Below are 48,331 nucleotides of genomic sequence, written 5' to 3'. Positions count from 1 at the left end.
TGGGATTGACCGCTGTCGAGTGCGGCAAGGCTCTGGGGGCGACGGTGATCGCGACGGCAAGGGGCGACGCCAAGCTTGCGGTCGCCCGTGAGCACGGCGCCGATCACGTTTTGGATAGCGATGCGCCGGAGCTGAAGGAGCGGATCCGCGAGCTTACGGCGGAGAGAGGCGTGGATGTCGCCTACGATCCGGTCGGTGGCGCGATGGAAGAGGTTGACCGTGCCCCAGAGCAGTTCTTCGAGGTCGGGTTCGAGGCGGGTGTCCGAGAGCGCCACCACGAGGGCGTCGAAGATGTCGGCGATGCTGCCGGCCACGACATTGCCCTCGGGGAGCGGCCGCGGGTCGGGTTCGTCCTCGAAGGGACGGTAGCCGTAGAGCGCCAGTTCCTGAAGGACGTGATCGGTCGGGGAGGATTCGTGGTGCGGCTCGTAGTCGGTGTCGTGGACCAACTCGAGCATCGCCTCGACCTTGTCGACCGGCTTGGGACGTTCCGGGGCCTTGATCTTCTTGATCTCTTTCTCGGCCTGGGTGACGGTGATCTTGCCCTGCTTGACCTTCTCGGCGAGTTCCGGGTCGGCGTCGCGGACGTTCTTGGCCTTCTGGTAGGTATAGTTCGCGTCGACGCCGAAGCCCGACAGCAAGCCCGGCAGGAAGGTGAAGGCGGTCTTGGCCGTGATCTCCACGCCCGAGATCTTGGCGCCGTCGCCGTTGATGTAGGTATTGTAGTTGTACAGCACGCCGTCGCCGTATACGTCGCGCTTGCCGATCAAGGTGCGGCTGGAGACGTAGAAAGACTCGATATCCTTCTTGAACAGGCCGACCGAGACCTGGGTGTCCTGGTTCGGATAGTATTCGAACGACAGGTCGTACTGGTTGGCGCGATAGGGCTTCAGCTCCGGATTGCCGGCGTTGCAGCTCGGTTCGTCGAACTCGCCGTTCGCATCGGGCGAGTTGTCGGTGGTGCAGAGCACCGTGGGCATCAGGAAGTCCATCCGCGGTCGGGCCATCAGCTGGGCGAAGCCCGCGCGAGCAGCGAGTCGGTTCGGGATGACCCACAGGCCCGCGTTGAAGCTGGGCAGCCACACCGTGTAGCTCTTCTTCATGCTCGCGAGCGAGTTGCCGATTGTGTAGGTCGTCGAAGAGCCGCCGTTGGTGGCCGCATAGGTCTGTTGACGCGTGGAGACGCCGCTGCCGGAAGTCTCGGTGTGGACCCGGCGCCAACCGAAGTTGCCTTCGACGTCGTAGGCGCCCAACGGGAACTCGTAGTTGAACTTCAGGTACTGCGCATCGGTCTTCTCGGCGATGTAGTACGGGAACTGGCCATAGCTCTTGCCATCGCTACCCGTGGTCTGCTCGAGATTGTTCAGGTTGAAGTGCGAAGTATCGAGGTACTGCGCCACCGAACTGAAGTTGGGATAGTTCCAAGTCGACGGGATCGAGCCGCCCCCGAAATAGAAGTCGCTGGGCAGGCCCGTCATCGCCTGAGCGAAGACCGAATTCGAGAAGGCGCGCGACCAGGTCTCGGTCGTCGACCAGTAACCCGTCGTCGAAGCCGCCGAAGCGTTGACCGGGCTGGTCTGATCCAGCGCCTGGGACGACAGGATCGTGGCCGTCGAATTGACGGCATTGGAGTAGATGACGGTGTCGTCGGTGGTCGAGTACGGATTCGAGCCGGCGTTCAGGATGAAGCCGCCGTAGCCATAGCCCTTCGTCGAGAAGTCGGTCGCACGACCGCCGAACTCGATCTTCGGGATGAACGGCAGGCGCGTGTCGTAGTCGAAGTCGAGCTTGTACTGCTCTTCCTTGGAAGCCGCGTTGGATGGACGGTATTGAATCTGCCACTGGCGGATCGCCGAGGCGTCGGACGGGCTGTAGCCGCTCGCGAAGGCGAACGACGGATTGCCTGTCGTCGGGTCCAGCGTCACCACCATCCCGGGCGTGTCGAAGGTGACGCTGACATTGTTGGTCTGAGCGACGTTGCTGGTGTCGGCCTTCGAGCCCTGGAACTCCACCTGCAGGCGGTCGCCGCGGTAGTTGGCCCCGAAGTTGTAGTAGTTGCTAGTGGTGTCGTTCGAGAAGTCGCGGGCGCTGATGCCGAACCCGCCATAGCCGCCGGCGGCCGACGTGGTCAGGCAGTTGCCCAGCGTGTAGGACGTGACGTTGTGGTTGGCGTCGACCTTGACCGACGACGCCGTCGTGTCGGTGCTCGAGCAGGCTGTGGCCGAGGCGGCGTTACGCAGACGCGTGGTCGACGTGAAGTCGGTGCCGTAGTTGATGTCGTTCAGACGGTTTTTGCGCTCGTTGCGATTGTAGCTGACCCAGGCGTCGATCTTGTCGGTAAAGCGGTACTGAGCGGTGAACTCGGCGGAGATGCGCTCATCGTTCCGAGTCCAAACGCCATAACGCGCGGTGCGCGGGGCGTAGTCGTACCATTGCGAAAGGCAAGCGGTGCGCAGGTTGGTGGTCGAAATCTGGGTGGCGTCGGGGGTGGTCAGCGTGCTGCAGCCGGCCGCCGTGGTCACGCCCTTAGCCAAGGCGTTGATCTGCGCGTTGTAGGCGGTGCTGTAGTAGTCGACCGTCTTGTTGGCCGAGTTGTCGAAGTCGGCGAACCGCCCCCACGACGTGTTGCGGACATAGTCGCCCCGCGTGTCGACCTTGTCGTAAGTGACGTTCGCCATGAGGCCCAGGCGACCGTCCAGCAGGCGGGTCGCGGCGAACAGGTTGCCGCGCGGCCGCCACTTGCTGGCGGTGTCGAGGTTCTGGGCCGAGGCCGTCAGCGACAGGGTCGGCTTCTTGAAGTCCAGAGGCTTGCGGGTCTTGACCGACACCGTGCCGCCGACGCCGCCTTCGGTCATGTCGGCGGTGAAGCCCTTGAACACGTCGATGGACGCGACCAGCTCCGAGGCCAGCTCGCGGAAATCGTTGGAGCGACCGCCGCCGCCGTAGACCTGCAGGTTGCCGGCCGTGGACAACGTGCTCATGCCATTGATCTCGACCCGGTTCAGGTCGGGCTCGACGCCGCGGATCGACACCGCGCTGCCTTCGCCGAAATCGCGCGCCAGCTGTACGCCGGTGATGCGCCCCAGAGCCTCGCCGACGTTCTTGTCGGGGAACTGGCTGATGTCCTCGGCGACGATCGAGTCGGAAATGGTGCCCGCGCGCTTCTTGCGATTCATCGCGGACTGAAGGCTGGCGCGGGTGCCGACCACGATCTCCTCGACGACTGTCGCCTCGGAGTTGCTGGCGGGCGCGGTCTGGGCCGCAGCCTGGTCGGCGATGGCGATGCCGGCGCTCAGCGCCAGGATAGACGCGGTGGCGGCGGCCTTCCGGCGACGAGCCGTCGAGAACTTCATGTTGTCCCTCCCTTACATGACCTTGTCGCCCGACTGAGGACGACCGGGCGCCTGTGGCGCGGGAGCGCGCCCCATGGGACGCGCTTCACGCACAACGGCTCATTGTTAGGACAAATTCCTAAGTGCCATATATTGAGATGTCAATGCAATTTATGGGAAGACAAAACGACGGTTTCATGGTGTAACCGCGACGTCCCGATCAGGCGCGCACACGGCCTCCAGAAGCCGCCACCAGGCGGTCGCGGGATCGCGTAGGCTTGAGGGAGGCCGCCATGCACAAGCTTTTCCAAACCCGACTCGCCGCCGGCGCCTGCGCCCTGGCCTTGCTGCAGGCCAGCGCCGCCGCGCAAGCCGCGCCGCGCTGGATGGAGGCGCTGGATCGCGGCGTCGTGGCGGTTCCGGCGGTCGATGGCGGCGTGCTGGTCAGCTGGCGGTTGCTGGGCGACGATCCGAGCGGCGCGGCCTTCAACGTCTATCGCGATGGCCGGAAGCTGAACGCCAAGCCGCTGATCGGCGCCACGAACTTCGTCGACAAGACGCCCGGCGCCGGGATCTACACGGTGCGGCCGATCAGCAAGGGCCAGGAAGGTCCCGCCAGCGCGCCCGCCAAGGTCTGGGCAGAAGGCTATCTCTCGATCCCGATCGAGCCGCCGCCGGGCGGCGTCACGTCGGCCGGCGAGGCCTACGCCTACACGGCCAACGACGCCAGCGTCGGCGACCTGGACGGCGACGGCCGCTATGAAATCGTCCTGAAGTGGGACCCGACCAACTCCAAGGACAACGCCTTCGGCGGCTATACCGGGAACGTCTATCTCGACGCCTATACGCTGGAGGGACGGCGTCTGTGGCGTATCGATCTTGGCCGCAACATCCGGGCCGGGGCGCACTACACCCAGTTCCAGGTCTACGACTATGACGGCGACGGCAAGGCCGAGATCGCCGTGCGGACCAGCGACGGAACAATCGACGGGACCGGCAAGGTGCTGGGCGATCCCAACGCCGACTGGCGCGAGACAGGCGGCGAGCGGCCGCAGGCCGACCGCACCGGCGCCTTCGTCCAGCAGGACGGGACCAAGGTCGCCAAGGTCCAGGGCCGCATCCTGAAGGGGCCCGAGTTCCTGACCGTCTTCGAGGGCGCGACCGGCAAGGCCCTGGCCAGCGCCCCCTACTCGCCGCCACGCGATCCGCGCACCGATGCGCCGACGGTCGAGCAGATGACGCAGGTCTGGGGCGACGGCTATGGCAATCGCTCGGATCGCTTCCTGGCCGGCACGGCCTATCTGGACGGCCAGCGCCCCAGCATCATCATGGGCCGCGGCTACTACGCCCGCTCCACCATCGCCGCCTGGGACTATCGCGACGGCCAGCTGACCCAGCGCTGGCTGTTCGACAGTTCGGCGCCGGGCAACGAGGCCTATGCCGGCCAAGGCAACCACCAGCTCAGCGTCGCCGATGTGGATGGCGATGGCCGCGATGAGATCCTCTACGGCTCCATGGCGATCGACGACAATGGCAAGGGCCTATGGAGCGCCCGCCTGTTCCATGGCGACGCCATGCACGTCGGGGACCTCGACCCGATGCATCCGGGCCTGGAGAAGTTCGGCGTCCATGAGGAGATGCGCAACAACGGCGGCGTCGGCGCGGCCATGCTGGACGCCCGCACCGGCAAGGTGTTGTGGAGCACCCCGTCGGACAAGGACACCGGCCGGGGCCTGGCCGCCGACATCGATCCGCGCTTCCCAGGCGATGAGGCCTGGGGCTCGAACCAGGAGGCGCTCTACACCGCGCAAGGCAAGATCATCGAGGGCGTGAAGCATCCGCGCCAGACCAATTTCGCGATCTGGTGGGACGGCGACGATCTGCGTGAACTGCTGGACAAGAACCAGATCAGCAAGTGGGACTGGAAAACCGGCCAGTCGGTTCCGCTGCTCACCGCGGAGGGCATGACCTCGAACAACGGCACCAAGGCCACGCCCGCCCTGTCGGCGGACATCCTGGGCGATTGGCGCGAGGAGGTGATCTGGCGGGCCGAGGACAACCGGTCCTTGCGGATCTACGAGACGCCCTACCCCACCGATCGCCGCTTGGCGACGCTGATGCACGACCCGCAGTACCGCGCCTCGATCGCCTGGCAGAACACCGCCTACAATCAGCCGCCGCACACCAGCTTCCATCTCGGCGCGGGCATGAAGGCGCCCAAGCCACCCGCCATCGTGACCCGCAAGGCCTCGCAATGAAATCGTTCCTGATCGGCGGCGCGGCCGCCCTGCTGCTAGCGGGCCTGGCGCAGGCCCAAGACCTGCAGACCGCCGCCAAGCCCGGCGCGCCCGAGCCGCCGCTGGAGTGGGTCGACAAGGTCACAGGACATCGCATTGTCCGCCTGTCGCGCGAGCCTGGGAGCTCAAGCCTCTATTTCAACTACAACGCCTACACGCCCAAGGGCGACCGACTGGTCTTCGCCACGCCCACCGGCATCACGGCGATGGACCTGAAGACCCGCGCCCTGACCAGGATCGTCGAGGGCAAGGTCAAGCTGCTGTTTGTCGGTCGTAAGACAGGCGCGGTCTATTACGAGAAGGCGCTGACCGCCGATCCCATGGGGCCCAAGGTCGTGATGGCCGCCGATCCCTACACCAAGGCCACCCGCGAGGTCGCCAAGGTGGATCGCGGCGGCTTCCAGACCTTGAACGCCGACGAGACGCTACTGGCCGGCGTCGCCGTCCGCACGGACGTCCCGATCCCGCCGAACCTGGCCGACGCCCTGCCCAGGAATCCCGACGACGTGAAGAGCGCCGACGGCAGGGCGCTATCCTACGCCGAGGGGCGCGAGGTGCAGTTGAACGCGCGCCTAGACAGCCGCATCCCGATGGAGATCTTCACGATCAACACGGTGACCGGCGAGCGCAAGGTCGTGCATCAGGCTGCGGACTGGCTAAACCACCTGCAGTTCTCGCCGACCGATCCGGGTCTCCTGATGTTCTGCCACGAGGGTCCCTGGCACAAGGTCGACCGGCTGTGGCTGGTGCGGACCGACAAGGCAGGCGACACGCCGGTCAAGATCCACACCCGGACCATGAATATGGAGATCGCCGGCCACGAGTGGTTCAGCGCCGACGGCAAAACCGTCTGGTACGACCTGCAAACCCCGCGCGGCGAGGACTTCTGGGTCGCCGGCTACGAGATCGCCACGGGCAAGCGCACCTGGCTGCACCTGGAGCGCAATGCCTGGTCGGTGCACTTCAACTCATCGCCCGACGGCAAGCTGTTCGCCGGCGACGGCGGCGACAGCGAGATGGTCGCCCACGCGCCGGACGGCAAATGGATCGTGCTGCTGAAGCCCCGCGCCATCCCCGATGTCGCCGGCATCCACGCCCCTGGCGCCGAGCACCTGATCAGCCCCGGCGTGCTGGACGCCGAGCGCCTCGTCGACATGCGCGGCCACGACTATCGGCTGGAGCCGAACGTCAACTTCACGCCGGACGCCAAGTGGTTGGTGTTCCGCTCCAACATGCACGGCGCCAACCAGGTCTATGCGGTAGAGATCGCCAAGGCGCGGCCCTGAGCCGGCTTTAGCGCCCTCCAAACAGGGCCTTGTCCGCGACCTCGGCCATGCGCGCATAGCCGGCGTCGCCTGGGTGCAGGAAGTCGCCGCTGTGCAGGCCTTCCAGCATCCGCGAGGGCTTGGCGGGATCCTTCATGGCCGCCTCGAAGTCGATGACGCCGTCGAACTCGCCGCTGGTCCGGATCCAGGCATTGACCGCCTGGCGTGTCGCCTCGCCGGCGGCGTGGAAATACATCGCCCCCTCGAACGGAAGCAGCGTGCCAGCGTGGATTTTCACGCCGCGCGCGTGGGCCCGCGCGATCAGCTGGCGATAGCCGGCGATCAGATCGTCGGCGGTGACGGCCTCGCTGGCGTAGCCCGGCTGGGCGGGGCGTCCGATGTCGTTGATGCCCTCCAGCAAGACCACGCTGGATAGACCCGTAATGGAAAGCACATCGCGATCGAAGCGGGTCAGCGCGCTGGGACCGGCCCCCTCGCGCAACACCCGACCGCCGCTGATCCCGGCATTGACCACGGCGAGATCGACGCCGCGCGCCGCGAGCCGCGCCGCCAGCTGCTCGGGCCAGCCCATGTTGGCGTCGGGTGTGGATCGCGCGCCTTCGGTGATCGAGTCGCCGATGGCCACGATCACCGGCCTTTGGCTGGCGCCCCGCACCTCGACGCCGGAGATCAGGCCAGGGCCGCGGAGAGCCTGCTCGCCGGGGACCTCGGTCTTGCCCGTATGATTGCCCGGCGGCGAGACGAACAGGCGCATGCGGTGTCCGGCCGGCGCGGTCGGCTCGACGTAGAAGGTCGAGACGGACAGGTGGTCCATGGCCTTGACGGGCAGCGCGATCGGATCGCTCAGCAAGGGCGCGCCGGGCGGGATCGAAGCCTCGGACTTTCCGCCGAAGGTGACGGGAATGGGCGTCCCCTTGAGCTTGCCGTCGGCGTCCGCCAGCGCGACGGTCATCGCGCCGACCTTCAGGCTCCGCTCGCTCAGTTCGTTGGTCAGCCGCAGGCGGACGGCGTCGCCGCCGAGGTTGAGCCTTACGAACTGGCGGACAGTGGCGTCCGTGAAGGCTCGCACCTCGTTCGGCCGGGCCACCGCCGCCGGAGCCAGGGGCGCGCTGAACCACGCCGACGACCAGGTGGAGAGCGGCGCGACCGCCACGGCGGGCCTGGGCTTGGGCGCCGCGAGGCCAGGCCCGGCGGTCAGGACGGCCACGATGGCCGCCAAGGTCACAACGGCGGGTGAGCGCTTCATGTCAGTCTCCCGGACAGCTGGGGCCGCCCAGTCGCGGCTGGCCGGCGACGGACGCCGGTTGAACGTGACGCGAGATCGGCAACTTCAGGCTCGCCAGCCGCGTCGCAACCAGCGCCGCGCCGAGACGCGCCCCCTGCTCGTTGATGTGGGTGTCGTCGGCGATCCCCTCGGGATAGCGCGCGACGTGGTCATAGGGCTTGTATTGCAGGTAGAGCCTTTGCGAGGCGAGCTCTCCCCTCGCCTTCAGCGCCGCCATCATGTCGCCGTCGAGGTCGACCAGCGGAACCTTCAGGTCCGCAGCCACGCGATGGATCGTCGCTGCGTAGGGCCCGTGGGCGTCCTTGGGTTCGCCGTTCTCCCACATCCAGCGGGCGATCGGGGTGACCAGCACCGGCGTCGCCTTGGCCTTGCGGACGTCGGCCACGAAGCGCCGCAGATTGACGTCGTAGGCGCCGTTCGGATCTGTATGGCGCTCCATCTTCTTGGTGTCGGCGTCGTTGTGGCCGAACTGGATCAGCACGGTGTCGCCGGGGCGGAGCTGAGCGACCAGTTGGTCCCACAGCCCCTCCTCGATGAAGGTCTTGGTCGAGCGGCCGCCGCGCGCCAGGTTCAGGACCTCCACATTCGGGTCCAGCGAGCACTTCAGCACCATGCCCCACCCCATCTGCGGGTAGCGGTCGGCGCTGTAGTTGGCGGCGGTGGAATCGCTGGCGATGACGATGCGTGGCCCAGAGGGCGGGGGCGCGGCCGCCAAGGCGGCGGCCAAGGCGAGCGCGGCGATCACGATTTCAGCTCCGCGAGGATGGACCGATCGATGCTGGCGACGTCGCGGACGCCCGTCAGGGCCATGGCCACGCGCATCTCTTTCTCGATCAGGTCGAGCAGCTGGGTCACGCCCGCCTCGCCGCGCGCGGCCAGGGCGTAGACGAAGGCGCGGCCCAGAAGGACGCCCTTGGCGCCCAGCGCCAGCATCCGCACCACGTCGAGGCCAGAGCGCACGCCGCTGTCGGCCAGGACCGTCAGCCGGTCCCCGACCGCGTCGGCGATCGACGGCAAGGCGCGAACGCTGGACAGCACACCGTCCAACTGGCGGCCGCCGTGATTGGACACCACCACCCCATCCGCGCCGATGTCGGCGGCGGCCTTGGCGTCCTCCGGATCCAGCACGCCCTTGATGATCAGCGGCCCCTTCCAGAGGTCGCGGATCCACTCCAGGTCCTTCCACTGGATGGACGGATCGAAGTTCGCCCCCAGCCACCCCATGAAGTCCTCGAGGCCGGAGTTCTCGCCCAGCACCGGCGCGACATTGCCCAGAGTGTGGGGACGGCCCATCACGCCGACGTCCCAGGCCCAGGACGGCTTGAACATCGCCTGGACGATCCGCCTGGCGGCGGCGTTCGGGCCGCTCATGCCCGAGTGGGCGTCGCGGTATCGGGCGCCGGGCACGGGCATGTCGACCGTGAACACGAGGGCTGTCGCCCCAGCTTCGCGCGCCCGGACCAGCAGGTCGCGCATGAACGCCCGGTCGCGCAAAACATAGAGCTGGAACCAGATGGGCGCGGACGAGGCCTTGCTGACCTCGTCGACGTCGCAGACCGACACGGTGGACAAGCAGAACGGCACGCCCTTGCGGGCGGCGGCGCGGGCGGCCTGGCATTCGCCGCGGCGCGCGTACATGCCCGTCAGGCCGACGGGCGCCAGGGCGACCGGCAGCGCTTGCTTGACGCCGAACAGCGTCGTTGAGGGATCGCCGGCAGACACGTCCTTGAGCACCCGCTGGCGCAGGGCGATGTCGGCGAGGTCCGCGACGTTGCGCTGGAGCGTCCGCTCGGCATAGGCGCCGCCGTCGATATAGTCGAACAGGAAGCGCGGCAGCTTGCGCCGCGCCGCCTCGCGGAAGTCCGTGGTGGACGAAACGATCATCGGTCTACTGCAGGTTCACGAAGGCGCCGCCGTCGACCAGCAGGGCCGCGCCGGTGACGTACTTGGCGAGATCCGAGGCCAGGAACACGATGGGCCCGGCCAGGTCGTCGGGCTCTCCCAGGCGTCCCAGCGGGATGCGGCCTTCCATGTATTCGCGCTTGGCGACGTCGGAGAGGTCTTCCTTGTTGATGGCGGTCTCGATGGTGCCCGGCAGCACCGAGTTGCAGCGGATGCCGTGCTTGCCCAGCGCGATGGCCGTCGACTGCATCAGGCTATGCACCCCGGCCTTGGTCGGGGTGTAGTGGGTCTGCATGCCGCCGCCGACCAGGGCGCTGATCGAGCTGACGGCGATGATCGCGCCGCCGTGGCCTTGCTTCACCATCTGGTTGGCCGCCGCCTGGACCATGTAGTAGGCGCCGAACAGATTGACCTTCATCGTCCGCTCCATGACCTCGGGCGGCATGTCGAGGAAGGCGTGGAACGGGCAGATGCCGGCGTTGTTGACGAACACGTCGATCTTGCCGAACGCGTCGACGGCGGCCTGGACGAAGGCGCCGGCGGTCTCCACCTCAGCCACGTCGCCCTTAACGGCGATAGCGCGGCGGCCCAGGGACTCGATCTCGCGCACCGCGTCGGCCGCGCCCGCTTCGTCGGAATGGTAGTTGATGGCGACGTCCGCGCCGTGCCGCGCGCAGCCGATCGCGGCGGCCTTGCCGATCCCCTGCGAGGCGCCGGTCACCAGCACCACCTTGTCCTTCAGAAGCATCGTTCCTCCCACTCCGTTACTGGCCGTCTAGCGCTTGCCGACGGTGGTCCTCTTGCCGTTCCAGCCGAGATCGCGACCGATGGCGTTGGCGGTGTCGCGGACATCGTCCACCAGCGCCTTCATGCGATCGTCGTCCATGTACTGGGCCGCGCCCGAGACGCTGATCGCGCCGACGATCTGGCCCGAAGCCCCGCGGATCGGCGCGGCGACGCAGCGGATACGGTCCTCGTTCTCTTCCAGGTCGAAGGCCACGCCGCGCTGGGCGTAGTCGCGCATCCAGTCGATCCACTGCGCCTCGTCGGGCGCGCCCGGAGCCGGCGGGCCTTCGGAGCGGTAGAGCGTGCGCCAGCGGTCCTCCAGCTCGTCCAGCACCAGCGCCTTGCCCAACCCCGTCGAGCGGATCGGCTGACGATCGCCGACGCGCGAGCTGATATTGATGCGGCGGCGGCCCGTCAGCTTGTCGAGATAAAGCGCCCGGTCGTTGTCCAGCACGCCGAGGTGCACGGTGTCCTCGGTGTCTTCCCAGAGCTTTTCGAGATGCGGCCGGGCGATCCGCGGCAGGTCCATCTGCTGGCTGGCCAGATAGCCGAGCTCCAGGAGCTTGGAGCCCAGGCTGTAGCCTTCGCGCGGGGCCTGCGACAGGAACCGGCGCTCGACCAACGCGGTGGCGAGGCGATGTGTTGTACTGCGGGTCAGGCCCAGCTGCTTGGCCAGCGCCGGCAAGGCGATGGTTCCGGACTCCGCGACCACGTCCAGAAGATCCAAGCCCCGGAACAGGGTCTGGCTGCCGCTCGGAGACTTGGGCGCCGTTTTATCGTCCCCCGCCATCGTCTCCGTTCCCCTTGACGCTCGTTTCATTTTATAGCACTACCTCTCATATTGTGGAACGCAAGGCAAGCGGGCGTACGGCGACTCTTCTCGCCGAAGAGCCAAGTGAACCGATAGCGTGTCATAGTTGTATTGGGGAGGTAGGCGCGGCCAAACCGCGCCCAGTCTTGCCGAAATCTTCGGCGGGCGAGCCTTCCTTGTCCCGGGCGTCGTCTAGGGCGATCGCCCAATAGGTTGGAGCCTCGTCGTTCATGGCGTTCCCGGTCATCAAGCACGTCCGCGCCTTCGTCGTCCGCGGGGGCGGCGCCGACTATCACGACCAAGGCGCGGGCCACTGGATCGACGACCACATCGCCACGCCGATGTCGCGCTACCCTGAGTACCGGCAGAGCCGCCAAAGCTTCGGCATCAACGTGTTGGGCACGCTGGTCGTCGAGATCGAGGCCGCCGACGGCACCATCGGCTTCGCCGTGACCACGGGCGGCGAGCCGGCCGCCTACATCGTCGAAAAGCACCTCTCGCGCTTCCTGGAAGGCCGCGACCCGACCGAGGTCGAGAAGATCTGGGACCAGATGTACTTCTCGACGCAGTACTATGGCCGAAAAGGCCTGGTGGTGAACGCCATCTCGGGCGTCGACCTGGCGCTCTACGACCTCTTGGGCAAGCTGCGCCAGGAACCGGTCTACGCCCTGCTCGGCGGCAAGGTCCGCGACGAGCTGACCTTCTACGCGACCGGCGCGCGACCGGACCTGGCGAAGGAGATGGGCTTCATCGGCGGCAAGATGCCCCTGCACCACGGCCCTGCCGAGGGCGAGGAAGGCCTGCGCAAGAACATCGAAGAGCTGGCCACGATGCGTGAGCGTTGCGGCGAGGACTTCTGGTTGATGTTCGACTGCTGGATGTCGCTGGATCTCAACTACGCCACCAAGCTGGCCCATAAGGCCCACGAATATGGCCTCAAGTGGATCGAGGAGGCGCTCAGCCCCGACGACTACTGGGGCTACCGCGACCTGAAGAAGAACGCGCCGACCGGCATGCTGGTCACCACCGGCGAGCACGAAGCCACCCGCTGGGGCTTCCGCATGCTGCTGGAGATGGAGTGCTGCGACATCATCCAGCCGGACGTCGGCTGGTGCGGCGGCGTCACCGAGCTGATCAAGATCGCCAACCTGGCCGACAGCAAGGGCGTGCTGATGATCCCGCACGGCTCGAGCGTCTACAGCTATCACTTCGTCATCACGCGGCATAACAGCCCGTTCGCCGAGTTCCTGATGATGGCTCCGAAAGCCGACGAGGTGGTCCCGATGTTCCACCCGCAGCTGATCGGCGAGCCCGTGCCGGTGAACGGCAAACTCAAGCTCTCCGACGCGCCGGGCTTCGGCGTCGAACTCAATCGCGAGGTCGGTCTGCACCGGCCTTACGTCCGCTAGTCCTCCCTCAAGGCGAGACCTATGAAACTGCTCCGCTATGGCCCCAAGGGCTCCGAAAAGCCTGGCCTCCTCGACGCCGACGGCAAGATCCGCGATCTGTCGGCTCACGTGTCCGACATCACCGGCGCCCAGCTGTCGCCCGCCAGCCTGAACGCGCTAGCCGCGATCGACCCGACCACCCTGCCCCTCGTCGAGGGCTCGCCCCGTTATGGCTGCCCGGTCGCCGGCGTCAGCAAGTTCATCGCCGTGGGCCTGAACTTCGCCGACCACGCCGCCGAGTCGAACCTGCCGATCCCCGAAGAGCCGGTGATCTTCACCAAGGCCGTCAGCTGCATCCAGGGTCCGAACGACCCGGTGATGCTGCCCAAGGGCTCGCTGAAGACCGACTGGGAAGTCGAACTGGGCGTCGTGATCGGCTCGCGCGCCCGCTACGTCACCGAAGCCGAGGCGCTGGGTTATGTCGCCGGTTACGTGCTGATCAACGACGTCTCCGAACGCGCCTTCCAGATCGAGCGCGGCGGCACCTGGGACAAGGGCAAGGGCTGCGACACCTTCGGCCCGATCGGTCCGTGGCTGGTGACGTCAGACGAGGTCGGCGATCCGCAGAACCTCGGCATGTGGCTGGAGGTCAATGGCCAGCGCAAGCAGGACGGCTCGTCCAAGACCATGATCTTCCCGATCAGCAAGCTGGTCTCGTACATCAGCGAGTTCATGACCCTGGAGCCCGGCGACCTGATCACCACCGGCACCCCGCCCGGCGTGGGCATGGGCCAGAAACCCGAGCCCGTCTATCTGAAGGCCGGCGACGAAATGCGCCTGGGCATCGAGAAGCTGGGCGAGCAACGCCAGATCGTCGTCTCTTGGGCCAAGGACGGCGTCGCGTGAGCCCAGTCCCTTCTTCGAACGTGTACGCCAATCGCTTTTCGGGGCGCACGGCGATTGTCACCGGCGGAGCCTCGGGCCTGGGTCGGGCCGTCGCCGCGCGCATCGTCGCCGAAGGCGGCAAGGTCTCGCTCTGGGACCTCGACGCGGAAGGCCTGAAAGCCGCCGCCGAAGAGGTCGGCGCCAGCCACACGACGGCGCTCGATGTCTCGGACGAGGCCGCCGTGCTCTCGGCCGCCAAGGCGGCCAATGCGGCTCTGGGCCGAATCGACATCCTGGTCGCCTCGGCCGGGATCACCGGCGCGACGGCCACCGTCTACGAGTATCCGACCGACAGCTGGAAGCGCGTCTTCGACATCAACGTCAACGGCGTCTTCTACTGCTGCAAGGCCGTGGTCCCCTTCATGCTGGCCGGCGGCTACGGCCGCATCGTCAACGTCGCCTCGGTGGCCGGCAAGGAAGGCAACCCGAACGCCGGCGCCTATTCGGCGTCCAAGGCGGCGGTGATCGGCCTGACCAAGTCCCTGGGCAAGGAACTGGCGACCAAGGGCGTGATCGCCAACAGCCTGACCCCCGCGACCTTCGAGAGCCCGATCCTGGAGCAGCTGCCGCCGAGCCAGGTCGAATACATGAAGGGCAAGATCCCGATGGGTCGCCTGGGCGAGGTCCACGAGAGCGCCGCCATGGTCTGCTTCATGGCGTCGGAGGAGTGCAGCTTCACCACCGCGGCGACCTTCGACACCTCCGGCGGCCGGACCACGTTCTAGGAGGGATGGTCGGAGCCATGGCGTACGCGGGTCCCATCGTCGATCCCCACATGCACCTGTGGGACCTCGATCGGCACTATTACACCTGGCTTCAGGACACGCCGCTGCCGAACAATCCGGCCGGCGACATGACGCCGATCGCCTACAAGTCCTACGGGCTCGACGACTATCTGGCCGACGCCAAGGGCTGGAACGTCGTCGAGGTCGTCCACATCGAATGCGGCCTGCCGCCGAAGGACCAGCTTTCGGAAACCGACTGGCTTCAGTCGATCGCCGACCAGCGCGGCGTGATCGGCGGCATCGTGGCTGGGGCCAACCTCGATGACCCGGGCGTCGAGACGATGCTGGCCGCGCATGCGGCGCGGCGAAACGTCCGGGGGATCCGCCAGATCGTCAACTGGCACCGGGATCCGGCCAAGACCTACGGCCCGACCGACAAGCTGTTGGACGCCCAGTGGCGCGAGGGCTTCGCCCTGTTGGCCAAATACGGTCTCTCGTTCGACCTGCAACTCTATCCGTCGCAGATGCAGGTCGCGGCCGAGCTGACTGACGCCCATCCGGACATTCCGCTGGTCATCAATCATGCGGGCATGCCGACGGACCGCGACGAAGCGGGTCTCGCGGCTTGGCGCGACGGCTTGGCGGCGCTGGCCGAACGTCCGCATGTCAGCTGCAAGATCTCCGGCTTGGCGATGATCGATCGCGCGTGGACCGTCGAGAGCCTCAGGCCCTTCGTCCTTCAGGTCATCGAGACCTTCGGCGTCGAGCGCAGCCTGTTCGCCAGCAACTTCCCGGTCGAGAAGGTCCACGGAAGCTTCGGCGCCTTCTACGCCGCCTACGACGCGATCACGGCGGGCTTCAGCGACGAGGAGCGAGAGGCGCTGTTCGCCGCCAACGCCCGGCGGATCTACCGGCTGCCGAACTGACAAGAACAAGACCGAACGGGAGGACGACATGAGCACGACCACGGAAAGCCGCCCCCTCGCCTTCCGCATGCAGCTGAAGCCGGGCGTCGCGGCCGAGTACGAGCGTCGCCATGACGAGCTTTGGCCGGATCTCGCCGAGGCGCTGCGCGACGCCGGCGTGTACGACTACTCGATCTTCCTGGACGAAGAGACCATGAGCCTCTTCGCTGTGCTGCGCCTGCGTCCCGACCACAAGAAGGACGCCCTGCCGCTGCAGCCGGTGATGAAGCGCTGGTGGGACTACATGGCCGACCTGATGGCCGTGCACCCGGACAACAAGCCCGTCGAGTGGCCGCTGAAGCCCGTCTTCTACTTCGAGGGCTAAGGCATGCGTTTGTCACCGCTTATCGGTTTGACCGCCGCGCTCCTCGCGACGAGCGCCTTGGCGGAGCCTGTCCGCTACACGATGACGGCGTTCACCAACGCCAGCCAGTCGAACATGAGCGTCTACGACTCGGCCGACGGGACGCGCTTTGCGCTGAAGAAGCCGCTGGCCTACACGCCGCCGAGGGGCCTCATCCGCGACCCCAGCGTGATGAAGCATACGGACGGCTGGTACTATGTCGCCTACACCACTGGCTGGTCGGGCGACACGATCGGTCTGGCTCGCAGCAAGGACCTCTCGGACTGGACCTTCCTGCGCGACGTCAAGGTCGAGGTTCCCGGCGCGACCAACAGCTGGGCGCCGGAATGGTTCGTCGACGGGGACGGCTCCGTCAGCCTCATCCTGTCGGTTTCCACCACGGGTCAACAAGGGCAGTTCCAGCCCTACCGGATCACCGCCTCGGATCCGGCGCTGGTGAGCTGGAGCGCGCCCAAGCCGCTGGCGGGCCTAGGTCCGAACTTCATCGACACCTTCGTGGTGCGCGAGGGAAGCCTCTACCAGGCCTTCGCCAAGAACGAGACCAGCAAGTTCATCGAGCTCTGGACCGCGCCGTCGCTGGACGGTCCGTGGCAGCCGAAGGGGACTGGCGACTGGGCCGGCTGGGGCCGCTTCCTGGAAGGGCCGGCCATGGCCCGCACGCCCGACGGCGGCTGGCGCATCTATTTCGACGCCTACCAGGACAAGCGCTACTGGTACTCCGAAAGCAAGGATGGCTTCCGCACCTGGACACCGAAGACCGAGTTGCCCGAGCTGTCCGGGACGGTGCGCCACTTCACCGTGCTGAAGGAAGGCGGCGATCAGGCGGCCGCGGCCAAGCCGGCGCAGGCTCACAAGATCACCTGGGACAAGTATTCGCTGATGGTCGACGGCCAGCGGATGTTCTCGTGGGGCGGCGAGTTCCACCCCTTCCGCGTGCCGAGCCCCGACCTGTGGCGCGACATCCTCCAGAAGATGAAGGCCAGCGGCTACAACACGGTCGCGATCTATTTCGACTGGGGCTACCACTCGCCCAAGCAGGGGGTCTACGACTTCTCGGGCGTGCGCGACATGGACCGCGTGCTGACCATGGCCAAGGAAGAAGGCCTCTATGTCATCACCCGCGCCGGCCCCTATGTGAACGCCGAGCTGACGCGCGGCGGCTTCCCCGGCTGGCTGGTCAACCAGCAGGCCCGCGCCCGCACCGACGCGCCGGAATACATCACGGCCGCCGACGAGTGGCTGACCCAGATCAACGCCGTCATCGCCCGCCACCAATTGACCACCGGCCAGGGTACAGTCATCGCCCACCAGATCGAGAACGAGCTGGACGTCGTCGGCGCGCCGCAGCAGCGCTACATGAAATGGCTGGCCGACAAGGCCAAGGCGGACGGGATCACCGTCCCGATCTTCCACAACGACAAGGGCCGCAACGGCTACTGGGTGCCGAAGGGTTCTAACGTGCCGGGCACGGTGGAAGGGCCGAACGACCTCTACGCCTTCGACGGCTATCCGGGCGGCAGTTGCAAGGTCGACTCCACGCCCTCCAGCCCCGGCGTCGCGCCCGACTGGGGGATCTATGGGACCGGCGGGGCCAAGGGCGGGGCTTCGGCCAGCCCCAATACGCCCGGCTTTCTGGCCGAGTTCGGCGGTGGCTGGTTCGACTATTGGGGCAGCAACGGCGACTATGACTGCACCGCCATCCACCGCGGCGTGGGCTACCAGCGGGTCTTCTACGGGACCAACATCGCCAACGGCCTGACGCTGCAGAGCTTCTACATGACCTACGGCGGGACCAGCTGGGGCTGGCTCCCGGCCCCCGTGGTGTTCACGTCCTACGACTACGGCTCGGCCATCGACGAGGCCCGTGGCCTGCGCGACAAGGCGCGGGTGATGAAGCAGATGGGCGACTTCATCGGCGCTGTCCCGGACCTGACCCGTATGGACAAGGGCGAGGCGGTCGTCCCCTCCAATGACAAGGTCCGCGTCTATCACAACGTCAACGCCGAGACCGGAAGCCACCTCTATGTGGTGGTTCACAATCCCAGCAGCGCCACGGGCGACGAGTTCTTCACCTTCAAGGTGAAGACCCGTGACGGCGAGTACGTCGTTCTCAGCCGGATCAAGGGCCAGGACAGCAAGATGCTGATGGCCAGCTACGATCTGGGCGGCCAGCGGCTGGTCTATTCGACATCCGAGATCCAGACGCACCTGAAGTGGAACGACGGCGACCTAGCCCTGCTCTACGGCCGCGCCGGCGAGGCGGGCGAGACGGCGCTGCGATACGCCAGCACGCCGAAGGTGGAGGTGATCGAGGGCGAGGTTCAATCCGTCTTCGACCCGGCGAAGGGCGACCTGAAGCTGACTTACGCGCACAAGGGCCTGGCCCGCGTCCGCATAACGGGCGGCGGCCGTCCGCCCCTGACCCTGTTGCTGGCCGACGCCGAAACCGGCCAGACCTTCTGGCGGCGCGAGAATGCGTTGGTCCGAGGCCCTGGCCTGGTGCGGAGCGACGTTATCAAGGGCGGCGTCCTCAGCCTGACCGGCGACACGGAAGCCGACAGCCCGCTCGAGGTCTTCGCCCCCAAGGCAGTTACCGCGATCCGCTGGAACGGCGCCAAGCTCGCGGCCAAGGCCACAACGTCAGGCAGCCTGCTGGCCGACAAGCAACTGCCCGGTCCGGCCCCCATCACCCTGCCCGACCTCGCCAAGCTCGACTGGAAGACCGCGCCCGGATCGCCGGAAGCCGATCCGAAGTTCGACGACAGCAGCTGGATGAAGACCGAGGGCCGTCGCAGCGCGTCAACCGTGCGCGGCCCGGCCGGCCAGCCGGCGCTCGACATGAGCACCTACGGCTTCCACAACGGCGATGTCTGGTACCGGGGTCGCTACCAAGGCCGCGCCGACATCGACACTCTGACCCTGCACTACGGCGCCGGCGGCGCGGGCATGCTGCAGGTGTGGCTGGACGGCAGGTTCCTGGGCCAGCACGAGCTGGACGGCGGCCTGCCCCGCCCGATCACTACGGGCGTGGCGACCTTCCAGATCCCCGCCGAGCTGCGCGGAACCGGCGAGCACGTGCTGTCGGTCATGGTCCGCAACAACGGCCACAACTGGGACCTCGACGCCGACGACTTCCACAAGGAGGCGCGCGGCCTGGTCTCGGCCTCGCTGTCGGGTCCCGGCACCTACAGCTTCGCCGTCCCGATCGCCTGGAAGATCCAGGGCAACAAGGGCGGCGAGGACATCGCCGATCCGGTGCGCGGCTCGCTGAACAACGGCGGCCAGTACGGCGAGCGCGAGGGCTGGCACCTGCCGGGCTTCCCCGACGCCGCCTGGGCCAAGGCCGACATGGCCGCCGCCCAGCCGTACGCCGGCACGACCTGGTATCGGACGAGCTTCGACCTCGCCCTGCCCAAGGATCACGACGTGAGCCTGGGCCTGACCATCGGCGATCCCGACAAGCCACGCTCGCCGAACAAGCGCTACCGCGTGCTGATCTTCGTCAACGGCTGGAACATGGGGCAGTTCATCGCCCATGTCGGCCCGCAGCGGACCTTCGTCCTGCCCAATGGGATCATTGACCCACGCGGCAAGAACACCCTCGCCCTGGCGGTGACCAGCGACGGCGCCCCTGGCGACGCGCTGGAATCCGTCAAGCTCGTCAACCTGCGGACCGTGCGCGGCGGCGTTCCCGTCGCCCGTGTCCCGGCGCCCGATTTCAAACCCTGATACCGGACTTCTGGAGACTACCCGTGCCCAATCTCGCCCACGGCCTCGAGGCCAAGGACATCAAGGCCAAGATCGCCGCCCTGATCAGCAATCTGGTCGACATCACCGACGAGACCGGCGAATTCCTGCTCCGCCTCGACGACGGCCGCGTCATCGACACCAAGGGCTGGAACGACTGGGAGTGGACGCACGGCGTCGGCCTCTACGGCCTGTGGAAGCAGTACGAGATGTGGGGCGACGAGCGCGCCTTCGACATCATGGTCAGGTGGTTCGCCGACCGCTTCGAGGCCGGCACCCCGACCAAGAACATCAACACGGTCTCGCCGTTCCTGACCCTGGCCTATCTCTACGAGGCCACCGGCGACCACACCTACATCCCCTATCTCGAGACCTGGGCCGACTACGTCATGTACGAGGGTCCGCGCACCGAGGAAGGCGGCTTCCAGCACATCGTCTTCAACAGCGAGAACCCCCAGCAGCTGTGGGACGACACGCTGATGATGAGCGTGCTGCCGCTGGCCAAGATCGGCCTCTTGCTCGACCGCCCCGACTTCGTCGAGGAGGCCAAGCGCCAGTTCATGGTCCACATCAAGTACCTGGCCGACCGCAAGACCGGCCTGTGGTTCCACGGCTGGACGTTCCTGGGCCGCCACAACTTCGCCGACGCCCTGTGGGCGCGCGGGAACTGCTGGGTGACGATCGCCATCCCCGAGTTCATCGAGCTCTTGGACCTGAAGCCGGGCGATGGCCTGCGCGCCTTCCTGATCGACGCGCTGGAAGCCCAGATCAAGGCGTTGACGCAGTTCCAGGACCAGGAGACGGGCCTGTGGCGCACGATCATCAACGACAAGACCTCGTACCTGGAGGCCTCGGCCACGGCCGGCTTCGCCTACGGCATCCTGAAGGCCGTGCGTAAGCGCTACATCGGCAAGGAATACGAGGCGGTCGCGATCCGCGCGATCAAGGGCGTCCTGGTGAACATCGACGACAAGGGCGAGCTCCAGCAGGTCTCGTTCGGCACTCCGGTCTTCGACACGATCCAGGGCTACAAGGACATCCCGCTGACCTCGATGCCCTACGGCCAGTCGCTGGCCATGCTGGCGCTGGGCGAGTTCCAGCGCGCCTTCATCTAGCCCCGCAACCCTTTGTATTGATTAAGGTCCAGCCCTCGCAGCTGGCCCCACGGGGCGTGAAGACCCCTCAACCGGGAAGAAACACAGATGGCCAGCACGGGCGTCCGCAAGCCGACCTGGATCAACTACTGGGGCTGGGGTTCGGGCGACATGCTCGGCGCCGGCGCCCAGGCGGTGATCACCGGCTGGCTGGCCTATTTCTTCATCACCTTCTGCGGGCTCTCGCCGGTGGAGACGGGCCTGATCCTGGGCCTGCCGCGCCTCTTGGAAGCCATCACCTGCCCGCTGATCGGCTATGTCTCCGACAACCTCCGCCACACCTGGGTGGGGCGGAAGATCGGGCGGCGGAAGATCTTCCTGATCCTCACCATCCCGCTGCTGCCGGCCTTCGCCCTGATCTTCGTGACGGGCCAGACCTTCGCCTACTACCTGACGACCTTCATCTTCTTCGAGTTCGTCTACACGATGTTCCTGATCCCGTGGGAAACCCTCGCGGCGGAGATGACCAAGGACTACAAGGAAAAGGCCAAGTTCGCGGGCGCGCGCATGCTGGTCGCCCAGAGCTCGGCGATCCTGGCCTCTTACCTGCCGACCCTGATCATCAACCACTTCGGCGGCAAGGACTCGCCCAACACCTTCCTGATCATGGCCGCCATCTTCGGCGTGCTGTTCAGCCTGGTCGTGACCCTGGTGATCCTGCTGTCCTGGGAGCGGCCCTACACCGAGGACGAAAAGCTGATCCAGCCCGAGCCGATGGACTGGGGCAAGGCGGCGCTGATCCCGGTCAACATGTTCCGCGATCTGTTCTCGACCCTCAAGATCAAGGCCTTCCGCCAGCACCTGTCGCTGTATCTGGGCGGCTATATCAGCCAGGACATCTTCAACACCGCCTTCCCGCTGTTCGTGGCGACGGTGATGGTCGGCTCGACCCTGATCATCTCGCAGCTAATGACGACCATGTACGTCGCCCAGCTGATCTCGGTGATGATCGCCATCCGCGTCATCATCCGCACCGGTCCGGTGGTCGCCTACCGCATGGCGATCGCCAGCGTCGGGGTCGCCCTGCTGCTGTTCTTGGCCTTCTACCTGATCCGTCCGGCGGGCTTCGCGGACGGCGTCGCGGCGCTGAACGGCAACATCTTCAACCTGGCTTCGAGCCCGACGGTTCTATTCTGGCTGTTCGTCCCGATCATCCTGGCGGGCCTGGGCCGCGGGACGCTGAACTTCGTGCCGTGGGGCGTCTACAACTACCTGCCCGACGTCGACGAGGCGGTCACCGGCCAGCGCCGGGAGGGGATTTTCGCCGGCGTCATGACCCTGACCCGCAAGGTCGCCCAGTCCGGCGCGATCCTGCTGACCACCAGCCTGATCGGCTTGGGCGGCTTCGTCTCCGCGCCCAAGGGGCAGCCGCTGGCCCAGCAGACGCCCCAGGCCATTCAGGCGCTGGTCCTGGTCATGGTCGGCGGTCCGCTGCTGGTGATGATCGCCGGCATGCTCATCTCCTGGCGCTTCCACCTGAACGCCCGCACCCACGAGGTGCTGGTCCACGAGGTCGAACGCCTGCGCGCCGGCGCGACCGAGGCGGAGACGCCGGAGTCCCAGCAGATCGTCGAGGACCTGACCGGCTGGAAGTGGGAACGCCTCTGGGGACGCAGCTAGCGGGCTAAAGCCAGCCGTTGGAGCGGGCGATCCGGCCCGCCTCGACGCGGTTCGCCGCGCCCAGCTTCTGGGCCGCCTCGGAGAGATAGTTGCGCACGGTGCCGGGCGACAGGTCCAGCACCTCGGCGATGTCTTTGTTCGAGCGCCCCTCCTCGGCCAGGCGCAGAATCTCGCGTTCGCGGTCGGACAAGGGATCGGGCTCGGCGTCCCAGACGGCCTCCGACAGTTCGGGCGCGATGGCGCGACCGCCCGCGGCGACGGTTCGAACCGCTGCGGCCAGCACGCTGCTGGGCCCGTCCTTCAGCAGGTAACCTTTGACGCCCGCGTCCATCGCCCGACGCAAATAGCCAGGGCGGCCGAAGGTCGTGACGATCAGCACGCGCGTGGCCGCGCCGTCGGTCTTCAGTCGGGTTGCGACATCGATCCCGGTCAGGCCCGGCATCTCGATGTCCGAGATCAGGACGTCGGGTTTCTCGGCCTGGACCAGGGCGACCGCCTGCTCGCCATCGGCGGCGCGGCCGACGACCTGGATGTCGCCTTCCATCTCCAGCAAGGCGCTCAACGCGCCCAGAACCATCTTCTGGTCTTCGGCGATCACGACCCGGATCATGACGCGGCCTCCAAAGGCGCTGTGGCGACAAGGCTGGCGCCCCGCTTGTCGGATTTGATCTTGAGGCTGCCGCCAATGGCCGCCAGCCGGGCGCGCATGCCCTTCAGGCCCGAGCCCTCCGCGATCTTGCCGCCCACGCCATCGTCGGAGACGGTGAGCACCAGAGAGGACGCATTGGGCTCCAGGCGGATCTCGCACCGCGTGGCGCTCGAATGCCGGATCACGTTCGTGACCGCCTCGCGCAAGGCCATGACCAGCACCGCCTCCTGGGCTGGATGGCCGTCGACCGTCAGGGCGGAGATTTCGGCCTTCACATTCGCGGCCGCCAGGGCCTGGCGGGCCTTGTCCAGCTCGAACGCGAGAGACGCGCCTCGCATGCCGACCACCGCCGTCCGGACCTCGCTGAGCGCCTCGCGCGCGGCGGCGGCGACCGCCTGCATCTCGCGCTCGGCCGCGTCGGCGTCTCGGCTGACCAGACGCGCGGCCAACTCGGCCTTGATCGCGACCAGGGTCAGGGTGTGGCCCAAGAGGTCGTGGAGGTCGCGGGATATCCGCTCACGCTCGGCGGTCGTCGCCAGGGCGCGGACCTCCTCGTGGGCGACGGCGAGCTCCTGGTTCTTGCGCTCCATGTCGGTCTGCATGAGGCTGGCGAAGCCGACGACCACGCCGAAGATCAGGCCCGACACCCACGCCGACAAGCTATGGGCCTGCAACAAGGGCCAGAGCGCGAGCAACGCCAGCTCAAGAGCGATCATCGTCCGGATCGCCACGCCCCGTGGGGCCATGCGCGCGGCGAAGGACATCGCGTAGATGGTGTAGACGCTCCAGCCGACTTTGAAGGGCGAGAGCGCCACACCCAGGCAGAAGATCAGGATCACCTGCCAGAGCATCGGCGGGCCCCGCTGGCGCCAGATCCACCAGAAAAGGGCCAGGAAGCCCGCCGCCCCTGCGAGTGACGCCGCGATCTCGATGGGGCCAGGCTTCCGATAGAGCCAGCTCAGGAAGTAGAACGGAACATAGATCAGCCAGATCAGGTGCCAGCGAGCCTGGTAGGCGCGCCCTGGCGCGGCTGACGCCCGGGCGGAGCGCTCACTCGCGCCCTCTAGCGAAGTCGACGGATCCTTGTTCATCCGATCGGTGTCGCGCGCCCAGGAGCCCATGGTCAAGCCGCCCGACGACGCCAGCCGATCCAGGCGCCGATGACGGCGGCCAGGGTCATGGCGACCAGGATTGACACATGGTGCTCGACGTTCGCCATCGGCTGCGTCCCCGACAGCATCTGGGACAGTTGCCCGAGATAGTAGGATGGCGTCAGCTTGGCGATGTCGCCGAACCACCCGGGCATCGCGCTGAGCGGGATCCAAAGACCGCCGAACAGGGAGAAGGCCAGGAAGACCAGGTTGGCGACCGCGGTCGCGCCTTGGGAGCCCATGCGCAGGCCGATGTTCAGGCCGATCATGGCGAACGGAACGGTCGACGCCAGGCCCAGACCCAGGGTCGCGCCCCAGCGCCAGCTGTCCATCCGCACGCCGCCGAACCAGGCCAGGCCGCCCAGCAGCAACACCGACAGCGCGATCAGGGCCAAGGCGGCGGCGAGCCTGCCAGCCAGGTAGCCGCCGGCGGGCAGCGGCGCGATCTGCTTGAGCTCGATGAGCTTGGCCTCGCGCTCCGCCGCGACGGCCGCGCCAAAGCCGAACATGGCCGGCGCGATGGCGGCGAAGATCACGTAGTTGGCCAGCATGAAGTGCGCGACCTCCTCACGTCCCTTGCTGAGGCCGAGCCCCATCACGCCGTAGAAGAACAGCGGCAGGATGACGCTGGGAATGACAAACTGGGGCGTGCGCGCCGTAGAGAGAATCTGGGCGCGCGCTTCACGGCCATAGATAGCCAGGGTGTGCAGGGCGGACATGTTAGGCGACCTCGGTTTGACGTTGGGCCGGCGCGCCGGCTTGGACGAGACGGGTGACGGCGTCTTCCAGCGAAGCGCCGGCGACGGTCAGGTCATCGATGGTTTCGTCGCGAGCCAGCAGCTCGCGCAGGGTGGCCGGGGCGGACGTGGTCAGCAGGGTGACACGGCCGCCGTCGCGGCTGACGCCGGTCACGCGGGCCAGGCCGGCCAAGTCCGCGTCGGCGAGGCGGGTGCGGCAGCGGATCGCGACCGCCGAGACTTGGCTCTTGATCGCCTCGGGCGTGCCGTCGGCGATGACGCGACCATGATCGATGACGACGATGCGGTCGGCCAGGGCCTCGGCCTCGTCCAGGTGGTGGGTCGTCAGCAGAACCGACGCGCCTCGGGCGATCTCGGCGCGAACGGCCGACCACAGCGCCCGGCGGGCGTCGATGTCCATGCCGGTCGTCGGCTCGTCCAGGACCAGGAAGTCCGGACGGCCACAGATCGCCAGGGCGAACTGGACCCGGCGCTGCTGGCCGCCTGACAGCGCCCCACAGCGTCGGCGCTCCAGGCCGTCGAGCCCGGCCAGTTGCAGGGTCTCTCGCAGGGGGCGAGGTTGGCGGTAGTAGCTGCTGAACAGGTCGACCTGCTCGCGAACGGTCAGGGTGCGCGGCAGGCCCGTCTCCTGCAGCATGACGCCCATGCGGCCACGGGTCGCGAGGTCTCGCGGATCGCCGCCAAACAGGCGCGCCTGGCCGGCGTCGGGGCTCAGACGACCCGTCAGCAGCGCCACGCTGGTGCTCTTGCCGGCGCCGTTGGGGCCCAGCAGGGCCACGCACTGGCCGGAGCGGATGATCAGGTCCAGGCCGTCCAGCGCCAGGGTCGAGCCCCGTCGCTTGATGACTTGGCTCAAAAGTCCGACGGGCGTCCGGGATGGGTTCGCTGACATGGTTGGTTTCCCTCGTTGTCGAGGCCAACATGCTCGCGTCCGGCGCGACGTATCAGTGCCGCCCGTCACCGGGCCGACATGACAAACGTCACCTTGCCGCGGCCGCTCACGAAAGCCGATCTTGGAGACGCGACCAGCGGCGCGTTACAACCGGATTCGACGTGAGTCCCCGGGGAGGCCAATCGCGCCATGCATACGCAGAGAATTCTCGTGACGGGCGGCGCGGGCTTCGTCGGATCGCACCTGTGCGACCGGCTGCTCGAAAGCGGCGCCGAGGTGCTCTGCGTCGACAACTACTACACCGGCTCGCGCCTGAACGTGGCGCAGAACCTGTCCAATCCGCGCTTCGAGCTGCTGCGCCACGACGTGACCATGCCGCTCTATGTCGAGGTCGATCAGATCTACAATCTGGCCTGCCCAGCCAGCCCCGTGCACTACCAGTTCGACCCGGTGCAGACGACCAAGACCAGCGTCCACGGCGCGATCAACATGCTGGGCCTGGCCAAGCGCGTGAAGGCCAAGATCCTGCAGGCCTCGACCTCGGAGGTGTATGGCGATCCGACGATCCATCCCCAGGTCGAGAGCTATTGGGGCAACGTCAATCCGATCGGAATCCGCTCGTGCTATGACGAGGGCAAGCGCTGCGCCGAGACCCTGTTCTTCGACTACTGGCGCCAGCATAAGCTGCGCATCAAGGTCGCGCGGATCTTCAACACCTACGGCCCGCGCATGCATCCCAACGACGGGCGGGTGGTGTCCAACTTCATCGTCCAGGCTCTGAAGGGCGAGGACATCACGCTGTACGGCGACGGAACCCAGACGCGGTCGTTCTGCTATGTGGACGACTTGGTCGACGGCCTGATCCGGCTGATGAACACCGGGGACGAGGTCACGGGGCCGATCAACCTGGGCAACCCCGTCGAGTTCACGATGAAGCAGTTGGCCGAGATGGTCGTGGAACTGACGGGCAGTCCGTCCGAAATCGTCCACCGTCCCCTGCCCTCGGATGACCCGCGCCAGCGGCAGCCCGACATCACCCTGGCCAAGCAGCATCTGGACTGGACGCCGACCGCGCCGCTGAAGGTGGGTCTGATGAAGACCATTGAGTACTTTGAGGGCCTACTGAAGGCGGCCTGATAAAGCCAAGCCTTGCACCGGCCCGCCCCCCTCAGTAACAGCCGGCTATGGCGCGTTCTGTTTCCTCGCTGGCCCTGCTGCTGGCCATTTCACTTCCGGCCTTCGCTCAAGCCCAGGAGGTCGAGGCGATCTCGGTCTGGGGGCGGCGCGCCAACGACCTGGGCCGCGCGACCTCGGCCAGCGAGGGACGCATCGCCTACGCGGACTTCGCCGTCCGCCCCCTGCTTCGCCCCGGCGAACTGATCGAGGCGGTGCCAGGCCTCGCCGCGACCCAGCACTCCGGCGCGGGCAAAGCCAACCAGTACTTCCTGCGCGGCTTCAACCTGGACCACGGCACGGACCTGGCCGCGTCGCTGGACGGCGTGCCGCTGAACCTGCCCTCGCACGGCCACGGCCAAGGCTATCTGGACCTCAACCTGCTGACGCCCGAGTTCGTCCACGACATTGGCTTCAAGAAGGGCCCCTACTCGGCCGAGAACGGCGACTTCGCCACCGCCGGCGCGGTCGCCTTCGAGACCGCCGACCACTTGCACGGCGACGGCCTGCAGGCCTGGGCGGGCGAGAACGACTACTATCGCGCCGTCGGCTCCAAAGCGCTGACCGACAATGTGCTGGTCGCCGCGGATCTCTTGACGGCGCGCGGCGCGTGGACGAATCCCGAGGACCTCCGGAAGACCAACCTGCTGGGCCGCGCGCTGGCGGGTGGCTGGTCCGTCACCGCCCTCGCCTATGACGCCAAGTGGAACGCCACCGACCAGATCCCGCGCCGGGCGGTCGAGGCCGGCGTCCTGGATCGCCTGGACGCGATCGATGCGACCGATGGCGGGAACACCTCGCGCTACATCCTGTCGGCGCGGCGCCGCGACCTGCTGCGCGGGCTGGATGCTGTCGTCTATGTCCAGCGTTACACGCTCGATCTCTACTCGAACTTCACCTACTTCCTGGACGATCCGGTCAACGGCGACCAGTTCGAACAGGTTGATCGTCGCTGGGTCTATGGCGGCTCCTTGATCAAGCGCTGGAGCCTCGGCGACAGCTGGAACGCGCGTACAGGCGCCTCGGCGCGCGTGGACGACATCGGCAAGGTCGGCCTCTACCGCACCACCGCGCGGGTCCGTCGCGCGACGGTGCGCCAGGACGCGCTCACCGAATGGTCGACGGCGCTGTGGGGCGAGGCCTCCCGGCGGTTTGGCAAGGTGGACGCGACCTTCGGCCTGCGCGCGGACGCCATGGGCGCGGACGTCGACGCCGGCGATCCGCGTAACGCCGGGACCGTCAGCGACCTGCAGGTAAGCCCCAAGCTGACCCTGGCCTGGCGGGTTTCCAAGACCTTCGAGCTCTATGCGGACGCCGGGCGCGGCTTCCATTCCAACGACGCGCGCGGCGCGGTGATCACGGTTGACCCGGTCACCGGTGAGACGGCCGAGCGGGCGCCGCTGCTGTCGCCCACCGACGGCGCGGAGCTTGGCCTGCGCTGGAAACGCGGCGACTTGACCCTGACCGCCGCCGCCTGGGCTCTGCGGGTGGACTCCGAGCTCGTCTATGTCGGCGACGCCGGTTTCACCGAGGCCAGCGGCGCGACGCGCCGGCGAGGCGTGGAGTTGCTGGCTGATTGGCGTCCGACTTCCAGCGTGGGCTTCACCGCCGCCTATGCCGCCACCCACGCGCGGTTCGCGGACGATCCGCCGGAGGGCGACCACATTCCCAACGCGGTAAGCTCGGTGCTGTCCGCCGGCGCCAACTGGACGCCGGTGAAGGGCTCTACCCTGTCGCTGACCTATCGCCGCCTGGGCGGCGCGCCGCTGGTCGAGGACAACTCAGTCCGTTCGCGCCCGACCAGCTTGGTCAACGCCCTGTTCGTCCAGGACCTGGGCCGCGCCAGCCTGATGGTCGAAGTGCTGAACCTGACCAACAGCAAGCGCGACGACATCGCCTATCTCTACGCCTCGCGGCTGCCCGGCGAGCCGGCGGCCGGGATCGAGGACGTGCATTTCCACCCCGTGGAACCGCGGGCTGTGCGCGCCGGGATCAAGATCAACTTCTGACGCCTCCAGACGGAAAAAAGGGATGATTTCCCCCACCGTCCTGGCCAAGGTGTCGCCGGGGTTCATCAGGGTTCTGAATTGAGGGGCTGAACTTGTCCAAGGGTTCCATCCGTTACGCCGTGGCCGGCGTCATCGCGGCCGCGCTCGCCGCTTCTGTCGCTCACGCCGACGCCATCAAGCAGACCAAGGCGCCGTTCGAGGACAAGTTCCGCCAGCTGGAGGGCGAGGACTGGCCGACCCCGACCGACTACCGCAACGCCTCGGGCGCGCCCGGCTATCGCTACTGGCAGCAGAAGGTCGACTACGACGTCGCCGTGCGGCTGAACGAAGACACCAAGACCCTGACCGGTCGCGAGACGATCACCTATCGCAACAACTCGCCCGACAACCTGCCCTATCTGTGGCTGCTGCTGGACCAGGACTACAAGCGCGACTCGATCAGCAAGATGACCGAGACCGTCTCTGGCGAGTCGATGAGCCTGGGCCAGGTGCGCCGCATCCAGCGCCTCAAGGAGTGGGAAGGCGGCTTCACGATCAAGTCTGTGAAGGACGCCTCGGGCCGTCCTCTGAAGTTCACCGTCGTCGACACCTTGCTGCGCGTCGACCTGCCGGCCGCCGTGCGGGCCAATGGCGGCGAGACCAAGTTCACGATCGAATGGTCCCTCCCCATGGTCGAGAACAAGGTGGTCGGCGGCCGCAGCGGCTACGAATGCTTCACCGGCAAGGGCGAGGATGGCAACTGCATCTACGAGGGCGCCCAGTGGTTCCCCCGCCTGGCCGTCTATTCGGACTATGAGGGCTGGCACAACAAGGCCTTCCTCGGCTCGGGCGAGTTCACGCTGGAATTCGGCGACTACCGCGTGGCCCTGACCGTGCCGTCGGACCACGTGGTGTCCGCCACCGGCGTGCTGCAGAACCCCGCCGCGGTGCTTTCGCAGGCCCAGCGTGATCGTCTGGCCAAGGCCCGCACCGCCAGCGAACCGGTCTATGTCGTGACGCCCGAGGAGGCCCTGGCGGCCGAAAAGGGCAAGGCCAAGACCGAGAAGACCTGGGTCTTCCAGGCCAGCAACGTTCGCGACTTCGGTTGGGCCAGCTCGCGCAAGTTCGTGTGGGACGCCCTGGGCGTGAAGCAGGAAGACGCCAAGGCCGAGCACCCGGTGGTGATGGCCATGTCCTTCTTCCCGAAGGAAGCCCGCCCGCTGTGGGACGCCTATTCGACGAAGTCGATCGCCCACACCCTGAAGGTCTATTCGGACTTCACCTTCGCCTATCCCTATCCGGTGGCCCAATCGGTCAACGGCCCGGTCGGCGGGATGGAATATCCGATGATTTCCTTCAACGGCCCGCGGCCGGTGAAGGACAAGAAGACCGGCGCCCTCACCTACACCGAACGCGCCAAGTACGGCCTGATCGGCGTGGTGATCCACGAGGTGGGCCACAACTACTTCCCGATGATCGTCAATTCCGACGAGCGTCAGTGGACCTGGATGGACGAAGGCCTCAACAGCTTCCTCGAGTTCCAGGCCGAAGTGCAGTGGGACAAGAAGTTCCCGGCGCGTCGCGGCGAGCCCAAGGACATCGTCGAGTACATGGTCAGCCAAGACCAGGTGCCGCTGATGACTCAGTCGGACTCGGTGATCCAGTTTGGCCCGAACGGCTACTCCAAGCCCGCCACCGCGCTGGTCATCCTGCGCGAGACGATCATGGGCCGCGAGCTCTTCGATCGCGCCTTCAAGGAATATTCGAACCGGTGGCGGTTCAAGCACCCGACCCCGTATGACTTCTTCCGCACGATGGAAGAGTCTTCGGGCATCGATCTCGACTGGTTCTGGCGCGGCTGGTTCTATTCGACCGATCACGTCGACATCGCGTTGGACAAGATCGTCCAAGGTCGCCTCGACAGCGGCGATCCCGACGCCGAGGCCTCCGTTCGCAAGGCCGAGCGCGCCAAGGAGCCGGAATCGCGCACCGCCGCGAACAACAAGGCGCCCACGGTCGTCGAGCTCGATCCCAAGACGCGCGACTTCTATAACGCGAACGACGAGTTCGCGGTGTTCGACAGCGCTCGCAAGAAGGCCAAGTCGGCGCGCGAGGACCTGACACCGGAAGAGCTGGCCGCCCAGGACTTCAAGGACAACATCTATCGCTTCACCTTCCGCAACATCGGCGGCCTGGTGATGCCGGTGATCCTGAAGATGGACTTCGCCGACGGCTCCTCGGAGACGGTTCGCATTCCGGCCGAGATCTGGCGCAAGAGCTCCAAGCAGGTCACTTGGCAGTATGTCTCGACCAAGCAGCTGAAGGGCGCGCAGATCGACCCGCTGTGGGAGACGGCCGACGCCGATCGCGGCAACAACGTCTACGAAGGCGCGATCGTCCCGACCACCTTCAAGATCGCCAAGCCGCCGGAAGGCGCCAACCGCATGAAGGACGCCAATCTGAAGGTCGAACCCGACAGCTTGGCGACCCTGCCCAACGCCGAGCCGAAGAAGGACGAAGGCTCCAAGTGAACCGGCGCGCGGCCGTTCTCCTAGCGGTGGCGGGTCTCGTGCTCGCCCCGCTTCCGGCGGCCGCGCACCGCGGCCACGGCGCGCTCAGCGTCGTGGAGATCGACGGCAAGACCGGCGCCGTTCTGGTCAGCCACCGCATCCCGGCTCACGACGCGGAACCGGCGCTGGCCTTGATCGCGCCCGAAGCCCAGGCCAGCCTCGACGATCCAGACGCGATCGAAGCGTTGAAAGGCTACATGGCCACGCATTTCACGGTGGCCGCGGCAGGCGCGCCCATCGCGCTCACGCTCAAGGACATGACCCTCGGCGCCGACGAGGTCCGTCTCGAATATGTCGGCAGGATTCCGCCCGCCGCCGTCTCGGGGGATATCACTGTGCAAGCCGCCATGTTCGGCGACGTCTACGGCGATCAGGTCAACCAGGTGAACATCCGGCGCCTGGGCGTTACGCGCACTCTGATCTTCAATGGGCCAGACGCCGCCACGCCACAGACCTTGGACGCGGTCGCTCACTGACCGACATGACAAACGTCACCTCAAGCGCGTGACCCCAGGCACTGCAACGCTTTGAGTCGTCCTGGCAGGTTCCTCGCGACAGAGGAGACCTTCCATGACATTCACGACCCGCCGCGCCGCCCTGTTGGCCGCCACGGGCCTGGTCGCGTTCAGCGCCAACGCCTACGCCCAGACGCCGACCGCCTCTCCGCCTCCGGCGAAGAAGGAGCCGTCGACCCAGGTGCAGGGCGTGACCATCACCGCCCCATCCAGCCAAGACATCAAGACCTCGATCGACCGACGCAGCTACAGCCTGGGCAAGGACCTCCAGGCGACCACGGGCTCGGTCGCCGACGTTCTGCGCAACGTGCCGTCGGTGCAGGTCGACGTGCAGGGCAATGTCAGCCTGCGCGGCGACTCCAACGTCACCATCATGATCGACGGCAAGCCGTCGGGTATGTTCAAGGGCGACAACCGCGGCCAGGTCCTGCAGCAGATCCCCGCCAGCCAGTTCGAGCGGGTCGAGGTGATGACCAATCCCTCGGCCGCCTTCAGCCCCGAAGGCTCGGCGGGCGTCATCAACCTGATCACCAAGCAGCAGCGCGGCGTCGGGACCACCGGTTCGGTTCGCGGCAACTTCGGCACGGAAGGCCGCAAGAACGCCAGCATCAGCCTGGCGCGCAACACCAAGGCCCTGACCCTATCGGCCGACGCCGGCATCCGTCGCGACAAGGCCAAGGGCCAGATCGTCGACGACCGAGAGCGCCTGGACACAGCCACTGGCAAGTATTCGCCCAGCCATCAGCAGATCGGCTTCGTCAGCCGCGGCCTGTCGCACAACGCCCGCGCCGGCGTCGACTACGACCTCGATAAGAAGACCCGGCTCAGCGCCGAGGCTCGCTACAACGACATGAGCTACAAGTCCAAGTCCGGCTCGGACTACGACGGCCGTACGCCGAGCGGCGCACCTCTCGTCCGGTATCAGCGGCGCGGCGACGGCGAAATGAAGCGGTCGGTGGCCGGTCTGTCGGGCGACCTGCGCCGCAAGCTTTCCGGCGAGGATCACGAGCTCACGGTCCACGCCAGCCTGGAGCGCACCCGCGACCGCCAGACCACCGTGTCGGACGGCTTCAACCAGCTGCCGGTTGTCTCAAGCTACGCCGAACGCGTTCGGGTTGGCGACGAGCTGATCCAGGGCCGCCTGAAGGCCGAGTACAAGCGCCCCCTGCCCGGCGGCGCCAAGCTGGTCGCCGGCTATGAGCTGCAGGTGGACGACAACGACTACGACAACTTCGGGGCCCGCGGCCCGCTGGGCGGATCCCTGACGACCGATCCGGCCCTGACCAACCAGTTCAAGTACAAGCAGGCGATCAACGCCCTCTACGCCACCTACAGCCGCGCGATCGGCGACTGGACGGTGATGCCGGGCCTGCGCGTGGAAGAGGTCCAGATCGACACCAACCAGGTGACCTCCAGCCTGAAGGACTCCAACGACTACCTGCGCGCCTATCCGTCGCTGCATGCGCAGTACAAGATCGACGACACGCGCCAGGTCAACGCCAGCTACAGCCGTCGCATCCAGCGGCCAAGCGCCCAGGACCTGAACCCTTACCGGATCTATCAGGACCCCTATAACTACCGCCAAGGCGACCCGCGCCTGAAGCCGCAGGTGACGGACTCTTTCGAGGTCGCCTACCAGCGGCGCAAGGGCTTCAACTACTATCTGGCCACGCTCTATTGGCGCCAGGCCCGCGACGGCGTCACCGACGTGGTCCGCGAGCTGCCCGGCGGCGCCCTGCTGACGACCAAGGCCAACCTCGCCAAGAGCCGCAGCGGCGGCCTTGAGCTGGTCGCCAACGCCCGCCTGACGCCCAAGGTGTCTTATACGATCAGCGGCAACGCCGCCTGGAACGAGATCGGCGCCACGGATCTGGGCTTCCCCGACAAACGCTCGACCTGGACGGTTTCGGGCTATGCGGCCCTGAACATCCAGGCCACGCCCGAGGACTTCCTGCAGATCAGCGGCTTCGCGATCGGCAAGCGCTTGACGCCGCAAGGTTACCGCGAGCCGACCGGCATGCTGAACCTCGGCTACCGCCACAAGTTCAACGATCGCCTGTCGGGCGTGATCACGGTGCAGGACGCGCTGAAGACCTTCGGCGACAAGCTGGTCATCCAGACGACCGCCCTGAAGGAGCGCCGGGCCATGGACCTCGACCTGAGGGCGGTCTTTGTCGGCATAACCTATGGCTTCGGCGGCCAGGGTCCGGCCAATCCCCGTCGTCCGCGCGAGCCGGCCTTCGACTTCCAGACCACTCCGGGCGGCGTTGGCCCGATGTAGAGCCAAGCGGCGGCTGGCGAACCTCGCCGGCCGTCAAGCGGGTCCCGAAACCGCGTAGGCTGCGACAACCTGCCCTATCGCCTTTGTCGCCCCGTCGGCCTTCTGCATGGGGCATGACAAGCTTAGCCGCAACGCACGCGCCCTCGCCCGCCGTCCTGGCGGCCGAGAGCCGTTTGCCCGCGGCCGCCGCGGCGCGCGTGGCGACGGAGTTCCTGCTCGATCACCTGATCGCGGGCCTCCAGGCCCATGACGGCGATCTGCTTTCGGTGCTTGTGCTGGCCGCGCTGAGTTCGGGCAACTGCGCCCACCTGCCGGCAGAGCAGTTCGCAACGCTGGACAAGGCCCCGCCGGACCGGGAGCGTCGCCCCCTCACGATCCGCCAAGTCGCCCAGTCGTTAGGTCAGCCCTACGAAACCGTGCGACGCCGCTTCGTGGCGCTAGAGACCAACGGACAGATCGTCAGGCGCGGCCGCAATGGCTTCATCGTCCCGGAAGCCGCCGACAACGCCCCCGAGCGCCGGGACGCCGCGCGGCGCACGCAAGCCAAGGTCCAGCGCATGATGAAGACGCTGCAGGCCTTCGAGCGACGCGGGGCGTGAACGAAAACCGCCGCGGCCAGGACCGCGGCGGCGGCGTGGGATCGAAGGCCAGGGCAGGCCTTCGATCCGCTTGCAGCAGCCTAGAACTCGTACCGCAGCGAGACCTGCATGTACCAGAGCGACAGACCCGTGTTGCGGGTCTTGGTCACCGAGGTCGGGACGCTGGAGTAGCGATAGCGAAGGCAAGGGGAATCGCTGGACGTCGCCAGGGCGTTGCCCTCCTTCAGGCAGTCGACCCGAGCCAGGGTGTTGATGTCGCCGTATTCCGACACCAAGCCCCAGTCGCGGTTGATCAGGTTCAGCAGGTTTCGGACATCGACCTGGACCTTCAGCTTGTGGCCGTTGATCAGGGTCGGGAGCTCCTGGCTAAACTGGGCGTCCAGGCGGTTCACCGGCGCGTTGGTGTTGGAGTTCTTCTCGATCAGGCCGGTCGGCAGGTTGAACTGCGTCACGTACTTCTTGAACAGCGCCGCGTCGTTCGGCGTGGCGAAGGTGACCAGGCCGTAGTCCAGGCCGGTCGCGCCGCCATTGCCGCTCATGTCCGGCACGTACAACATCTGCGCCGTGCGGTTGACGCCGAACACCGGGCTGCGGCCCGACTGGCGGTCTTGCATGTAGAAGCCGAACGGACGGCCGTCCTGGCGCTCGGCGAAGAGCGTCACGCGGGTCTCGTTATCGCCGAAGAACTTCTTGCGATAGCTGAACTCGGCCTTGAAGCGGTTCTTGATCTCGTAGACCGACCGGCCAAGATAGTCGCGGTTCGGATCCATGCCCGCGGCCACGCCGCCGTACAGCGAGCCAGCCGTCGTGCCAAAGAACAGGCCCGCGTTGACGTCGTTCATGTGCTGGCGCGCATAGCCCAGCGAGACGTCGCCGCCCCAGTCGAAGCGCTTGCCGACCTGGAAGCTGGCGGTCCAGCTTTCGCCCTTGTCCGTGTTCGTGACGATCACGTCGCGGTTGGAGCCGAGGTTCGTCGAGCCCTTGCCGAGCGTCGTGGCGGCCAAGCCGTCGTAGCGGATGCGACCGTCCGGCAGGAACTGCTGCTTCCCGTCGATGATCAGCGGCTGGGCGCGGCTGTCGTAATAGGTCAGCTCGTTCTTGGACTGAGTGGCGATGAAGTTCGCCGTGGCGGTCACCCCCTCGGTCCACTTGCCTGAACCCCGCCATTCGCCCGACAGGTACAGCTTCCATTGGCCGGGCATCTCGAAGCTGGGCGACAGGGCGATCGCTTCGCTGAGCGGCGGAATGGTCACCGAGCCCGTCAACGTGCCCTGCTGCAGCTGTTGCACCACTTGCGGGACGGCCAGGCCGAAGTTGGAATCGGTGTTCAGATTGTTCAGCGCGGCAGCGCCGATCGCCTGGGTGAAGCCCGGCGTGCCGCCCGTCTCGGTGAAGGTTCCGGAGGCGGTGCGCTGGATAGTAACCTGGCTGGTGGCGTAGCCGGTATTGTAGAACGAGATCCCCGTCAGGACGTCTGGCGAACCGCCGGCGAACAGGCCAAAGCCGCCCGTGAACCGCAGGCTGTCGGTCGCCTTCCAGTCCACCGACAGGCGGGGCATGAAGACGTAGAGGCCGTCGATGGTCTTCTGGTTGCTGAAGCCGTTCCGGGCCGTGAAGTTCGGGTTCAGGATCGGACGGTCCGGCTGGTCGTACCAGTCGAAGCGGACGCCGGCCGTGACCTGCAGGTTGTCGGTGACGTCCAGCGTGTCCTGGGCGAAGCCGGAATAGGTCCAGTAGGTGCTGTTGAAGGCCGCGTCGTTCGCCTTGCCGGTGACGGAGTTGGCGTAGATCAGTTGGCTGGCCTTGCCCGCCTGATAGTCGGCGAGCGAGTCGAAGTAGTACTGGCCGCGCGAGTTCGGAACGAAGACGTCGAACACGTCGGCCTTGCGGGCCTGGGCGCCGATCTTGAAGCGATTTTCACGCCAGCTGTATTCGGCGACGGCCTGGTAGCGCGTCTCCTGCTCGTCCAGGGCGTTGGCGTGGCGGAACTGGTCGGGACCGAAATAGACCTGCGAGAACCCCGCGGCGCAGCTGGTCAGGGTGGCGTCGGAGCTGGGCGCGGTGCAGACGCGCACGTCCGAGAAGTTCTGACCGCCAGGCGGGTTCTGGCCGTTGCGGTAGTCGCGATAGGTCGCCTTCAGGGTGGTGGCGAGCTTGTCGGTCCAGTTGGAGTGGATTTCCAGCGTCGTGGCTTCGTCGCTGTTCTCCTGCTTGTACCAGTGCGAGTACAGCGCCGCGACGCCGGCGCCCAGGTCGGTCCGCTGCAGCGAGCTGCTCTCGGCATAGCGATAGGTCAGGCTGGCGCGGTGTTTGTCGCTGATGTTCCAGTCGATCTTGGCCGAGTACTTCTTGTCGGTGACCGGCGCGGTCAGCGGGATGCCGCCTAGGCTGTACTTGCTGGCGTAGCCGGTGTTGTACGTGTTGACGATCGAATCGATCGTCGCCTGCGTCAGGTTGTTCGTGAAGATGTTGACCGCGCCAGAGCCCGGCGCGCCGAACTGGGTGGTGTCCAGGGTCTTGTAGTTCTCGTAGCTGACGGCGAAGAACAGCTTGTCCTTGATGATCGGACCCGACAGGAACCCGCCGTAGTTCTTCTGGCTGATGGTCTGCGGCACGCGGGTGTCGCTGTAGTGGCGACCGACCATGCCTTCGTTCAGATAGTTGTCGAACAGCACGCCATGGAAGCTGTTGCCGCCCGAGCGCAGCACCAGGTTCAGGGCGCCGCCCACGAAGTCGCCGTTCTCGACATCGGTCGGCACGGCGGCGACGGCGAACTGCTCCACGGCGTCCAGCGTGACCGGGCCGCGCGCGGTGCTCATCCCGCCTTGGGCGAGGCCGAAATTGTCCTGCGCCGAGACGCCGTCGACCGTCAGGCGGTTCAGACGCGGATTCGACCCCGCGATCGAGATGCCGCCGGCGTTGGTGCCGGCGCGGCCGCCGGACAGGTCCTGAGCGACCAGGATGTCGCGGCGCGCGAAATCGCGCGGGTCGCGGGTGACGGCGACGACGGAATTCAGATCGTCGCGGTTCAGGACGGTCTTGGGGCCCTGGTCGTTATTGGCGCGGCTGGCGGCCGACACCACGATGGACTCGACCTCGGCGCTGTCGCCCAGCTCCACGCCCAGATCGGTGGTCTTGCCCAGGCTGAGGAAGAGATCGTTGAAAATCTTGGATCCGCCGCCGGGCGCGGTGACCGTCACCGTGTACGGCCCACCAACGCGTAGTCCGCGCGCGTCGAAGGCGCCGCTGGCGCCGGTCACGGTCGTGCTGCGGGTGCCCGAAGGCTTGTGCACGACCGTGACGCTGGCGTTGGCGACCGCCGCGCCGTTGTTGGTGACCTGCCCGTGCAGGGACGCCGTGGTCTCCTGGGCGTACACCGCGCCCGCCATAGCCACGGCCATAACGCCAAGAGCGGCCCCCGCCGCCAATCGCTTTATCGACATCCGATTTTCCCCTTGCCGCAAACCTGCGCCAACCCGATGGGGAGAATTGCTCCGCTTGCGCGACAGCAGAAAGACAAGGATCGCGGTCCGGACGAAGACCGTGGCCGATAACGAAACCTTGCACGGGATTTGGTCGGCCAGGACGAGCCGCCGCACGTCCTTTAGGCGCTATGAAGAAAAGCCTTACTTGGCTCCGCGATTCGCCGCGCTTGCCTGAAGGCGTCGCGGCAGGCGTTCGTGGGACGGAGACCGCCGAACGTCATTCGGCCAGACGGGCGATTATGCGGAGGGCTCGCGCCACACAGGCCGGGAATGGCGGAGACGGAGGGATTCGAACCCTCGATACCCTTTTGAGGTATGCCGCTTTAGCAAAGCGGTGCCTTCAGCCTCTCGGCCACGTCTCCTCCTGAGAGGGAGCGGTTCGATAGCCTGTTCGGTGCGACATGACAACGGCGTCAATGCCAAAAATGTGCGTGTTAACGTCGCACTTAGAAGCCTCCATTACATTGAACGGTGTTTTCCGAACATCGGTCGCCATGCAGCCTATTCCAGAGCCCAATTCCACGCGCGCCTCGGCCGTCGCGTTCAACGCCTCAGGAGACGTTTTGGCGCGGGTCGACCAAGAGAACGCCACGCGCGGCGAGCGGCGGCGGCAACCGTCGCTGCGCCCTGGAAAACTGCTGCCGTCGCGCTCGCGGATGGATGCGCGCTGGCTCGCGCGGGCGTTTCGCGTCGTGGACGTCGCCATCGCCGTGCTGATGGCCGCGCACGTCACCTTAGGCCGAGATCTTCTGACGGGCGCGGCCTGGACGCTCGCGGTTCCTATCGCGATGCGCGTATTCGGAGCCTACGCCTTTCCGCGCAAACAAAGTCTGGCGCGCCATCTAAGCCATGTGGGCAAGGCTCTGACTGTTGCGGCGATTTCCGCCGCCCTCGCCTCCTTGATCTTCAATCCCATGGACGCGCGCTCAGCGCTCCCCCTGCTGGCTGCAAGCGCCTTGCTGGTGGCTCTGCATGGGGTGTGGTGGAAGCTTATCGACCATGCGCGTCGCCAAGGCCTGCTGACGCCGAACGTGGTCGTCGTCGGCGCCACGGCCAATGCTCAGCGCTTGATCGAGACGGCGATGCGCACCGGCGAAGTGAATGTGCTGGGCCTGTTTGATGATCGCTTGCGTCGCGCGCCCGTAAACATCTTGGGCGTGCCGCTGCTAGGCGACACTGACGCCCTGCTCCATCATCGGCTCACACCTTACATCGACCGGGTGGTCATCGCCATCACCGCCAGCGCCGAGACGCGCGTCCGCGAGCTATCCGAGAAGCTGGGCGTCCTGCCCCACCCTCTGAATCTGTTCGTGGACGGAGGAACGCCCGACGAGGATGACGCGACCCTGGCGCGGATCGCCATGGGCGTAGAGCATTCGCTATCGGGCTGGCGCGATCTCCGCGGTCGCATCGTCGCCAAGAGAGCCATGGATCTGACCCTCGCGACGCTGGGCCTGGTCGCGGCCGGGCCGGTGATGCTGGCGACAGCGCTCGCCGTGAAGCTGGACAGTCCGGGCCCGATCTTCTTCCGCCAGCGCCGTCACGGCTTCAACAACGAGGAATTCCTGGTCTGGAAGTTCCGTTCGATGCGCCATGAGGCGGCGGACGCGCAAGCCGCGCGCCAAATTCGCGCCGGCGACGACCGGGTGACCCGCGTCGGGCGCTTCATCCGCAAGACCAGCCTGGACGAGCTGCCTCAGCTGTTCAACGTCCTGCGCGGTGAGATGTCGATCGTGGGGCCTCGCCCCCATGCGGTCGGGATGAAGACAGCTGGCGTCGAGTCCGCCAAGCTGGTCGCCGAATACGCTCATCGCCATCGCATGAAGCCCGGCCTCACGGGCTGGGCGGCGATCAAGGGCTCGCGGGGGCCCGTCGACACGCCCGAATGCGTGCGACGCCGGGTGGCGCTGGACGTCGAATATATCGAGCGTCAGTCGTTCTGGCTGGATCTCTACATCATCCTGATGACCGTGCCATGCCTGCTGGGCGACCGCTCGGCGGTGCGCTAGGCGGCGGATCAAGCTAGGCTCGGCGCGTGAGGATGCGACCGGAAAAGCCCCTGTCCCCGGGCCAGGCTTAAGGGGCGCCCCCGCAAGGGAGCGGGCCTAAGCAACAGGCGGCCGCGGAATGCGGCGCCCGCTTCAGGCGACTACGGACAAGGAATCAGGAGAGCCGGAGACCCGGGCTCAGCCGTGGGCGAGCCATTCGCGCGCCTGGCGCTGAGCCTCGGCGACGTCTTCGCTAGCCATCTCCTGCGCCAGCTCCTTGCGGTAGAGCTTGGCTTCGACCGAACCGCGCATGGCGGCCAGGTTGAACAGCATGTGGGCCGAGACATAGTCCAGCGGCGCGCCGCCCTGACCGGTCGAATACAGCAGGCCCATGCGGAACAGCTCGTCGCCGGTGGACTCGGCGGTGGGCAGCGGCAGGGTGGCGACGACGGCCGGCGGTTCATTCATCAACATCATGGCTCATCTCCTTTCTTAGGCTCACCACGGCGTTCTGCCGGATCAGAGCACGAATGGAGGAAAGTCCAGCGCGACTGAACATATAGTTAATCGCGCTGACGTGATGAATGCGACGAAATGTATACTAGCCGCTCAGCCCTATTACTGGCTGTAAATGATAGTATACGCCGCCTTAACGCGCGCGCTGTCCGAACAGCACCTTTCGCGCCTCTTCGGCCGCTTTTCCTGAGGCTTGAAGGCCTTGCGACCGCAGCTCCGCGCCCAGCTTGAAGCCCTTCTGGACGGCATCCCGCGCGCCAACCCGCTCGAACCAGCTCCTCAAATTGGGGAACTCATCCAGGATAATGCCCTGGTTCTTCCAGGGAACGATCCAGGGCCAGACCATGAAGTCGGCGATGGACAGATCGCCGCAGATGAAATCGCGTCCCTCCAGCTGCTTGTTCAACACGCCGTAGAGACGATGGGTCTCGTTGGTGTAGCGGACCACGCCGTAGGCGATCTGGCGCTGGTCGGCGATGATCGCCGGCGCGTACTGGCGAAAGTGGTGGGTCTGGCCAGCCATCGGGCCAAGCCCCGCCATCTGCCACATCACCCACTGGTCGATCGCGACCCGATCCCGCTCGGTCGCGCCATAGAATTGGCCGGTCTTGCGCGCCAGGTACTGCAGGATCGCGCCAGACTCGAAGATCGAAATCGGTTGGCCGTCGGGCCCGTCGGGATCGACGATAGCCGGCATCCGGTTGTTCGGGCTGATCGCCAGGAAGTCAGGCTTGAACTGCTCGCCCGTCCCGATGTTCACCGGGATCATCTCATACGGCAGACCCATCTCCTCCAGGGCGATCGAGACTTTCCAGCCATTGGGCGTCGGCCAGTAATAGAGCGCGATCGGTTGGGTCATCGGTTTCCTCCGTCTCGTTGTCGGCGTCCCAAGACCATGGCGGCGCCGCAGCCGGCCGCCAAGACCTCCCCTTCGTCATAGCTGTCGGCCGCGTTCAGGCCAGGTTCAGTCGCCGGCCCCGATCATGCGTTCAAAGGTCGAGGGAACCTCTCGGCGGTTTCGGCCGCCGTCCATAGGAGAAGACGACATGAAACGTCTGCTGCTCACGATCGCCGCCGTGGCCTCGGTGGCCGGTCCGATGGCCCTGTCGGCGACCGACGCCAGCGCCCAGGACCGCGGTCGCTGGGACCATCGCGACCGTGAATGGGATCGTGATCGCGGCCGCTGGGACAACGGCCGTCATAACGGCTGGGATCGCCGCGATCGTTGGGACCACGGTCGCCACAATGGCTACTACTACAACAGCCGCTGGCACTACGGCCCGCCGCCGGTCGCCTACTACGGACGCCCAGGCTATCGACCGGGCTATGAGGCCTGGCGGCGCGGCGCCTATCTTCCGTCGTACTATCGCGGCCGGGGTTATGTCGTGAACGACTACTATCGCTACCACCTGCGCCCCCCGCCTCGCGGTTACTATTGGTACCGCACGGGCAATGACTACGTGCTCGCGGCCATCGCCACGGGCCTGATCTTCGACGTCATCGCCAATCGCTAGACCTGACGAGTCTTAGCTCCAAAGAGCGGCGTCCTGGCTATGCCTCGGGACGCCGTTTTGCGGTCACGCGCGCCGCAACCTTGCCGCGTATGGGGCGCAATGGCCTGATTGCGAAGTCATTTCGACCGCATTGCCCCCTCAGCGTGAACGGTGCGTCACAACCCGACGCCGCCGAAACAGGTTCGAGACCATGAAGACCTCGCGTATCACCACCGCCGCCGTCGCCCTGGCCGCCGCCGCCTTCGCCGGCTCGGCCATGGCGCAAGCCACCCTCCCCCAAACCTCGCCCGCAAACCCGTCGCCGATGACGTCGACGCCCGCGCCGACCAACGACCCCGCCGCCCAGACGGGAACCACGAGCCAGACTTCTCCCGAGACAGCCGCTCCGGCCGACAGCGCCGGCGCCCCGACCTCGGCAACCGCGCCCATGACTGGCGACCAGTCCGCGATGACGGGTGAAAAGACGACCAAGAAGGCCAAGAAGCACAAGGACCACCGTGGCGACACGACGGCCAATCCAAGCGCCCCGTCGGCGGCTGGAACGACGGCGCCTCAGACCACGACGCCGCAATAAAAAGCCGTTCGCATCAACGAAGAAGGGCCCGCGGTTTTCGCCGCGGGCCCTCGTCATTTTGGAAGCGGCCTGACGTCTATTCGACGCCAAGCTTCTTGCGCAGCAGCTCGTTGACCGTGGCGGGGTTGGCCTTGCCGCCGGTGGCCTTCATCACCTGACCAACGAACCAGCCTAGGGCCTGCGGCTTGTCCTTCACGGCCTCGGCCTTGTCCGGATTGCCGGCGATCAGGTCGTCGATGGCCTTCTCGATCGCGCCGGTGTCGTTGATCTGCACGAGGCCGCGCTTCTCGACGATCTCGGCGGGACGGCCCTCGCCGTTCCACATGTGCTCGAAGACCTCCTTGGCGATCTTCGACGAGATCGTGCCGTTCTCGATCAGCTCGACCAGCTGGGCGATGTCCGAAGACGGCAGCGGCGAGTCGGTGAACGAGGTCCCGGCCGCCGACAGCTTGGCCAGCAGCTCGTTGGTCACCCAGTTGGCCACCAGCTTGGCGTCGCGCCCCTTCGCGGCCGCCTCGAAGTAGTCGGCGCGGTCGGCGTCGATGATCAGCACGCCGGCGTCGTAGGCCGACAGGCCGTACTGGCTCTGCAGGCGCGCCTTCTTGGCGTCCGGCAGCTCCGGCAGGGTCTGCTCGATCTCCTTGACCCAGGCCGAGTCGAGCACCAGCGGCAGCAGGTCCGGATCGGGGAAGTAGCGGTAGTCGTGCGCCTCTTCCTTCGACCGCATCGAGCGGGTCTCGCCCTTGTTCGGGTCGAACAGGCGGGTTTCCTGGTCGATCTTGCCGCCGTCCTCGAGGATCTCGATCTGACGACGGGCTTCGTACTCGATGGCCTGCTGGATGTAGCGGTAAGAGTTGACGTTCTTGATCTCGCAGCGCGTGCCCAGGTGCTTGAAGTCACCCGTGGCGCGGAATTTCTCGTAGTCGCCGGGACGGCAGACCGAGACGTTCACGTCGGCGCGCAGGTTGCCCTTCTCCATGTCGCCGTCGCAGGTGCCGAGATAGACGAGGATCGTCCGCAGCTTCTTGACGTAGGCGGCCGCCTCTTCCGAGGTGCGCATGTCCGGCTTGGAGACGATCTCCATCAGCGCCGTGCCCGCACGGTTCAGGTCGACATAGGTCGCGTTGGGGTCCTGGTCGTGCAGCGACTTGCCGGCGTCCTGCTCCAGATGCAGGCGCTCGATGCGCACGTCGAAGGTCGTGCCGTCGTCGCGTTCGACCGTGACCACGCCCTCGCCGACGATCGGCTGGTCGAACTGGCTGATCTGATAGCCCTGCGGCAGATCCGGATAGAAGTAGTTCTTGCGGTCGAAGCGGCTCTTCAGATTGATCTGAGCCTTCAGGCCAAGGCCCGTCTTCACGGCTTGCTCGACGCAGAACTTGTTCAGCACCGGCAGCATGCCCGGCATGGCGGCGTCCACAAGGCTGACCTGCTCGTTCGGGCCCGCACCGAAGCCGACGGCGGCGCCGGAGAAGAGCTTGGACTTGCTGGCGACCTGAGCGTGCACCTCGAGACCGAGGACCATTTCCCAGGGGCCGGTGCGGCCTTGGATCTGTTTGGATTCTTGCGTCATGGCCGTCTCTCTACATCAAGCGCCCTAGGCCGGAAAAGCTCCGGGACGCCGCTCTGCGCATGTTCTCAAACCAAAAAGCCGGCAAGGCTTTGAAGGTGCTGGCGGGGAGCTGAAGCGTTCGTTTTTCCACTTTCCAGAATAAGGCGAGAATCCGTCAAATCCGGCGCCATTGCGGGGCGAGGGAACCGCTGAGTTTTCGCGCCGTTCATTTTCTCGAACAGCTCACGAACGGAGGTAGAAATGCCCACCGCTTACACGACCCGCCCTACTCTGAACTTCGACGCTCCTGAACCCGCCGTCGCGACGGACTCGAATGCTTCGGCTCTCTTTCCTTCGCAGCCGGTCTATGCTCGCACGCCGAGGAAGAAGGCGTCGAATAACCTGCCGCTGCTAATCGGCGTTCCTGTCGTGGCGGTCGCCGCCGGAGCCCTGATCTGGGGCATGACGGCCAATCGCAACGAGGCCCCGACCGACCCGCAGTCGCTGCAGGTCGCCGCCGCCGAAAGCCCGGCGCCGCTGACCGCGCCGCTGGCTCCGGAAGCGACGCCCTCGCCAATCCCGCAGCCCACCGAGGTGGCCGCGAACGAGACGCCCGCTCCGGCTCCGGTCGCCCGCACGGCGACGCCGCGCGCCACCGCTCCGACCCGCCCGGCCGCCCGCCGCGCCGCGCCGGTCGAGGCCAGCGCGCCTGACGCCGGCAGCGCCTCGGCCAATGTCAGCGCCACCGTCCCGGCCGCGCCGCCGACCGTGAGCGCCGCCCCGGCTCCGGCGATCGCCGATCCGGCCCCGCTGGTGGTTCCGACGCCGACCGCTCCGCAGGCGGCCCCGGCGACCGAGCCCACCAATCCGATGTAATTCGGGATCCCACACCCCGAACGAAGAAGGGCGGCTCCGCGAGGAGCCGCCCTTTTTACATCACCACCACTTCTCGGCCTTGGCCTTGAAGCCGGCGGCCTTCTCGACCGCCCCGGCGACAGAAAACACCGTCGCCTCGTCCAGAGGCTTGCCGATGATCTGCAGACCCAGCGGCAGGCCGTTGGCGTCCAAGCCAGCCGGCAGCGAGAGACCCGGCAGGCCCGCCAGGTTCGTCGTCACCGTGAAGACGTCGTTCAGGTACATGGCGATCGGGTCGTTGCTGTTCTCGCCCAGGCCGAACGCCGCCGAGGGCGCGGTCGGGGTGAGGATCGCGTCGACCTTGGTCCAGGCGTTGTCGAAGTCCTCGGCGATGCGGCGACGCACCTTCAGGGCCTTCAGGTAGTAGGCGTCGTAATAGCCGTGCGAGAGCACGTAGGTGCCGATCAGGATGCGGCGTTTGACCTCGTCGCCGAAGCCCGCGGCCCGCGTGTTCTCGTAGATCTCGGTCAGGGTCGCGCCCTCTTCCCGCAGGCCGTAGCGCATGCCGTCGTAGCGAGCGAGGTTCGACGACGCCTCGGCCGGGGCCACGATATAGTAGGCCGGCAGGGCGTACTTGGTGTGCGGCAGGCTGATGTCGACGATCTCGCAGCCGGCCTCCTTCAGCCAGGCGATGCCGTCCTGCCAGAGCTTCTCGATCTCGGCCGGCATGTTGTCGACGCGGTATTCCTTCGGAATGCCGATCTTCAGGCCCTTCACCGACTTGCCCACGAACTGGGTGAAGTCCGGAACCGGCACGTCCAGGCTGGTCGAGTCCTTGGGGTCGTGGCCCGACATCGAGGTCAGCAGCAGGGCCGCGTCCTCGACGGTCTTGGCGATCGGACCGGCCTGGTCCAACGAGCTGGCGAAGGCGACGACGCCCCAGCGCGAGCAACGACCGTAGGTCGGCTTGATGCCGACGGTGCCGGTGAAGGCGGCCGGCTGGCGGATCGAGCCGCCAGTGTCGGTGGCCGTGGCGCCCAGGCACAGGTCCGCGGCGACCGCCGCGGCCGAACCACCGGAGCTGCCGCCGGGCGTCAGGGCCTTGTTCGAGCCCTGGGCGCGCCAGGGGTTGGTGACCGGGCCGAAGTAGGAGGTCTCGTTCGACGAGCCCATGGCGAACTGGTCGAGGTTCAGCTTGCCCAGCATCACCGCGCCATCGCGCCAAAGCTGGCTGGTCACGGTCGACTCGTAGGTCGGCACGAAGTTCTCGAGGATCTTCGAGCAGGCCGTGGTGCGCACGCCCTCGGTGCAGAAGAGGTCCTTCACGCCCAGCGGCGCGCCTTCCAGCGGACCGGCCTGGCCCGCCGCGCGGCGGGCGTCGGACTTGGCGGCCATGTCCAGCGCCTTTTCAGGCGTCTCCAGGATGTAGGCGTTCAGGCCGCGCGCGGCTTCGATCGCCTCGATGTGCGCCTTGGTCAGCTCGACCGAGGTGAAGTCGCCCTTGGCCAGGCCGTCGACGGCGCCCTTCAGGGTCAGGTTCGTGAGGCCGCTCATTATTCGACCACCTTCGGCACGACGAAGAAGTTGCCGACGGACTTCGGCGCATTGGCGGTCACCTTGGCCGGGTCGCCGCCCATGGTCACGACGTCCTCGCGCATCGGCAGGCCCGAGGCCACGACGCTGGTCAGGGGCTCGCAGCCGTCGGTGTCGACCTCGGCCAGCTGCTCGATCCAGGTCATGATGCCGTTGAGCTCTTGAGCCAAGGCCTCGATGCGCTCTTCGGGTTCGGCGATGCGGGCGAGCCGGGCGACCTTCCGCACCGTGGCGGCGTCAATGGCCATGGGGATCTCCTGAAATTCGAACGCGTCGGTTACTAGGCTGCGGGCGAGGTTTCAAGCGGCGCGGCTCCTGATAAAGAGAGCCATGCCCGTTCTCGACATCGAAGACTTCGCCGCCGCCCTGCCCCAATACGCTCCCGTCGTGGGCCTGGACCCCGGCGAGAAGACCATCGGCGTGGCCGTCTCGGACGTCACCCGCACGGTCGCCAGCCCGCTGGCCCTGATCGAAAAGACCAAGTTCAGCAAGGACGCCGAGGCGCTGTTCAAGCTGATGGACAGCCGGGGCGCGGTCGGCATCGTCATCGGCTTGCCGATGAACATGGATGGGTCCGAAGGCGTGCGCTGCCAGTCCAACCGAGCCCTGGGCCGTAACCTGCTGCGCCTCAAGCCGGACCTGCCGATCACCTTCTGGGACGAGCGCCTGTCGACGGCGGCGGTGACGCGGGTGCTGATCGACGAGCATGACGTGAACCGGAAGAGGCGGGCCGAGGTCGTGGACAAGATGGCGGCCGGCTGGATCCTGCAGGGCGCTCTGGAGCGGCTGCGGGGGCTTTGACCCTAAAGAGCGCCCCCTCCGTCACGATGCTTCGCATCCGCCACCTCCCCCGTTTCACGGGTGAGGAGGAGGCCGCCCTCCTCCCCCGCCCGCCGGGGAGGGAGGAGGCGCTCTCGGACATGCGACCTCAGCTTCACGCGGTCTCCCGCTGAAGGTCTGGAAAGGGACGCGGAGCGCCGGACGACGTCCGGAGTTCTGTGTGTTGTTACCGTTTCGACGAAGCCCGACGCTCCGCGCGACCGTTATCCGCCAGCGTCCCGGGAAGGTGGC

36 protein-coding genes, 1 tRNA gene and 2 pseudogenes are annotated in these 48,331 nt (G+C 66.7%); 22 read left to right on the top strand and 17 right to left on the bottom strand.

Annotation, left to right across the window (positions count from 1 at the left end; genetic code table 11):
- Nucleotides 1-44: 44 nt before the first annotated feature.
- A pseudogene (locus tag Q0379_RS24260) lies at nt 45-143 on the top strand (hypothetical protein); the annotation flags it as partial.
- A 495-nt stretch (nt 144-638) separates the two neighbouring features.
- Here Q0379_RS24260 and Q0379_RS16920 read toward each other — a convergent pair.
- Nucleotides 639-3,176: pseudogene (locus tag Q0379_RS16920) on the bottom strand (TonB-dependent receptor); the annotation flags it as partial.
- A 449-nt stretch (nt 3,177-3,625) separates the two neighbouring features.
- Here Q0379_RS16920 and Q0379_RS16915 point away from each other — a divergent pair.
- Entirely contained in the window at nt 3,626-5,590 is a 1,965-nt protein-coding gene (locus Q0379_RS16915) for a rhamnogalacturonan lyase (protein ID WP_299014096.1), read from the top strand.
- A complete protein-coding gene (locus tag Q0379_RS16910) occupies nt 5,587-6,915 on the top strand; it encodes an oligogalacturonate lyase family protein (RefSeq protein ID WP_299014093.1) in 1,329 nt (442 codons plus the stop codon). Before Q0379_RS16915 ends, Q0379_RS16910 begins: the two co-directional genes overlap by 4 nt.
- A 7-nt stretch (nt 6,916-6,922) precedes the next feature.
- Here the strand turns inward: Q0379_RS16910 and Q0379_RS16905 are convergent, their stop codons facing one another.
- The 5 genes from Q0379_RS16905 to Q0379_RS16885 are packed head-to-tail and all read right to left on the bottom strand — an operon-like array spanning nt 6,923 to nt 11,678.
- Entirely contained in the window at nt 6,923-8,161 is a 1,239-nt protein-coding gene (locus Q0379_RS16905) for an SGNH/GDSL hydrolase family protein (RefSeq protein WP_299014090.1), read from the bottom strand.
- Nucleotide 8,162: 1 nt separating this feature from the next.
- Nucleotides 8,163-8,945, bottom strand: coding sequence for a rhamnogalacturonan acetylesterase (locus Q0379_RS16900; RefSeq protein WP_299014087.1), 783 nt, complete (start codon nt 8,943-8,945; stop codon nt 8,163-8,165).
- Nucleotides 8,942-10,084, bottom strand: coding sequence for an FMN-dependent L-lactate dehydrogenase LldD (lldD, locus tag Q0379_RS16895; RefSeq protein WP_299014084.1), 1,143 nt, complete (start codon nt 10,082-10,084; stop codon nt 8,942-8,944). The genes Q0379_RS16900 and lldD overlap by 4 nt, the downstream gene beginning before the upstream one ends.
- 4 nt (nt 10,085-10,088) lie before the next feature.
- Nucleotides 10,089-10,850: an SDR family NAD(P)-dependent oxidoreductase gene (locus tag Q0379_RS16890; RefSeq protein ID WP_299014081.1), complete on the bottom strand. Its 762-nt coding sequence runs from the start codon at nt 10,848-10,850 to the stop codon at nt 10,089-10,091.
- Between the two features lie 27 nt (nt 10,851-10,877).
- Nucleotides 10,878-11,678, bottom strand: coding sequence for an IclR family transcriptional regulator (locus tag Q0379_RS16885; RefSeq protein ID WP_299014078.1), 801 nt, complete (start codon nt 11,676-11,678; stop codon nt 10,878-10,880).
- A gap of 251 nt (nt 11,679-11,929) precedes the next feature.
- Here Q0379_RS16885 and rhmD point away from each other — a divergent pair, with 251 nt between their 5' ends.
- From rhmD to Q0379_RS16845, 8 genes are all read left to right on the top strand, one after another.
- Nucleotides 11,930-13,108, top strand: coding sequence for an L-rhamnonate dehydratase (rhmD, locus tag Q0379_RS16880; RefSeq protein ID WP_299014075.1), 1,179 nt, complete (start codon nt 11,930-11,932; stop codon nt 13,106-13,108).
- Nucleotides 13,109-13,129: 21 nt separating this feature from the next.
- Nucleotides 13,130-13,993, top strand: a complete 864-nt coding sequence (locus Q0379_RS16875) for a fumarylacetoacetate hydrolase family protein (RefSeq protein WP_299014072.1) — start codon at nt 13,130-13,132, stop codon at nt 13,991-13,993.
- Complete coding sequence (locus Q0379_RS16870; RefSeq protein WP_299014069.1) at nt 13,990-14,757, top strand: SDR family NAD(P)-dependent oxidoreductase; 768 nt, start codon at nt 13,990-13,992, stop codon at nt 14,755-14,757. Before Q0379_RS16875 ends, Q0379_RS16870 begins: the two co-directional genes overlap by 4 nt.
- 17 nt (nt 14,758-14,774) lie before the next feature.
- Nucleotides 14,775-15,683, top strand: coding sequence for an amidohydrolase family protein (locus Q0379_RS16865; RefSeq protein WP_299014066.1), 909 nt, complete (start codon nt 14,775-14,777; stop codon nt 15,681-15,683).
- A gap of 28 nt (nt 15,684-15,711) precedes the next feature.
- Entirely contained in the window at nt 15,712-16,047 is a 336-nt protein-coding gene (gene rhaM / locus Q0379_RS16860) for an L-rhamnose mutarotase (RefSeq protein WP_299014063.1), read from the top strand.
- 3 nt (nt 16,048-16,050) lie between these two features.
- The gene (locus Q0379_RS16855; protein WP_299014060.1) at nt 16,051-19,815 is read left to right on the top strand and encodes a beta-galactosidase; all 3,765 of its coding nucleotides are present in this window, start codon (nt 16,051-16,053) and stop codon (nt 19,813-19,815) included.
- A gap of 23 nt (nt 19,816-19,838) precedes the next feature.
- Nucleotides 19,839-20,948, top strand: a complete 1,110-nt coding sequence (locus Q0379_RS16850; protein ID WP_299014057.1) for a glycoside hydrolase family 88 protein — start codon at nt 19,839-19,841, stop codon at nt 20,946-20,948.
- An 87-nt stretch (nt 20,949-21,035) separates the two neighbouring features.
- The gene (locus Q0379_RS16845) at nt 21,036-22,607 is read left to right on the top strand and encodes an MFS transporter (protein WP_299014054.1); all 1,572 of its coding nucleotides are present in this window, start codon (nt 21,036-21,038) and stop codon (nt 22,605-22,607) included.
- Between the two features lie 4 nt (nt 22,608-22,611).
- On the opposite strand, the gene Q0379_RS16840 is transcribed toward Q0379_RS16845, so the two are convergent.
- The 4 genes from Q0379_RS16840 to Q0379_RS16825 are packed head-to-tail and all read right to left on the bottom strand — an operon-like array spanning nt 22,612 to nt 26,057.
- On the bottom strand, nt 22,612-23,217 hold the full coding sequence (locus Q0379_RS16840) for a response regulator transcription factor (RefSeq protein WP_299014051.1): 606 nt from the start codon (nt 23,215-23,217) through the stop codon (nt 22,612-22,614).
- Nucleotides 23,214-24,377 (bottom strand): sensor histidine kinase, encoded by a 1,164-nt coding sequence (locus Q0379_RS16835; protein ID WP_299014048.1) that lies wholly within the window; start codon nt 24,375-24,377, stop codon nt 23,214-23,216. The genes Q0379_RS16840 and Q0379_RS16835 overlap by 4 nt, the downstream gene beginning before the upstream one ends.
- Before the next feature lie 2 nt (nt 24,378-24,379).
- Nucleotides 24,380-25,117, bottom strand: coding sequence for an ABC transporter permease (locus Q0379_RS16830; RefSeq protein WP_299014105.1), 738 nt, complete (start codon nt 25,115-25,117; stop codon nt 24,380-24,382).
- 10 nt (nt 25,118-25,127) lie between these two features.
- Nucleotides 25,128-26,057, bottom strand: a complete 930-nt coding sequence (locus Q0379_RS16825) for an ABC transporter ATP-binding protein (protein WP_299014045.1) — start codon at nt 26,055-26,057, stop codon at nt 25,128-25,130.
- 189 nt (nt 26,058-26,246) lie between these two features.
- Here Q0379_RS16825 and Q0379_RS16820 point away from each other — a divergent pair, with 189 nt between their 5' ends.
- The 6 genes from Q0379_RS16820 to Q0379_RS16795 all read left to right on the top strand — a co-directional run bounded on the left by Q0379_RS16820 (nt 26,247) and on the right by Q0379_RS16795 (nt 35,183).
- Nucleotides 26,247-27,194, top strand: coding sequence for a UDP-glucuronic acid decarboxylase family protein (locus tag Q0379_RS16820; RefSeq protein ID WP_299014042.1), 948 nt, complete (start codon nt 26,247-26,249; stop codon nt 27,192-27,194).
- A gap of 47 nt (nt 27,195-27,241) precedes the next feature.
- On the top strand, nt 27,242-29,239 hold the full coding sequence (locus tag Q0379_RS16815) for a TonB-dependent receptor (protein WP_299014039.1): 1,998 nt from the start codon (nt 27,242-27,244) through the stop codon (nt 29,237-29,239).
- Between the two features lie 86 nt (nt 29,240-29,325).
- Entirely contained in the window at nt 29,326-31,749 is a 2,424-nt protein-coding gene (locus Q0379_RS16810; protein ID WP_299014102.1) for a M1 family metallopeptidase, read from the top strand.
- Nucleotides 31,750-31,787: 38 nt separating this feature from the next.
- A complete protein-coding gene (locus Q0379_RS16805; RefSeq protein WP_299014036.1) occupies nt 31,788-32,264 on the top strand; it encodes a DUF6702 family protein in 477 nt (158 codons plus the stop codon).
- Nucleotides 32,265-32,358: 94 nt separating this feature from the next.
- On the top strand, nt 32,359-34,584 hold the full coding sequence (locus Q0379_RS16800) for a TonB-dependent receptor (RefSeq protein WP_299014033.1): 2,226 nt from the start codon (nt 32,359-32,361) through the stop codon (nt 34,582-34,584).
- Nucleotides 34,585-34,757: 173 nt separating this feature from the next.
- On the top strand, nt 34,758-35,183 hold the full coding sequence (locus tag Q0379_RS16795; protein ID WP_299014031.1) for a hypothetical protein: 426 nt from the start codon (nt 34,758-34,760) through the stop codon (nt 35,181-35,183).
- Between the two features lie 80 nt (nt 35,184-35,263).
- On the opposite strand, the gene Q0379_RS16790 is transcribed toward Q0379_RS16795, so the two are convergent.
- Nucleotides 35,264-38,626, bottom strand: a complete 3,363-nt coding sequence (locus tag Q0379_RS16790; RefSeq protein ID WP_299014028.1) for a carboxypeptidase regulatory-like domain-containing protein — start codon at nt 38,624-38,626, stop codon at nt 35,264-35,266.
- Between the two features lie 313 nt (nt 38,627-38,939).
- A tRNA-Ser gene (locus Q0379_RS16785) sits at nt 38,940-39,030 on the bottom strand.
- A 132-nt stretch (nt 39,031-39,162) separates the two neighbouring features.
- Here Q0379_RS16785 and Q0379_RS16780 point away from each other — a divergent pair.
- Nucleotides 39,163-40,677 carry an exopolysaccharide biosynthesis polyprenyl glycosylphosphotransferase gene (locus Q0379_RS16780; RefSeq protein ID WP_299014025.1) on the top strand — a complete coding sequence of 505 codons (1,515 nt, stop codon included), beginning with the start codon at nt 39,163-39,165 and terminating at the stop codon, nt 40,675-40,677.
- Nucleotides 40,678-40,854: 177 nt separating this feature from the next.
- Here the strand turns inward: Q0379_RS16780 and Q0379_RS16775 are convergent, their stop codons facing one another.
- Both Q0379_RS16775 and Q0379_RS16770 read right to left on the bottom strand, forming a co-directional pair.
- Nucleotides 40,855-41,133, bottom strand: coding sequence for a sel1 repeat family protein (locus Q0379_RS16775; protein ID WP_013079866.1), 279 nt, complete (start codon nt 41,131-41,133; stop codon nt 40,855-40,857).
- Between the two features lie 172 nt (nt 41,134-41,305).
- Nucleotides 41,306-42,031: a glutathione S-transferase N-terminal domain-containing protein gene (locus tag Q0379_RS16770; RefSeq protein WP_299014020.1), complete on the bottom strand. Its 726-nt coding sequence runs from the start codon at nt 42,029-42,031 to the stop codon at nt 41,306-41,308.
- Nucleotides 42,032-42,218: 187 nt separating this feature from the next.
- Between Q0379_RS16770 and Q0379_RS16765 the strand changes: the two genes are divergently transcribed.
- Together Q0379_RS16765 and Q0379_RS16760 are read left to right on the top strand one after the other, a co-directional pair.
- Complete coding sequence (locus Q0379_RS16765) at nt 42,219-42,686, top strand: RcnB family protein (protein ID WP_082769527.1); 468 nt, start codon at nt 42,219-42,221, stop codon at nt 42,684-42,686.
- A gap of 190 nt (nt 42,687-42,876) precedes the next feature.
- Nucleotides 42,877-43,260, top strand: coding sequence for a hypothetical protein (locus tag Q0379_RS16760; protein ID WP_299014009.1), 384 nt, complete (start codon nt 42,877-42,879; stop codon nt 43,258-43,260).
- Nucleotides 43,261-43,336: 76 nt separating this feature from the next.
- Here Q0379_RS16760 and gatB read toward each other — a convergent pair whose 3' ends face one another.
- The gene (gene gatB / locus Q0379_RS16755; RefSeq protein ID WP_299014006.1) at nt 43,337-44,833 is read right to left on the bottom strand and encodes an Asp-tRNA(Asn)/Glu-tRNA(Gln) amidotransferase subunit GatB; all 1,497 of its coding nucleotides are present in this window, start codon (nt 44,831-44,833) and stop codon (nt 43,337-43,339) included.
- Nucleotides 44,834-45,073: 240 nt separating this feature from the next.
- On the opposite strand from gatB, the gene Q0379_RS16750 reads away from it, so the two are divergent.
- Nucleotides 45,074-45,688 carry a hypothetical protein gene (locus tag Q0379_RS16750; RefSeq protein WP_299014004.1) on the top strand — a complete coding sequence of 205 codons (615 nt, stop codon included), beginning with the start codon at nt 45,074-45,076 and terminating at the stop codon, nt 45,686-45,688.
- Between the two features lie 60 nt (nt 45,689-45,748).
- On the opposite strand, the gene gatA is transcribed toward Q0379_RS16750, so the two are convergent.
- A complete protein-coding gene (gene gatA, locus Q0379_RS16745) occupies nt 45,749-47,221 on the bottom strand; it encodes an Asp-tRNA(Asn)/Glu-tRNA(Gln) amidotransferase subunit GatA (RefSeq protein WP_299014001.1) in 1,473 nt (490 codons plus the stop codon).
- Entirely contained in the window at nt 47,221-47,508 is a 288-nt protein-coding gene (gene gatC / locus Q0379_RS16740) for an Asp-tRNA(Asn)/Glu-tRNA(Gln) amidotransferase subunit GatC (protein ID WP_299013998.1), read from the bottom strand. Before gatC ends, gatA begins: the two co-directional genes overlap by 1 nt.
- A gap of 82 nt (nt 47,509-47,590) precedes the next feature.
- On the opposite strand from gatC, the gene ruvX reads away from it, so the two are divergent.
- Nucleotides 47,591-48,061, top strand: a complete 471-nt coding sequence (ruvX, locus tag Q0379_RS16735; protein ID WP_299013994.1) for a Holliday junction resolvase RuvX — start codon at nt 47,591-47,593, stop codon at nt 48,059-48,061.
- Nucleotides 48,062-48,331 lie beyond the last annotated feature (270 nt).

The organism is uncultured Caulobacter sp. (assembly GCF_937900395.1).
GTDB lineage: Bacteria > Pseudomonadota > Alphaproteobacteria > Caulobacterales > Caulobacteraceae > Caulobacter.
The sequence above is the reverse complement of the archived record's forward strand: the minus strand, read 5'-3'. Positions and strand labels throughout refer to the sequence as shown.

What these genes read in the sequence shown, in the direction of transcription:
- Q0379_RS16750 (WP_299014004.1), top strand. Translation starts at nt 45,074, where the DNA reads ATGCCCACCGCTTACACGACCCGCCCTACTCTGAACTTCGACGCTCCT.
- Q0379_RS16835 (WP_299014048.1), bottom strand. Translation starts at nt 24,377, where the DNA reads ATGGGCTCCTGGGCGCGCGACACCGATCGGATGAACAAGGATCCGTCG.
- rhaM (WP_299014063.1), top strand. Translation starts at nt 15,712, where the DNA reads ATGAGCACGACCACGGAAAGCCGCCCCCTCGCCTTCCGCATGCAGCTG.
- Q0379_RS16815 (WP_299014039.1), top strand. Translation starts at nt 27,242, where the DNA reads ATGGCGCGTTCTGTTTCCTCGCTGGCCCTGCTGCTGGCCATTTCACTT.
- Q0379_RS16825 (WP_299014045.1), bottom strand. Translation starts at nt 26,057, where the DNA reads ATGTCAGCGAACCCATCCCGGACGCCCGTCGGACTTTTGAGCCAAGTC.
- lldD (WP_299014084.1), bottom strand. Translation starts at nt 10,084, where the DNA reads ATGATCGTTTCGTCCACCACGGACTTCCGCGAGGCGGCGCGGCGCAAG.
- Q0379_RS16780 (WP_299014025.1), top strand. Translation starts at nt 39,163, where the DNA reads ATGCAGCCTATTCCAGAGCCCAATTCCACGCGCGCCTCGGCCGTCGCG.
- Q0379_RS16915 (WP_299014096.1), top strand. Translation starts at nt 3,626, where the DNA reads ATGCACAAGCTTTTCCAAACCCGACTCGCCGCCGGCGCCTGCGCCCTG.
- gatB (WP_299014006.1), bottom strand. Translation starts at nt 44,833, where the DNA reads ATGACGCAAGAATCCAAACAGATCCAAGGCCGCACCGGCCCCTGGGAA.
- Q0379_RS16875 (WP_299014072.1), top strand. Translation starts at nt 13,130, where the DNA reads ATGAAACTGCTCCGCTATGGCCCCAAGGGCTCCGAAAAGCCTGGCCTC.
- Q0379_RS16890 (WP_299014081.1), bottom strand. Translation starts at nt 10,850, where the DNA reads ATGCTTCTGAAGGACAAGGTGGTGCTGGTGACCGGCGCCTCGCAGGGG.
- Q0379_RS16855 (WP_299014060.1), top strand. Translation starts at nt 16,051, where the DNA reads ATGCGTTTGTCACCGCTTATCGGTTTGACCGCCGCGCTCCTCGCGACG.
- Q0379_RS16905 (WP_299014090.1), bottom strand. Translation starts at nt 8,161, where the DNA reads ATGAAGCGCTCACCCGCCGTTGTGACCTTGGCGGCCATCGTGGCCGTC.
- gatC (WP_299013998.1), bottom strand. Translation starts at nt 47,508, where the DNA reads ATGGCCATTGACGCCGCCACGGTGCGGAAGGTCGCCCGGCTCGCCCGC.
- Q0379_RS16845 (WP_299014054.1), top strand. Translation starts at nt 21,036, where the DNA reads ATGGCCAGCACGGGCGTCCGCAAGCCGACCTGGATCAACTACTGGGGC.
- Q0379_RS16775 (WP_013079866.1), bottom strand. Translation starts at nt 41,133, where the DNA reads ATGATGTTGATGAATGAACCGCCGGCCGTCGTCGCCACCCTGCCGCTG.
- Q0379_RS16885 (WP_299014078.1), bottom strand. Translation starts at nt 11,678, where the DNA reads ATGGCGGGGGACGATAAAACGGCGCCCAAGTCTCCGAGCGGCAGCCAG.
- gatA (WP_299014001.1), bottom strand. Translation starts at nt 47,221, where the DNA reads ATGAGCGGCCTCACGAACCTGACCCTGAAGGGCGCCGTCGACGGCCTG.
- Q0379_RS16800 (WP_299014033.1), top strand. Translation starts at nt 32,359, where the DNA reads ATGACATTCACGACCCGCCGCGCCGCCCTGTTGGCCGCCACGGGCCTG.
- Q0379_RS16790 (WP_299014028.1), bottom strand. Translation starts at nt 38,626, where the DNA reads ATGTCGATAAAGCGATTGGCGGCGGGGGCCGCTCTTGGCGTTATGGCC.
- Q0379_RS16770 (WP_299014020.1), bottom strand. Translation starts at nt 42,031, where the DNA reads ATGACCCAACCGATCGCGCTCTATTACTGGCCGACGCCCAATGGCTGG.
- Q0379_RS16910 (WP_299014093.1), top strand. Translation starts at nt 5,587, where the DNA reads ATGAAATCGTTCCTGATCGGCGGCGCGGCCGCCCTGCTGCTAGCGGGC.
- Q0379_RS16760 (WP_299014009.1), top strand. Translation starts at nt 42,877, where the DNA reads ATGAAGACCTCGCGTATCACCACCGCCGCCGTCGCCCTGGCCGCCGCC.
- ruvX (WP_299013994.1), top strand. Translation starts at nt 47,591, where the DNA reads ATGCCCGTTCTCGACATCGAAGACTTCGCCGCCGCCCTGCCCCAATAC.
- Q0379_RS16820 (WP_299014042.1), top strand. Translation starts at nt 26,247, where the DNA reads ATGCATACGCAGAGAATTCTCGTGACGGGCGGCGCGGGCTTCGTCGGA.
- Q0379_RS16765 (WP_082769527.1), top strand. Translation starts at nt 42,219, where the DNA reads ATGAAACGTCTGCTGCTCACGATCGCCGCCGTGGCCTCGGTGGCCGGT.
- Q0379_RS16840 (WP_299014051.1), bottom strand. Translation starts at nt 23,217, where the DNA reads ATGATCCGGGTCGTGATCGCCGAAGACCAGAAGATGGTTCTGGGCGCG.
- rhmD (WP_299014075.1), top strand. Translation starts at nt 11,930, where the DNA reads ATGGCGTTCCCGGTCATCAAGCACGTCCGCGCCTTCGTCGTCCGCGGG.
- Q0379_RS16865 (WP_299014066.1), top strand. Translation starts at nt 14,775, where the DNA reads ATGGCGTACGCGGGTCCCATCGTCGATCCCCACATGCACCTGTGGGAC.